This window comes from Bradyrhizobium centrolobii, assembly GCF_001641635.1.
Lineage (GTDB): Bacteria > Pseudomonadota > Alphaproteobacteria > Rhizobiales > Xanthobacteraceae > Bradyrhizobium > Bradyrhizobium centrolobii.
On sequence record NZ_LUUB01000090.1, the window covers coordinates 1 to 57671 of the forward strand.

The 57671-nt window shown below is 63.1% G+C and carries 45 protein-coding genes and 5 pseudogenes (1 of these 50 running past the window's edge); 22 read left to right on the top strand and 28 right to left on the bottom strand.

From position 1 onward, the window contains the following. From AYJ54_RS32220 to carB, 4 genes and pseudogenes are all read left to right on the top strand, one after another. A partial coding sequence (locus AYJ54_RS32220) for a glutamine synthetase beta-grasp domain-containing protein (protein ID WP_063705423.1) occupies nt 1-1021 on the top strand: 1021 nt, incomplete at its 5' end. Nucleotides 1022-1159: 138 nt separating this feature from the next. Beyond that, nucleotides 1160-1308, top strand: a pseudogene (locus tag AYJ54_RS48085) (DUF1127 domain-containing protein); the annotation flags it as partial. Nucleotides 1309-1426: 118 nt separating this feature from the next. Continuing rightward, a complete protein-coding gene (carA, locus tag AYJ54_RS32225; protein ID WP_063705426.1) occupies nt 1427-2602 on the top strand; it encodes a glutamine-hydrolyzing carbamoyl-phosphate synthase small subunit in 1176 nt (391 codons plus the stop codon). A 12-nt stretch (nt 2603-2614) separates the two neighbouring features. Further along, nucleotides 2615-5857 (top strand): annotated as a pseudogene (gene carB / locus AYJ54_RS32230) (carbamoyl-phosphate synthase large subunit); the annotation flags it as partial. Nucleotides 5858-7099: 1242 nt separating this feature from the next. Here carB and AYJ54_RS32235 read toward each other — a convergent pair. Next, nucleotides 7100-9625 carry an ATP-binding protein gene (locus tag AYJ54_RS32235; protein WP_245329178.1) on the bottom strand — a complete coding sequence of 842 codons (2526 nt, stop codon included), beginning with the start codon at nt 9623-9625 and terminating at the stop codon, nt 7100-7102. 805 nt (nt 9626-10430) lie between these two features. Here AYJ54_RS32235 and AYJ54_RS48090 point away from each other — a divergent pair. The 3 genes and pseudogenes from AYJ54_RS48090 (at nt 10431) to AYJ54_RS32240 (ending at nt 11785) form a co-directional block, all read left to right on the top strand. After that, nucleotides 10431-10634, top strand: a complete 204-nt coding sequence (locus AYJ54_RS48090; protein ID WP_201724287.1) for a YjiS-like domain-containing protein — start codon at nt 10431-10433, stop codon at nt 10632-10634. A gap of 28 nt (nt 10635-10662) precedes the next feature. Then, nucleotides 10663-10789 (top strand): annotated as a pseudogene (locus tag AYJ54_RS48095) (indole-3-glycerol phosphate synthase TrpC); the annotation flags it as partial. Nucleotides 10790-11119: 330 nt separating this feature from the next. After that, a pseudogene (locus tag AYJ54_RS32240) lies at nt 11120-11785 on the top strand (response regulator transcription factor). Nucleotides 11786-11953: 168 nt separating this feature from the next. Here AYJ54_RS32240 and AYJ54_RS32245 read toward each other — a convergent pair. The 4 genes from AYJ54_RS32245 to AYJ54_RS32265 all read right to left on the bottom strand — a co-directional run bounded on the left by AYJ54_RS32245 (nt 11954) and on the right by AYJ54_RS32265 (nt 17223). Continuing rightward, on the bottom strand, nt 11954-13186 hold the full coding sequence (locus tag AYJ54_RS32245) for a cupin domain-containing protein (protein ID WP_063705433.1): 1233 nt from the start codon (nt 13184-13186) through the stop codon (nt 11954-11956). 677 nt (nt 13187-13863) lie between these two features. After that, nucleotides 13864-15033 (bottom strand): HlyD family secretion protein, encoded by a 1170-nt coding sequence (locus tag AYJ54_RS32255; RefSeq protein ID WP_063705440.1) that lies wholly within the window; start codon nt 15031-15033, stop codon nt 13864-13866. Between the two features lie 10 nt (nt 15034-15043). After that, nucleotides 15044-15247, bottom strand: a complete 204-nt coding sequence (locus tag AYJ54_RS32260; RefSeq protein ID WP_063705443.1) for a DUF1656 domain-containing protein — start codon at nt 15245-15247, stop codon at nt 15044-15046. Then, a complete protein-coding gene (locus tag AYJ54_RS32265; protein WP_082905954.1) occupies nt 15247-17223 on the bottom strand; it encodes an FUSC family protein in 1977 nt (658 codons plus the stop codon). The genes AYJ54_RS32260 and AYJ54_RS32265 overlap by 1 nt, the downstream gene beginning before the upstream one ends. 1123 nt (nt 17224-18346) lie before the next feature. Here AYJ54_RS32265 and AYJ54_RS32270 point away from each other — a divergent pair. The 5 genes from AYJ54_RS32270 to AYJ54_RS32290 are packed head-to-tail and all read left to right on the top strand — an operon-like array spanning nt 18347 to nt 23107. Beyond that, nucleotides 18347-18556, top strand: a complete 210-nt coding sequence (locus tag AYJ54_RS32270) for a ferredoxin (RefSeq protein WP_027550318.1) — start codon at nt 18347-18349, stop codon at nt 18554-18556. Nucleotides 18557-18612: 56 nt separating this feature from the next. Further along, nucleotides 18613-19833 carry a cytochrome P450 gene (locus tag AYJ54_RS32275; RefSeq protein ID WP_063705449.1) on the top strand — a complete coding sequence of 407 codons (1221 nt, stop codon included), beginning with the start codon at nt 18613-18615 and terminating at the stop codon, nt 19831-19833. A 32-nt stretch (nt 19834-19865) separates the two neighbouring features. Further along, the gene (locus AYJ54_RS32280) at nt 19866-21188 is read left to right on the top strand and encodes an MFS transporter (RefSeq protein WP_063705452.1); all 1323 of its coding nucleotides are present in this window, start codon (nt 19866-19868) and stop codon (nt 21186-21188) included. 3 nt (nt 21189-21191) lie between these two features. Beyond that, the gene (locus AYJ54_RS32285) at nt 21192-21857 is read left to right on the top strand and encodes a sulfite oxidase-like oxidoreductase (protein WP_063705455.1); all 666 of its coding nucleotides are present in this window, start codon (nt 21192-21194) and stop codon (nt 21855-21857) included. Between the two features lie 26 nt (nt 21858-21883). After that, a complete protein-coding gene (locus AYJ54_RS32290) occupies nt 21884-23107 on the top strand; it encodes a bifunctional alpha/beta hydrolase/OsmC family protein (protein ID WP_063705458.1) in 1224 nt (407 codons plus the stop codon). Between the two features lie 11 nt (nt 23108-23118). Here AYJ54_RS32290 and pdxR read toward each other — a convergent pair whose 3' ends face one another. After that, on the bottom strand, nt 23119-24549 hold the full coding sequence (pdxR, locus tag AYJ54_RS32295; RefSeq protein ID WP_201724290.1) for a MocR-like pyridoxine biosynthesis transcription factor PdxR: 1431 nt from the start codon (nt 24547-24549) through the stop codon (nt 23119-23121). A gap of 100 nt (nt 24550-24649) precedes the next feature. On the opposite strand from pdxR, the gene AYJ54_RS32300 reads away from it, so the two are divergent. Continuing rightward, nucleotides 24650-25567 (top strand): DMT family transporter, encoded by a 918-nt coding sequence (locus AYJ54_RS32300; RefSeq protein ID WP_063705797.1) that lies wholly within the window; start codon nt 24650-24652, stop codon nt 25565-25567. On the opposite strand, the gene AYJ54_RS32305 is transcribed toward AYJ54_RS32300, so the two are convergent. The 16 genes and pseudogenes from AYJ54_RS32305 to AYJ54_RS32375 all read right to left on the bottom strand — a co-directional run bounded on the left by AYJ54_RS32305 (nt 25546) and on the right by AYJ54_RS32375 (nt 39791). Beyond that, nucleotides 25546-26604: a YeeE/YedE family protein gene (locus AYJ54_RS32305; RefSeq protein ID WP_063705462.1), complete on the bottom strand. Its 1059-nt coding sequence runs from the start codon at nt 26602-26604 to the stop codon at nt 25546-25548. The two genes, AYJ54_RS32300 and AYJ54_RS32305, sit on opposite strands and share 22 nt — an antisense overlap. Nucleotides 26605-26606: 2 nt before the next feature. Further along, a complete protein-coding gene (locus AYJ54_RS32310) occupies nt 26607-27608 on the bottom strand; it encodes a quinone oxidoreductase family protein (RefSeq protein ID WP_063705799.1) in 1002 nt (333 codons plus the stop codon). 208 nt (nt 27609-27816) lie between these two features. Further along, nucleotides 27817-29148, bottom strand: coding sequence for a phenylacetate--CoA ligase PaaK (gene paaK, locus AYJ54_RS32315; protein ID WP_063705800.1), 1332 nt, complete (start codon nt 29146-29148; stop codon nt 27817-27819). 42 nt (nt 29149-29190) lie between these two features. Then, nucleotides 29191-29637, bottom strand: a pseudogene (gene paaI / locus AYJ54_RS51545) (hydroxyphenylacetyl-CoA thioesterase PaaI); the annotation flags it as partial. A 55-nt stretch (nt 29638-29692) separates the two neighbouring features. Next, nucleotides 29693-30775, bottom strand: a complete 1083-nt coding sequence (gene paaE / locus AYJ54_RS32320) for a 1,2-phenylacetyl-CoA epoxidase subunit PaaE (protein WP_063705463.1) — start codon at nt 30773-30775, stop codon at nt 29693-29695. A 111-nt stretch (nt 30776-30886) separates the two neighbouring features. Beyond that, entirely contained in the window at nt 30887-31390 is a 504-nt protein-coding gene (paaD, locus tag AYJ54_RS32325) for a 1,2-phenylacetyl-CoA epoxidase subunit PaaD (protein WP_063705465.1), read from the bottom strand. Then, nucleotides 31384-32160: a 1,2-phenylacetyl-CoA epoxidase subunit PaaC gene (gene paaC / locus AYJ54_RS32330; RefSeq protein ID WP_063705467.1), complete on the bottom strand. Its 777-nt coding sequence runs from the start codon at nt 32158-32160 to the stop codon at nt 31384-31386. The genes paaD and paaC overlap by 7 nt, the downstream gene beginning before the upstream one ends. Continuing rightward, nucleotides 32160-32447: a 1,2-phenylacetyl-CoA epoxidase subunit PaaB gene (paaB, locus tag AYJ54_RS32335; protein ID WP_008136594.1), complete on the bottom strand. Its 288-nt coding sequence runs from the start codon at nt 32445-32447 to the stop codon at nt 32160-32162. The genes paaC and paaB overlap by 1 nt, the downstream gene beginning before the upstream one ends. Nucleotides 32448-32457: 10 nt before the next feature. Next, nucleotides 32458-33450, bottom strand: coding sequence for a 1,2-phenylacetyl-CoA epoxidase subunit PaaA (paaA, locus tag AYJ54_RS32340; protein WP_063705802.1), 993 nt, complete (start codon nt 33448-33450; stop codon nt 32458-32460). 76 nt (nt 33451-33526) lie between these two features. Beyond that, complete coding sequence (gene paaX / locus AYJ54_RS32345; protein ID WP_063705469.1) at nt 33527-34393, bottom strand: phenylacetic acid degradation operon negative regulatory protein PaaX; 867 nt, start codon at nt 34391-34393, stop codon at nt 33527-33529. 229 nt (nt 34394-34622) lie between these two features. After that, nucleotides 34623-35393, bottom strand: a complete 771-nt coding sequence (locus tag AYJ54_RS32350; protein WP_063705471.1) for an esterase/lipase family protein — start codon at nt 35391-35393, stop codon at nt 34623-34625. 203 nt (nt 35394-35596) lie between these two features. Beyond that, nucleotides 35597-36883: a DUF445 domain-containing protein gene (locus tag AYJ54_RS32355; protein ID WP_063705474.1), complete on the bottom strand. Its 1287-nt coding sequence runs from the start codon at nt 36881-36883 to the stop codon at nt 35597-35599. Nucleotides 36884-37045: 162 nt separating this feature from the next. Then, nucleotides 37046-37501 (bottom strand): phasin, encoded by a 456-nt coding sequence (locus AYJ54_RS32360; protein WP_063705477.1) that lies wholly within the window; start codon nt 37499-37501, stop codon nt 37046-37048. A gap of 240 nt (nt 37502-37741) precedes the next feature. After that, nucleotides 37742-38335 (bottom strand): GNAT family N-acetyltransferase, encoded by a 594-nt coding sequence (locus AYJ54_RS32365; protein WP_063705480.1) that lies wholly within the window; start codon nt 38333-38335, stop codon nt 37742-37744. Then, complete coding sequence (locus AYJ54_RS32370; protein WP_063705483.1) at nt 38332-39414, bottom strand: alpha/beta fold hydrolase; 1083 nt, start codon at nt 39412-39414, stop codon at nt 38332-38334. Before AYJ54_RS32370 ends, AYJ54_RS32365 begins: the two co-directional genes overlap by 4 nt. Beyond that, a complete protein-coding gene (locus AYJ54_RS32375; protein WP_063705804.1) occupies nt 39411-39791 on the bottom strand; it encodes a hypothetical protein in 381 nt (126 codons plus the stop codon). The genes AYJ54_RS32370 and AYJ54_RS32375 overlap by 4 nt, the downstream gene beginning before the upstream one ends. 169 nt (nt 39792-39960) lie before the next feature. Between AYJ54_RS32375 and AYJ54_RS32380 the strand changes: the two genes are divergently transcribed. Both AYJ54_RS32380 and AYJ54_RS32385 read left to right on the top strand, forming a co-directional pair. Beyond that, the gene (locus AYJ54_RS32380) at nt 39961-40881 is read left to right on the top strand and encodes an alpha/beta fold hydrolase (protein WP_063705486.1); all 921 of its coding nucleotides are present in this window, start codon (nt 39961-39963) and stop codon (nt 40879-40881) included. Between the two features lie 131 nt (nt 40882-41012). Next, nucleotides 41013-41477: a nuclear transport factor 2 family protein gene (locus tag AYJ54_RS32385; RefSeq protein WP_063705805.1), complete on the top strand. Its 465-nt coding sequence runs from the start codon at nt 41013-41015 to the stop codon at nt 41475-41477. A gap of 46 nt (nt 41478-41523) precedes the next feature. Here the strand turns inward: AYJ54_RS32385 and AYJ54_RS32390 are convergent, their stop codons facing one another. The 6 genes from AYJ54_RS32390 to AYJ54_RS32415 all read right to left on the bottom strand — a co-directional run bounded on the left by AYJ54_RS32390 (nt 41524) and on the right by AYJ54_RS32415 (nt 49256). Beyond that, entirely contained in the window at nt 41524-42198 is a 675-nt protein-coding gene (locus tag AYJ54_RS32390) for a polyamine aminopropyltransferase (RefSeq protein WP_063705489.1), read from the bottom strand. Between the two features lie 30 nt (nt 42199-42228). Next, nucleotides 42229-45465 carry a bifunctional cytochrome P450/NADPH--P450 reductase gene (locus AYJ54_RS32395; protein WP_063705492.1) on the bottom strand — a complete coding sequence of 1079 codons (3237 nt, stop codon included), beginning with the start codon at nt 45463-45465 and terminating at the stop codon, nt 42229-42231. A 133-nt stretch (nt 45466-45598) separates the two neighbouring features. Further along, the gene (locus tag AYJ54_RS32400) at nt 45599-46594 is read right to left on the bottom strand and encodes an alpha/beta fold hydrolase (protein ID WP_063705495.1); all 996 of its coding nucleotides are present in this window, start codon (nt 46592-46594) and stop codon (nt 45599-45601) included. A 10-nt stretch (nt 46595-46604) separates the two neighbouring features. After that, on the bottom strand, nt 46605-48155 hold the full coding sequence (locus AYJ54_RS32405) for a wax ester/triacylglycerol synthase family O-acyltransferase (RefSeq protein WP_063705497.1): 1551 nt from the start codon (nt 48153-48155) through the stop codon (nt 46605-46607). 34 nt (nt 48156-48189) lie between these two features. Continuing rightward, nucleotides 48190-49002 carry an esterase/lipase family protein gene (locus AYJ54_RS32410; protein WP_063705500.1) on the bottom strand — a complete coding sequence of 271 codons (813 nt, stop codon included), beginning with the start codon at nt 49000-49002 and terminating at the stop codon, nt 48190-48192. Beyond that, a complete protein-coding gene (locus AYJ54_RS32415; protein ID WP_063705505.1) occupies nt 49002-49256 on the bottom strand; it encodes a DUF6489 family protein in 255 nt (84 codons plus the stop codon). Before AYJ54_RS32415 ends, AYJ54_RS32410 begins: the two co-directional genes overlap by 1 nt. A gap of 417 nt (nt 49257-49673) precedes the next feature. On the opposite strand from AYJ54_RS32415, the gene AYJ54_RS32425 reads away from it, so the two are divergent. From AYJ54_RS32425 to AYJ54_RS32455, 7 genes are all read left to right on the top strand, one after another. Next, complete coding sequence (locus AYJ54_RS32425; RefSeq protein WP_063705510.1) at nt 49674-51275, top strand: ABC transporter substrate-binding protein; 1602 nt, start codon at nt 49674-49676, stop codon at nt 51273-51275. A gap of 103 nt (nt 51276-51378) precedes the next feature. Then, nucleotides 51379-52359 (top strand): ABC transporter permease, encoded by a 981-nt coding sequence (locus AYJ54_RS32430; protein WP_063705512.1) that lies wholly within the window; start codon nt 51379-51381, stop codon nt 52357-52359. 1 nt (nt 52360) lies between these two features. Further along, nucleotides 52361-53329, top strand: a complete 969-nt coding sequence (locus tag AYJ54_RS32435; RefSeq protein WP_063705514.1) for an ABC transporter permease — start codon at nt 52361-52363, stop codon at nt 53327-53329. Nucleotides 53330-53342: 13 nt separating this feature from the next. Then, nucleotides 53343-54329 (top strand): ABC transporter ATP-binding protein, encoded by a 987-nt coding sequence (locus tag AYJ54_RS32440; protein ID WP_063705516.1) that lies wholly within the window; start codon nt 53343-53345, stop codon nt 54327-54329. Then, entirely contained in the window at nt 54326-55315 is a 990-nt protein-coding gene (locus tag AYJ54_RS32445; RefSeq protein ID WP_063705518.1) for an ABC transporter ATP-binding protein, read from the top strand. The genes AYJ54_RS32440 and AYJ54_RS32445 overlap by 4 nt, the downstream gene beginning before the upstream one ends. An 88-nt stretch (nt 55316-55403) precedes the next feature. Next, nucleotides 55404-57209, top strand: coding sequence for a gamma-glutamyltransferase family protein (locus AYJ54_RS32450; protein WP_063705519.1), 1806 nt, complete (start codon nt 55404-55406; stop codon nt 57207-57209). A gap of 10 nt (nt 57210-57219) precedes the next feature. After that, nucleotides 57220-57671: the 5' portion of a DUF1028 domain-containing protein gene (locus AYJ54_RS32455; RefSeq protein WP_063705520.1), read on the top strand. The gene runs 259 nt beyond the window's last position; the window shows 452 of its 711 coding nt (coding positions 1-452); its start codon is at nt 57220-57222; the stop codon falls past the right edge of the window.

The following is a 57671-nucleotide window of genomic DNA, read 5'->3' on the forward strand; positions in this document are numbered from 1 at the left end:
GCTCGAGTACATCTGGCTCGACGGATATACGCCGACTCCGAATTTGCGCGGCAAGACTCAGATCAAGGAATTCGCGTCGTTCCCGACGCTCGAGCAGCTTCCGCTCTGGGGCTTCGATGGCTCCTCCACGCAGCAGGCCGAAGGCCACAGCTCGGATTGCGTGCTGAAGCCGGTCGCGGTCTTCCCGGACGGCGCCCGCACCAACGGCGTGCTGGTGATGTGCGAAGTCATGATGCCCGATGGCAAGACCCCGCATCCGTCGAACAAGCGCGCCACCATCCTCGATGACGCCGGCGCCTGGTTCGGCTTCGAGCAGGAGTACTTCTTCTACAAGGACGGCCGTCCGCTCGGCTTCCCGACCGCCGGCTATCCGGCGCCGCAGGGCCCGTACTACACCGGCGTCGGCTACTCGAACGTCGGCGACGTCGCCCGCAAGATCGTCGAAGAGCATCTCGACCTCTGCCTCGCGGCCGGCATCAACCATGAAGGCATCAACGCGGAAGTCGCGAAGGGCCAGTGGGAATTCCAGATCTTCGGCAAGGGCTCCAAGACCGCTGCCGACCAGATGTGGATGGCCCGCTACCTGATGCTGCGCCTCACCGAGAAGTACGGCATCGACATCGAATTCCACTGCAAGCCGCTCGGCGACACCGACTGGAACGGCTCCGGCATGCACGCCAACTTCTCGACCGCCTACATGCGCGAAGTCGGCGGCAAGGAGTACTTCGAGGCGCTGATGGCGGCCTTCGAGAAGAACCTGATGGACCACATCGCCGTCTACGGCCCGGACAACGACAAGCGTCTGACCGGCAAGCACGAGACCGCGCCCTGGAACAAGTTCAGCTATGGCGTGGCCGACCGCGGTGCCTCGATCCGCGTTCCGCACTCCTTCGTCAACAACGGCTACAAGGGCTATCTGGAAGACCGCCGTCCGAACTCGCAGGGCGACCCATACCAGATCGCTTCGCAGATCCTGAAGACGATCTCGTCCGTGCCGACCGGCGCCAAGGTCGCGGCCTGAGCGAGGGTCGCTGCCGCCGAACGTGATCCGCCGGATTGCCTAGTCCGAACTGGATCAGATTTGGCAGCCGTCGGCGCGCTGACGATTGAGCCCGTCTCGGGCTTTAGAGACCGAATCGACGATGCAAGGAGAATATTCATGCTGCCCTCGTTACGCCGAGTGGTCCAGGCTTCAGCGAATATCAATGCAATGTTTCCGAACTGTCCCAGCTCGGAGATCGCGAGCGGGCCGACATCGGCTTGGATCGCTCGGTTATTCCGCGCATCGCGGCTGGCAATTCCAACGGCAGCTCCCTTTACGGGATAACCCGACGCCTCGTGGCGGGGGCCTAATCAGAGCGCCCCTCGGCATCCATCAAGCCAGCCACGGCCGCGTCGGTCTTGCGAAAACAAGGAATAAGCAACCATGAAGCTCAATGAACAAGCGTCATCGATTGCACCCCGCACCGATGCCGCGCGGCAGGCCGTGCTGGTCCTGGAGGACGGCACGGTGTTTCGCGGGAAGGGCCTCGGCGCCTTCGGTCAAACCCTTGGAGAAGTGTGCTTCAACACCTCGATGACCGGATATCAGGAGATCCTCACCGATCCATCCTACGCTGGCCAGATCATCACCTTCACCTTCCCGCACATCGGGAACGTCGGCACCAACGAGGAAGACACGGAGTGTCGTCTGCCCCGGTGTCGTGGCCTCGTGTTGCGCGAGGACGTGACGTCCCCCGCCAACTGGCGTGCCCGGGGCTCCTTGGACCGATGGCTCGACGACCGCAATCTCATCGGGATCGCCGGAGTCGACACGCGCCGGCTTGTCACCCGCATCCGCGATCGGGGGGCGCTCAGGGGCTGCCTCGCCTTTGCTCCCGACGGCGGTTACGACGTTGCGCATCTGCGGAGGGCTGCGATGCACTGGCCCGGTCTTGAAGGCGCCGACTTGACCGGCGAGGTGTCATGCGTCGAGCCGTATGAATGGACCGAGCCCCCGTGGCCGATCAACGCCGGCTCCGGCCAGGCTCAATTTCCGGACTGTCATGTCGTCTGCGTGGACTACGGTGCCAAGCGTAACATTCTGCGTAGCCTTGCTGGTCTCGGTTGTCGCGTCACCGTCGTCCCGGCGCGCTCTTCGGCCGCGTCGATTCTCGCATTGCGACCCAACGGAATAGTTCTTTGCAACGGTCCTGGCGATCCGTTAGCGACCAGCGTCTTCGCCGTGCCAGTCATCCGCGAACTGCTCACCTCGGGGCTGCCGATTTTTGGCATTTGCCTCGGGCACCAGTTGCTGGCTCTGGCTCTTGGCGCTCGCACCGTGAAGATGCACCTCGGTCATCGCGGCGGCAACCATCCCGTTCAGGATCTCGAATGTCGTCGCGTCGAAATCACGTGTCAGAACCACGGCTTCGTTGTGGCGCGGGAGTCCCTGCCCGCGGAATTGGAAGAAACCCACACATCATTGTTCGACGGGACCCTCGAAGGGCTGCGCGTGAAGGACCGACCAGTCTTCTCCGTGCAGTTCCACCCTGAGGCCAGCCCCGGACCGCAGGACAGTCATCCTCTGTTCGAGCGGTTTACGAATCTGATGCGTCAGTAGGAGACAGCCAACATGCCGAAGCGAACCGACATTCGCTCCATAATTGTGCTTGGCGCTGGGCCGATCGTGATCGGACAGGCCTGCGAATTCGACTATTCCGGCGTTCAAGCCTGCAAGGCACTGAAGGACGAGGGCTACCGGGTAATCCTGGTGAACTCCAATCCAGCCACCATCATGACGGATCCCGAGCTGGCTCATTCCACATATATCGAGCCGCTCACACCGGAAGTCGTGGAGCGCATCATCGAAAAGGAACGTCCCGATGCGCTGCTACCAACACTAGGCGGCCAAACAGGACTCAACTTGGCCATGGAGTTGGCGCGTACGGGCGTGCTCGACCGGCATTGCGTCGAAATGATCGGCGCCGACACGGACGTCATCGAGAAGGCAGAGTCCCGCCAGCGTTTCCGCGAGGCCATGGAGCGCATCGGCATCGCGTGCCCGCGCGGGCAACTCGTCTGTTCTGTCGATGAAGCTGTTGCGGCCCTCGAACACGTCGGCCTGCCGGCAATCATCCGCCCCTCCTTCACCTTAGGCGGCGAAGGCGGCGGCATCGCAACCACGCGCGCCGAGTTGCTGGAGAGGGTCGAGCGCGGCCTCGCCCTCTCACCTGTCGCCGAGGTCCTCGTAGAGGAATCGCTGCTTGGCTGGAAGGAGTACGAGATGGAGGTGGTGCGCGACCACGCCGACAACTGCATCATCGTGTGCTCGATCGAGAACGTCGACCCGATGGGCGTCCACACCGGTGACTCGATCACGGTCGCGCCGGCCCTCACGCTGACCGACAAGGAGTACCAGCGGCTGCGCAACGCCTCCATCGCTTGTCTGCGTGAGATCGGCGTCGACACCGGCGGCTCCAATGTGCAGTTTGCAATCCATCCCGAGACTGGACGAACGGTGATCATCGAGATGAACCCCCGCGTCTCCAGGTCGTCCGCCCTGGCATCGAAGGCTACCGGGTTTCCAATCGCGAAGATTGCAGCCAAGCTGGCTGTCGGCTACCGCCTGGACGAACTTAAGAACGACATCACCCAGGTCACGCCGGCCTCCTTCGAGCCGACGATCGACTACGTCGTCACCAAGATACCCCGATTCACTTTCGAAAAATTTCCTGAGGCCGAGGCGGCGCTCACCACCTCGATGAAATCGGTAGGCGAGGTGATGGCTATTGGGCGCTCCTTCAAGGAGTCGCTGCAAAAGGCGCTGCGCTCGCTTGAGATCGGCCTGACGGGCCTCGATGAGATCGAGATTGCAGGCGCGTGTCGCGCCGACGGGTCGGTCGACGAGGCGCGGGTGTGCGATGCCCTCTGCCAGCGCTCGCCGAACAACCTCCTGCTAATCGCCCAGGCCCTTCGCCTGGGCATCTCAGTAGATACCATCCACTGCGCTTCGCGGATAGATCGCTGGTTCCTGCGTCAGATCGCCGATCTCGTGGCGATGGAGGACGAGGTGCGCGCACGGGGCCTGCCGGGTGATCGGGATGCGATTGCCGAGCTCAAGCGTGCCGGCTTCTCGGACGCTCGGCTGGCAAAGTTGGCTGGAGTAACTCCAGGAGTGATAAGGGCTCAGCGCGAGGAGTACGCCATCCATCCTGTCTTCAAACGCGTTGATACCTGCGGGGCGGAATTCCAGGCTTTCGCTCCGTATTTCTACTCGACCTACGAGTACGAGTTCGATGATCCCGCGAGCTGCGAGGCGAACCCCAGCAGCTGTGAGAAGGTGCTCATTCTCGGCGGAGGCCCGAACCGCATCGGTCAGGGCATTGAGTTCGACTACTGCTGCGTGCACGCGGCCTACGCCCTGGCCGAAGCCGGGTACGAGACAATTATGGTGAACTGCAACCCGGAAACCGTCTCGACGGACTACGACACTTCTCATCGCCTGTACTTTGAGCCCCTTACAGCAGAGGACGTCATCGAGATTGCGCAGAGAGAGGCCTCCTGCGGCCGCTTGCGGGGAGCGATTGTTCAGTTCGGGGGCCAGACCCCGCTCAAGCTCGCCGCGGTTCTGAAACAGGTTGGCATTCCGATCCTCGGCACGCCACCCGACGTCATCGACCTGGCTGAGGACAGGCAGCGCTTCCAGGCGCTATTGCACGAGCTTGGTCTCAAGCAGCCTGCGAATGGGACGGCCACCACAGTGGCAGAGGCCGAAGCCGTGGCAGAGCGCATAGGCTACCCCGTTCTGTTGCGGCCTTCCTACGTCCTCGGTGGACGGGCCATGCAGCTCGTGCAGGATGTCGGCGCGCTGCGCCGCTGCATGATTGAGGCGCCCCAGGTCTCCGGACCAAATCCAGTCCTCATCGACAAATTCTTGGAGGGCGCCATCGAGGTGGACGTGGACGCCATCGCCGATGGTATGGACGCTTACATCGCCGGCGTGATGCAACAGGTCGAGGAAGCGGGCGTGCATTCCGGTGACTCGGCCTGCGCCCTGCCGGCCTTCTCCCTGCGACCGGAGATCGAAGTCGAGTTGCGCCGGCAAACTCGCCTGATGGCTCGCCGTCTCGGAGTCGTCGGCCTGATGAACGTGCAGTATGCCATCCAGGGCGACGACATCTACGTGCTTGAGGTCAATCCGCGCGCCAGCCGAACCGTCCCCTTTGTCGCCAAGGCGACGTCGGTGCCCGTCGCCAAGGTGGCGGCTCGCGTCATCGCCGGCGAGCCGCTGGCGCGCTTCGGGCTCACCGAGCCCCGACTCGAGCACGTAGCGGTCAAAGAGGCGGTGCTCCCCTTCGCCCGTTTCCCCGGCAGCGACGTGATCCTCGGCCCGGAGATGAAATCGACCGGTGAGTCCATGGGCATCGATCAGGATTTTGCCACGGCCTACCTGAAAGCCCAGCTTGGAGCGGGAGTCCGCCTGCCGCGCTCCGGGAGCGTCCTGCTGTCCGTACGGGACGCCGATAAGCCCGGTGTCGTCGAGGCGGCTCGCCGCCTCGCGCGTCTCGGCTTTCATCTTCTGGCCACGCACGGAACGGCTGAGTTCGTGCGTCGCGCCGGGATCGCGGTCAATACCGTGGCAAAAGTCGAGGAGGGCTTCCCCAATGTCGTCGACCTGGTCGATCAGGGCGAGATCCAGCTTCTGATCGACACCGCTCTGTGGGCAGGCGAGATCTCGGGTGGGCGCTTGCTGCGGACGCGGGCGCTGCAGCGCCGGATTCCCTACTGTTCGCGGCTTAGCATCGCTCGGGCCGTGGTGGATGCCATCGAGCGTCAGCAGGACTGGAATCTTAGCGTACGCCCCCTGCAATCATATGCACAGCCGCTGTCGCCACTGAAGCTCTTCATTCGCCAGCCGCTCACCCAAGCAGGCGACGAGAGCATGAGGATTGTGGAAGGCGTGCTTCGGATCGTGGAGGAGATCGGCCGGTTCGAGTACCTCACCGACAGCAGGGCGCTGTGCGACCAGACCTTCCGGGAGCACTTCGAACAAAGGCAAGGGCTGCCCTTCAATGCGACGAGCTTCCGCCGATATCGGTTGAGCCAGCTCCGCCGTGCTGATGCCTTCCTTTATATCCGTACGGCGATGAGCGAAAGCGGGGCATTCGAGGTCTCGTACAACGTTTTTGCTGAGCCGCGCGCGCCGATGTTCTTCGCCGTGTGGAAACATGCGCCGATCAAGACGACGCTCTTACGCGAGCTTGAAGAAGTGTGTGACGTAACCTATCGCGAGTTCGAGGATCCAGAGGAGCTGCGCAGCGACCTTCAGAACTTCTTTCGCCGTATTGCAAAAGCCAGGTCTTCCGCGCCACAGCAGCTTGGTGCACGACAGCGGTTCGCACCGCGAACAGCTAAACACGTGGAGGATCCGATCTGCCAGCGTTAGCAGGTCGATCCTTACCGTTTGAGTTTAACGCTGCGCGCGGTTGCGACGACGCGCATCTTCAATTGGCTGGTGGCAAGTAAGGAAACAAAGCAATGACAAGGAAGCTCGCTCTCACCGTATCGGTCATCGTGCTCGTTGTCTCCTCGGACGTGGTCGATGCCCTGGCTGCAAATGTTCACCCGCATAGATCCAGTGAGCTTGTCTCTGGGCAAGCAGTACGCAGTCTTAACTCTTTCAATTCAGATGCGTCTACCTCAGCGGCCACACCAAACGCGCACCGCTATCACGGTGGACCAAAGCCGAACGACTGAGCCGGCGGTGCCATGATCGCGGCAAGAAGTCCCCGGACGCACTAGGGGATTCCTGTATCAGGTGAGCCGCTTCAATCTCGAATCATCATGTTGACATATTGCGGGTCAACGCGTGGATCCCCCGCAACTGCGCGCTGGGCAATGTCATGCAAAACCAGCTGCAGCGTTGTAGATGTAACGCGATTGTGGGTTATCGAAATGCCGGTCGGCAAACCTGTCCATTCACTGGCACGCTCGTCGGCAGAACGGTACCTACCAAGCAAACGGAGAACTATCTCACGAATTTCGTCGAGTTAGCTTCTCCTTTTGGCGAGACGACCGGAACTGACGCAAATGCATGGCGTCGGCGCTGACGAAAACTTTATGCTTCGCGCAGCATTTCCTGGAGGCGCCGCGCCAGGTCTGCAAGGCGAAAAGGTTTGTGAATGATCGGAAACTCATCCGCCGCATCATGTCGTTGCAATGCATCTCTCGCGTAGCCCGAGGTGAGCAGGATCTTGATGTCTGCCCTCAGTCGCCTCGCTTCGCGGGCGAGTTCAATTCCGCTCATACCGTGTGGCATCACGATATCGCTAAACAGGAGTTCAAATTCCTGGCCACTCGCAAGCATTCGAAGCGCCTCTGCGCCGTTCTGGGCACAAAAGACCTGATAGCCGTAGGTGGTCAGCATTTCCGACGTGACTTTCAGAATATCCTCGTTGTCGTCGACCAAAAGGATTCGCTCCGAACCTGTCGGTATGACCTGGGGCTGCCTGGTTTCCTCCTCCACATCTGGTTTTTGCATCGCTTTAGGCAGGTACAGAACGATCGTCGTTCCCACTCCAGGTGCGCTTTCAACGGTAATGTGCCCTCCGGACTGTCGGACGAAGCCATAGACCATGCTAAGGCCGAGCCCCGTCCCCTTGCCGACCTCCTTGGTCGTGAAGAAGGGCTCAAACACCCGATCCCGCACTTCGGGGGGCATCCCGCACCCGGTGTCGGCGACCGACAGCCTCACGTACGGTCCGGCCGAGCACCCAGCAATGGTGCCCTCCTCTGCTACGATATTCCGGGTCTCGATCTCGATCACACCTCCATCCGGCATGGCATCGCGCGCATTCAGCACAAGGTTGAGGAGAGCCGTTTCCAGCAGTGACGGATCAACGTAGCACAGCCACAATCGATCATCCGTCCGCAGCGTGACCTCACACCCCGCCCCGACGGCCTGGCTAATAATTCCCTGGAATCCGCAAATGAGCTGGTTGGCGTTCACCAGCTTTGGGATCAATGTCTGCCGCCGTGAAAAAGCGAGGAGCTGCGCCGTCAGTTTTGCTCCCCGGTCAATGGCTCGCCGCGCCGCCGCGGCGGACTTCCGGATCTTGCCAACGTCGGTGGCCGCCTCGACAAGTTCGAGGTTCCCGGACACGACTGTGAGCAGGTTGTTGAAGTCGTGCGCAACACCGCCAGTGAGTTGGCCGACGGACTCCATTTTCTGGCTCTGCTGGAACTGTTCCTCAATCAGGCGCCGCGCCTCCAACGCATGCTTGTGCTCGGTGATGTCTCGGACGAAGATTGCCAAGCCTTGGCTGGAGGGAAACGCATTGATCGCGTACCAGATATTTCGGCGCGCGCAGAACGCTTCAACGAAGACCGGATGTTGCTCCGCCTCCTGAATCTGGCGCAAGACTTCCATGTCGGGGTCGTCTCGAAACAGCTCGGACAGCGGCATGCCGATGATATCGCGGCCCTCGGCTACCCGCGCCCAGGCCGGCCCGTTGAGATAGCTGATGCGCCAGTCCCAATCGATGATGAGCACGCTGTCGTTCGTGCTCTCGAAGATGGTCGTGATGCGAGCGGCGGCTTCCTCTGCTGTCTCCTTCGCCTTTGACAATTCCTGCTCGCGGTACTCCAACGCATCGGCCATGGTGTTGAACGCGTCGGCTACCCGCGCGATTTCTGAACTTCCGCGGATGTCCACACGTCGCCCAAATTCACCGAGCCGCCATTGGTTTGCGGCATCGACCAACTTCCCAAGCGGGCGATGGATGAACTGCCGGGCGCCCAATGAGGTCAATATCAACACCAGCGCGGTGCTCAGGACGATCAAGAAGATGTCGCGCAGCGTTTTACGCTCGATCTCGTCGAACGCCCGCGCCTTGTCGAGGCCAAAGCTGACGACCAGTCTCCCGGAGTCACCCTGCATGGCCGAGTAGCCTTCGATCCGCTCAACGCCGTCGATGTCGACGATATCTACGGTGCCGCCGTCGTCCATCGTCGGATATTTGTTACCGTGCATCCTTGTACCGACGAACCGGTCGTTATCGGGATAGCGGGCGAGATAAGTGCCGTTGCGGTCCTTGACGGCAAGCGCAGCACCCTCCGGAACACCCTTTCGGGCAATATAGTCGGCGAGCCAATCCAGGCCGAGACTTGCAATGATGACACCGCCCATATTCCCATTGTCATCGTAGAACGGCAGTGCGAACGGGATGATTTTTCGGCCGGTAAGCAGACCTATCGAGAATTCTCCGACCGTGAATGCACCGGTGGTTCGGGCACTTGCGAAGTAGGCGCGCCTGGAGAGGTCAACCTGTTTGTGATTGGGTGCTGTGTGGCAGAAAGTGAGGCCATTCAAGTCGGTAACGATAAGGGTGATGAATGCCGGAAATCGCGGCTTCATCGCAGCCAGGTATGCATTGCACCCCAGGCCGTCCTTCGCCTTGATCGACGGGAGTTCTGATATCGCGATCAGGACCTGACGAATTCCCTGCACGATTTGTTGCTGGTCTGCCGCAGCGAGCTTGGCCGAGTTGAACGCCTGGTTCTGCACCTCGACCTGGCGCGTGCAGCGGCGGTCGAATTCATTGTACGCCTGGATCGCGATCGCCGGCAAAAGCGCGACAGCCACGAGCAAAAATAACCTTGACAGGAGAGTCACTTCCGAGACGGTCCAGCGTTATGTTCGCTCGCCGGAGGAAGGTGCCGCGCTGTCCCTCCAACGACGAAAGGATATCGGTGCGCTCAGGCTCATCGCAATCCCTTGGCTAGGTAGAAACGGTGATAGGTGCATGGACCATGTTGCGGCTCGGTGTCATCGGCAGAAAACTTCGTTACAGGCGTAGCGTGCCGGGGCAGACACTTTTCCGCCAAGAGCGATTGGAGTCTGGAAATCGTGGGAGATGCGGTCAGCCGGAAGATAAAACAGCGCGATCACCGCGCCGCCCCGGACCGCAGATTCATAGAACTGCAAATATCGCAGCTGCGAATGAGCAGCATTCAAGCCCAAACTGGAATACCTCGGCCTCGTTTACTCTTACTCTCTGCTGCAAGGCAGCGACCTCAACATCCACACCATCTACAGCGCATTTGTCCGCGAGAGCAGAGACGTGCGCGTAGCATAGCTAGCCGCGCAAGGTATCCGGCGGACCCAAGCACGAACTGAATGCGGGACCCAGAACAAGGCCTCTCTGAACGAGTCCTTCAGGCGAGGCGTCGCTGGTGATGCGGTCCGATCCGTTTTGTGGCGGCAATGGGAAGACGATGATTTCCGGCGTAACCGGATTCCCGCTTTAAGTGACCAAACTGTCGCAACGAGAGTCCATTTTTGCCCCTTCAGAACTTACGAAGTTCCAGGATGGATGCAGGTTCTTTCGACGCTTCCCTTCCAGCCACATCCTCATTTCCTCCGATCCGGAGCAAGAGCTAGTTCCGTCATGTTGAACCGATTTCCCAACAACGACCGGAGCCAGCGTCAGCTCACCGGCACGGCAACGCTGTGCAACTCCCGGAGAGATGAGCTTGATATCCGACGAGCGGTTCGCGCGCTCGCCAAGCTCGACGACCACACCTTGCGCGACATGGGCATTCGAGATCGCTCTCTGATCGAGCTCACTGTCCGGTTTTGCCGCCAGTGCTGATTGCGAAGTCGGTTTTCGGCGTCGGTGCGTGCTGATCGAATTCCACGACCGCAAAAGTCGACCGCGCCTTGAGGCTGCGATCGCCAAAAATCGGAATCAACAACCGCGACCTGCGGACCTTCGCGACCACCTTGGAAACCAGCGAGGCATTGGCGCTCCGCGGTGGCGCTCGCTATTGATCCGCCTGAAACTCCGCTGATCGGGACTCACATCGTGCCGAGCGGGGGCGATCCAGGCGCCCCGGCGAAGCCGCGACCGCCATCGTCGGCCCGCGATAACGAAAGCGATCTTTGCAGCGGCACCGCATTAGGCGATTGCCGATCCCGACCAGCATAGAGAATGCAGACTGGTCGCCCCGTCGTCGGAGAAATGAAATCGACGAATGGACCGAACGTCCGGCCGCTCTTTGCGCGGGCGAGGAGCCTAAGCGGTGCGGACCTGTCGCCGCAAACGGCAAAGAGTCCCGCACGTCCACATGCCTCCTTATCGAGGACGACGAAGCCGTCCGTGACTTGGTGACGAATTATCTCGAGGATCATGACATCCGCGTGATCTGCGCATCCCGGCCGTCCGAGGCGGCATCAATGCTCGAGCGCAGCCAACCCGATCTGATCGTACTCGATTTGCGGCTCGGACAAGAAGCTGGCCTCGATCAGCTCCGTGAAATCCGTGCGCAATCAGATATACCCATCATCGTCACCACAGGGCATCTAAGGGACGAGATCGACCGAGTCGTCGGGCTGTAGCTTGGAGCTGACGACTACATCACCAAGCCATTTAGCCTGACAGAATTGTTGGCCCGCATCCGCGCCGTCCTGAGGCGTCGGGAAGCGGGACAGGCCATATCGCAACGGGAGAGCAAAAGAGGCAGCCTTCGTTTCGGGAGTTGACGGCTCGACCGCAGGACGCGCCGCCTCACCAATTCGAGCAGCGAGCAGGTCGCGCTCACCAAGGGCGAATATGCGTTGTTGGTCGCATTCCTCGATGCGCCGCAACGGCCACTGTCGCGGGAATATCTGCTGCAGGCTATCCGTGTCCACGAAGACGTATTCGACCGCAGTATCGACGTGCAAGTCATGCGCCTGTGCCGCAAGCTCAAGGACAGCGCGGACACCCCCTCGATCACGCGCACCGGGCACGGCGTCGGCTAAGTCTTCGCGCTTCCAGTCGAAGTCTCGTGATACGACGCCTTAAGCCTTAGCTGTCGATTGATTTTGACGCCGGCGACAGAATCGAACAGGCAGCCATTACGCTCGAAGGACTCGCCACGATCGGACTCGCAATTAAGCGCCAAATCAGTTCGCGCTTGCCGTCTGCGGCTACTGGCCCGCGGGCACTACCATCGCCTTGGTCTTGCGCAGCGCGTCCATCACTTCTCGACCCAGTTTCAGATGCGCATCCACCAATTTCGGCGGAGTCAATGCCATCCACGTGTCGAGAGAGACGTCGACGAAGTAACGGCCCTTGAACGTTTCGAGAAATCGAAGTGGGCCCGCACCTGTATTCTCGAGGTAGTGGCCCATCGCGACCGGGACGTAACCGACGTCGCCAGCATTGAGATCGAATGTAGGCGCCTGACCTTGGCCGGCAAACACACCCATGCGAGCCTGGCCCTCGATGACGTAGAGCCACTCGTCCCCGTGGGGATGCCAGTGTAGCTCGCGCAATCCACCCGGATTTAACTCGATCAGTGCCGCGGCGGTCGTGGTGTTGATCGAAAACAAACGGGAATCGTTGATCCGCACCGTTCCGCCCTTCGTTCGAATCGGCTCCTGCGCCGTCAGCCGCCACGTGTAGCTTGTCTCCACAGGGGTTGCGCCCGAAATGCTGTCGGAACTGAGCGGCCCCGGCAATGGAGCCGGGAAAATATAGCGCTCGCTTTCCTTCGGGGTGTGGCCAAACAACGAGGCTGGCACCCCGAAATTCTTCCCGAGCACTTCGTTCGGTGTGTGCTTGAACCAGTCGTTGATCATGAAGGTGTTGTCTTCGTCGAAGTCGCCGTCGTCGAACACGAGAAGGAATTCGCAACCGTCCGGACCGAGGCCCTGGATCGAATGCGGGGTTCCGGACGGAAAGAACCAAAGGTCGCCCACACCGACATCATCGACGACGTAACGACCATCAGGATCGACCGCCGTGATGCGCGCTGTTCCGTAAAGCATGTAGGCCCATTCGGAAGCCTTGTGCCAATGCATCTCGCGCACGCCACCGGCATTCAGTCGCATGTTCACACCAGCAAGTGTCGTAGCGACGCCCAACTCACGTCGGGTCACCTGGCGGGTCCAGCCCGCTGTCTCCAATCGCACATGGGCGTCGGAAAACGAGAAACGCAGGTTCGGCAAGGAGCCGTGATCGGTCGAAGGCGGCGAGAGGATATCCGGATTCTGCTGGTCGCGCATCAGATTCCGCGGGCCGGGATCGGGGCCGCCGTGACCTGGCCGCTGTGGCTGAGGGATGGCGTCTGCAGATTGCGCCTGCCCGATACCGGTTGTCGTTAGGAGGCCTCCGGCAGCGGTTGTTGCCAGCAGTTTACGACGAGAAATGGAATCCATGGTTCGTATCCAGCGGTTCGAGATTACTAATCATGGTCGTCGTTGAGACGTGCGTCTGAGGTCCTCGACATCACGAGATCGATGCAACAGCGACCAGAATTCGTCAGTTGCGACCCCCGGTATGGTGTACCCTTGCGAGCACCGGCGGAAGTGAAACGATTTCAGTCGCAGGATGAGCGTGCTGCAATTCGAACGGTCGACGTCTCGCCATACCGGCGCGGCAATCAGGAAGGCGCACGACAGGACAATCAAATACGGATACTGGTCGTGCGCGATGCTCGTGCCGGGAATCGGAGCCTCGATATCCTAAAACCACCGGCGGCATTGAATCATCGTGCGGCCTTCGCCGCTTGTTTCAACCTCGCCCAGCCGCAGCAAGAGGTTATCCCGCTCACTCACCGCCTGCTCCCACTCGCATTTCGCCGTGGAGCGGCCTGTTAGTTGCGCTGCCGTTTGACGAAGGGACGTTTCAACATGGGCGCTGCCGGCGTGGGCAGTCTGCATGTCCTTTGTTTTGTGAATCATATACGGAAATAAAATCGGCCTCTTTCATTTGAAGCGCGCGCTTAGGCCGCTTTGTGCGACCGGCAACATCGCCGTCATCGCGGTCGGTGTCATCCTAGTACTACGAGGAAAGTCGTGAAGGCATCGGTCCGCTCCATGAGTTGCGTTGTTATTCAAGTGTGAGACAGGATGCAGCCCGGCCGCGGTGACACCCCGCTTATCATGTCGGAGAGACTCGTCATAACGACTGCCTTCCCTAGATTGAACCATGTTTGCTTCTCAACCTGCGAATCGTCGCGCATCGTTACGGTTGCTGTCGCACCGGACACGAGCGGGATGCCAGGCGGTACTTTGTCGATGGCGATTCTGACAGGGACGCGTTGCGCCAGCCGTACCCACGTGTAGACCGGGTCAACATTGGGGAGACCCTGAGCACCGGTCGCCGCGTTGGACACGCTAACACCTCGAGTGATCGTCGTCACATGGCCTTCGATGGGCGTCGAATAACCCATCAACTTGACCTCGGCACGATCCCCGACGCACACCCGCGCCAGCTTGGTCTCCTCGAAGTAGCCGTCCACCCAGAAGCTGTCGGAATCGACTATCGATATGTTGCTGACCCCCGCGTGCGCGTAGTCGCCCACTCGCAGCAGAAGATTCGTGACGTAGCCGTTGACCGGGCTATGGACCTCTGTTCGCTTCAGATTGATATCAGCCTGGGCGACCTGTTCGCGCGCCGCGTCGACTGAGGCTTTCGCCTGTATGGCGTTGCCTTGGAACACTTGCTGCTCTTCCGGTGTGGTCGCCAGATCCGATAGCCGTTGCCGCCGTTCTGACTGCAACTGCTTCACGTGCAGGTCGGCTTCCCTTTCCTCCAACAACGCCTTGCTCGTGCGCAATGTAACGTCGAAATCAAAGGGCTCGATCTGATAAAGGATGTCTCCCTTGTGGACGAATTGGTTGTCGGTGATCCGCAGCTGCGTGATTTGACCGGACACTAGAGGAGCGATGCTTGCGACTTGGACGCGGACGCTGCCATCGCGCGTCCAAGGTGTAGCAACATACAGGTCCCACACCACGATTGATACGAGCACCGCTACCAGAAGGATCCCCAAGGTCGCAAGTCTCCGCGAAATCGATCGCAGAAACTGCGCGGCGGCTCTTCCCTTGGCGAGCGGCTTGGCGGGGACGGGGAGCTCCTGCTCGTGGGACGGAGGCTGGTCGGGTTTCGCGCGCGCAATCGGCCTGAGTTCGGGCAACGTGTCGGTTTGGGTCGCCCCCAAGGAGGAAGCTGACTGCTGTTCTTCTCGATCGAACGTCTGGTCTTGACTGGCGGCGTGCATGAAGTCTCCTTCAGAAAAGCAAGACGAGCAGCCCCAGAATGGTCACGTAGAGACTGAGTTCGGCAATTGCCGCGTTGCTGAAGATCCGGGAAAATCCAACGAAACGCAGAAAAGGCCTGATCAGGAGCAAGGCCAACAGAGCTGCCATCGCATAGGCGATGAACGGCGCAACCAAAACGCCGCCGATGACCCATTCGCGGAAGGTATGCGTCATCACGCGGCCTCGTCGAGATGAGCGCGCCGTCTGGACACTGCCTCGATGTGGTAGCTCGCGCTCATGAGCGCAGCACAGAGATCGGCCACGCGTGGATCTGATGGCGACACGTTGCACAACGCCTGGGACACGTCGCGAAGTGACTGCGGCTCCCGCTTGTTCAACGTCAGGCGTACATCTTCAACCAGCTCAGCCAAGGGTCCATCGGCGAGCACCTTCAGCTTGTCGTCGCACAAACGGATGATCGAGGATTGGTCGAAATAGGAAAGCATCTCCTCGACCGTCACCAGGTTACTCGGAGCAGTCCCACCAGCGGACAGGAACTGACCGATCCGGACAGCGTCACGAAACATATGCTCTTCGGGCTCATATCTCCGATCCCGGGCCGGTACTCCAGTGAACTCTTGGCGAGCGGACAACAATAACCAGCGTCTCCGCCGGTCTCCCGAGACTGGAGGAACAAGGAATTGCGTCGCCAACAACAAGCCGGTAGCGACACAAGTGAAAAGAAAGGAGACGATGTACGACTGTGCGTCGTAGGCCTGCGGATTGCTCGGCGCGAATATTGACACGGCGAATATGAGGATCAGTCGACCGAGAGCCGACACCATGCGGTTTGGCGATGTTACCAGAAGTGCGGCGCCGATCACGAGGGGAGCAAGTCCGATTGCAAGCAACGGGAAGTCGTCGACGCCGTCGAGGACGACGAACTCGAGAAGCCCAGCCAGAATACCGGCAATGGGTGCCGCAACCAGCGCCAGGGCGGTCGTCACGCGCGAACTGGGCGTCATCGCCCCGAGGCCGACCACCGTGCCGATAAGGGCAAGGGAACTGCTTGTTGCAGGCCAGCCCGCATACGCAAGGAACATCCCCGCCAACGCAATCCAGATCGCGGCCCGAATGCCCGCCTCAACGGCAGCTCGATGGGATCGATAGATCAGCGCACGCCAATGCCATGGAGGACGTTTGTCAGTGCGCAGGGCGGCAAGATTCTGTCGAACTTGCTCGTCTCTTCTTAGCAACTCTTTGAGTGTCCAGGCCAGGGGGGACGCCGCACCTGCGTCCTTCCGCGTGTCGGAGCGCCACACGACCGTCGGCGGCTTGCTTACGTTGCGTTCAAGCGCGCGCACTATCCTCTCAGATGTTGCCCCGTCAGCGATCACCGGGAGCACATTGAGGCTTCGCGCTGCATGGAGCTCCGCCACAAGCGCAGCCGCCGCGTTATGGCCTGCTACGCTTCTAACTGGGCCGCCGCTGGACTCAAACGCCAGGCTCGCTATTTCCGGCCGTCGCGCCGCTATTTCAGCCAGCAGTGTAGCGGACGTTGTTGGCTGCGTAGCCTGACCAAGAATCGTCGCTTTCGCGTAGTGGCCAATTCGGCGACGGATATCAGCCAATTGTGCTGCAAGCTTCGTATGACGCTCAGGCGCCGATAGCAGGTCATCGGCAATCGCAATGGATACAATTCCGATGAAGATTGCCGCGCCGCGCGCCATGCCCGCCTCGAACACGTGCCCTGGATTGTCGATTTGCTGGATCGCAAGCAACGCCACCGTGTAGCCCGACAGGACCGCTGCGTAGGCACGATTGCCGTCGAGCAATCCTGAGACGTACACACACAGGCCCATCCAGCCGGCATAGGCTATCAGGAGAAGATCCCGCGTCTGGGAGAAAAGCCCTGTTATGGCAATGGAAGCTGCAACGCCGATGATAGTTGCGATCACACGAAAGACTGCCTTCTCCAAGGCCTGGCCGCGAGTTGGTTCCGCGATGATTGCAACCGTTATTATCGCCGTCGTCGGCGCTTCGAGCTGAAGCCAGAAGCTCAAATACAATGCAACGATCGCCGCTATCCAGATCCGGATAGCAAAAGCCCAGGAACCAAGTGGAAAACCGAACGGAAGGAAGCCTCTTTGGTTAGGTAGCGCCAAGAAACGCGAATCTCCGCCTGACACGTCTGCTGCTCGTCTGCTCATCAGACTTCTCCATTCCAAGATCGCGCAGCATCGAGGGGGCGTCTCTTTTTTGCGATACTCTTGCAGCGAAGCAATTTCGCGTACCACATTCGGCGTTCAGCTTGCTTGCCTTAGATGCTAAGCCGCCCGCCCTCCGCGAGGAAAATGAAACTACTTCAGCTGCTCGATGCGTCTCCTGCAGTTAGAGTTTTGCGCCGGGCCTGCAGTTCGACAATCGAGGGGCGATGGCGTCGGCGACAGACAGTTCCACGGCTATCAGGGGCGCGACCGTTCGCAGTATTTTGATGAGGCTTTCGCAGTTATTGCCGGATCAGCCAGCCGCTCACGACCGGCTCGCCACTCATAATCGTGAGGTCACGGGCCCGCGTTGCAGTTTGTTGGATCGCCTGAAGGCCTGGTGACGACTATCCACCTCGGCCCACATTGGATGAGGCGTTATCGAGCCACCGCCGCGTCGCTTCGTCGCTCCAGCCGGGAACCGCAAAGCGCGCCGGCGGGGTCACACCTGTGCGGGGAGGAGCGACGGTAGTTTGGCGAGTACGGAGATGACGCGCCGTTGCGGCATTCGCAGAAGCGCATAGGGTGACCAATAGGCTCAGGATCATGGCAGAACGCATACGCAATTGCTCCAAATGACTTACTTTGGTTCTTATGGTGCGCTGGCCGTACCGCCCCAGGAAATAAACGACGTCCCGGCGCTCGACGAGCTAAGTAGCGCGCGGCGCTGGCTTTCATCGCTCAATTATGTTCACGGCCCCCGGGAAAAAGGCGAGTATCGCTGTCCAGCCTGCGACAGCTCGTTAGAAATTTTCGATGGTGGTAAGCTGATTACTATCGGCTCACAATCGAGCCTTGCATTAGAGCCATACGCGACTAAGGCCGCCTTGGTTCGCTCATGGCCCGCGAACTGCTCAGCTAGTATGGTTTGGAAACTTTCGTACCATTTGGTGACGCTTTCGCAGCAAACGCTGGACTGTCCACCTATAAGTTTGCGCTTGACAGGGGAAGCGCCGCGCGAATGTAATATACTATAACTTATATTAGCGGCGAATGCCGCCGATTACATCGAACATGAGGAAACGCGTTGGGCCATCGAGGCCCGCGCACACAACCGAGGACGCCGATGGCAGAGCGACTCAAGGTTCACGTCGATCCCGACAAATGCCAGGGCCACGCGCGCTGCAAGGCGCTGGCGCCGGAACTGTTCGAGCTCGACGAATACGGCAACGCCCATGAGGCCGGCGACGGCACCGTTCCGGCTGGCCTGGAAGACAAGGCCTGGCTTGCCAAATCCAACTGTCCGGAAATCGCGATCGACGTAATCGAGGAATAGCGCGCATTTCGTGCCGCGCGTGCCTTCAGCGAACACCAGCGTGAGGATTCCCTGAGATGTCCGACGTCAGCCAACCTGCCGCCCATCCGCCCGTCACCGACTGGCTCAACGATTTCGATCACACCGATCCGCAGTGGACGGAGGATCCCTTTCCTATCTGGAACGAGCTGCGCGCCGCAAGCCCGGTCGTGCACACCAAGCGCTTTCTCGGCTGCTATCTGCCGACCACCTATGAGGCCGTGCGCGAGATCGCCAACGATCCCGAGCATTTCTCCTCGCGCCGCATCATCGTCCGCGACGCGCGGCCCGAGGTGACCCAGAACGCCGCGCCGCCGATCACCTCTGATCCGCCGGTGCACAAGCCGGCCAAGCAATTGCTGCTGCCGCCGTTCACGCCGGACGCGATGAAGAAGCTCGAGCCGCGGGTTCGCGCCATCTGCAACGAGCTGATCGACGGCTTCATCGCCGAGAAGCAGGTGGACGCGGCAGCGCGCTACACCAAGCACATCCCGGTGCGCGCGATCGCCCATATGCTCGGCATTCCCGAAAGCGACAGTGACCTCTTCATCAACTGGATCCACATGATCCTGGAGCTCGGCATCAAGGACGAGAACCTGCTGCTCCAGGCGGTCCACGAGATGAGCGACTATTTCAGGACGCACATCGAGGAGCGCAGGAAAAACCCGACCGATGATCTGATCTCCTATCTGATGAATGCCAGGGGCAAGGACGGCCAGCCGCTGGAGGAACCACACGTGCTGGGCTCGCTGCGCCTGCTGCTGATCGCCGGCATCGACACCACCTGGAGCGCGATCGGCTCCTCGCTCTGGCACCTCGCCCGCACGCCAGCCGACCGCGAGCGCCTGGTCGCCGAGCCGGAGTTGGTGCCGACGGCTGTCGAAGAATTCCTGCGCGCCTATTCCCCGGTGACGATGGCGCGCGAGGTGGTCAAGGAGACCACAGTCTCGGGCTGCCCGGTCAAGCCGGGCAACATGGTGCTGCTGTCCTTCCCGGCCGCCAACCGCGATCCCAAGATGTTCCCGGACGCTGACAAAGTCGTGATCGACCGGCGGGAAAACCGCCATGCGGCCTTCGGCCTTGGCATCCACCGCTGCGTCGGTTCCAACCTCGCGCGGATGGAGATGCAGGTTGCGCTGGAGGAATGGCTGAAGCGAATTCCTGACTTCCGGCTCGACCCGGCGGGGTCCGTGACCTGGTCGCAGGGCACGGTGAGAGGCCCCCGCCAGTTGCCATTTCTGCTTGGAAAGGCGATGTAGGCCCCTCCAAAAGCAAAGCGGAGAGGCCGGATATGACAGACCAAGCAATCAGACCGGCCTCCGAGCATTTTGACGTCGCCGACGCCGAGCGGCGGATCAAGGCGATCTTCATCGGCTCGATCGGCAATCTCGTCGAATGGTATGACTTTTACGCCTATACGGCGTTCGCTCTGTATTTCGCCCCGGCCTTCTTCCCCGGCAACGATCCCGTCGTCCAGCAGTTGAACGCCGCCGTCGTGTTCGCGGCGACCTTTCTGATGCGCCCGCTCGGCGGCTGGTTCTTCGGCTATCTCGCCGACCATTTCGGCCGGCGCCTGTCGCTGACGCTGTCGGTCGTCTTCATGTGCTTCGGCTCGCTGATCATCGCACTGACGCCGACCTACGCCACGATCGGCTTCGCCGCGCCGGTGATCCTGGCGCTGGCCCGCGTGATCGAGGGCCTGAGCCTTGGCGGCGAATACGGCGCCAGCGCGACTTATCTGAGCGAAGTCGCCGATCCCAGGCGTCGCGGCTTTTATTCGAGCTTTCAGTACGTCACCCTGATCGGCGGCCAGCTCACCGCGATCATCGTGCTGCTGCTGCTGCAAAAGGTCTTCCTCACGCCGGACGAGCTGAAGGCCTGGGGCTGGCGCATCCCGTTCGCGATCGGCGCGATGCTCGCGATCTTTGCCGCGGTGATGCGGCGCGGCCTGCATGAGACCGAAGCGTTCGAGGAAGCCAAGAGGGTGGTGAAGCCCACCGGCTCGATCACCAACCTGCTGAAATATCCGCGCGAGCTGCTGCTCGTGATGGGCCTGACCGCCGGCGGCACCGCGGCGTTCTACACCTTCACCACCTACATGCAGACCTTCGTCAAGCTCTCGGTGGGGCTGACTGAGGACCAGACCACCTTCGTGATCTTCGGCACGCTGATCTTCGCGACCATCCTGCAGCCGATCTATGGCGCGATCTCCGACAAAATCGGCCGCAAGCCGCTGCTGATTTTCTTCGGTGTCGCCGGCACGCTCGCGACCGTGCCGCTGCTGATGGCGCTAAAGGAGACCAAGTCGCCGTTCATGGCGTTCATCCTGATCTGCGCCGCCTGGCTGTTCGTCGCCGGCTACACCTCAATCAACGCAGTGGTCAAGGCTGAGCTGTTCCCGACCAATGTCCGCGCCCTCGGCGTCGGCCTGCCCTATGCGATCACCGTCTCGATCTTCGGTGGCACCGCACCGGCGATCGCGCTCTATTTCAAGAGCATCTGGCATGAGGAATGGTTCTACTTCTACCTCAGCGGCATCATCTGCATCTCGCTGATCATCTATGCTACTATGCGCGACACCAAGCATGCTTCTGCGATGCATCGCCACGAGTAGCTCATGGCCGACGACAACGAGCCGCCGCCCGACAGCAAGCTGACGCGCACCAAGGAGAGATGGGCGCGCGAGGGCCGTTTCCTCACCGGCCGGATCACGCGCACGGAAGACCGGCGGCTGCCGCCCGGCCAGCACCTCACCAAGGACTGGCCGGTGCTCGATCTCGGGGTCGTGCCGCCGGTTTCGCGCGAGCGCTGGCGGCTCGACGTCTATGGCGCGGTCGAGACTCCTGTGTTCTGGACCTTTGCGGAGTTCGCGGCGCAGAAGCAGGCGCAGTTCACCTCCGACATCCACTGCGTGACGACCTGGTCACGCTATGACAACGAATGGGAAGGGCTCGCCACGCGCGAGTTGCTCGCGGCCTGCCAGCCGCGCGACGACGCACGCTTCGTGGTGCTGCACTCCTATGACGGCTACACCACCAATCTCGCGCTGGACGATTTTGCCGCGGAGGACGCCCTGCTCGCCCATAGCTGGTCGGGCCGACCGCTGACGGACGAGCACGGCGGCCCGGTGCGGCTGGTCGTGCCGCATCTCTATTTCTGGAAGAGCGCCAAATGGCTCCAGGCCATCGAGTTCCTGACCGAGGACGCGCCGGGCTTCTGGGAAGTCCGCGGTTATCATAACCGCGGCGATCCCTGGGCCGAACAGCGCTATTCGGGCGATTAGAGTTCACCAGAACAGGGGGAAAGCCCATGGCTACGGAACGCTTTCAATTCCAGGGCGAAGGCGGCTATCAGCTTGCGGCCGCGCTGGATCTGCCGGACGGCGAGCCGGCGGCCTACGCGCTGTTCGCGCATTGCTTCACCTGCGGCAAGGATACGCTGGCGGCCAAGCGCATCTCGGTGGCACTCGCCGCCAAGGGCATCGCGGTGCTGCGCTTCGACTTCACCGGGCTCGGCTCTAGCGAAGGCGATTTTGCCAATTCGACATTCTCCTCCAACGTCGCCGATCTCGTCCACGCGGCCGATCACTTGCGCAAAAGCCACAAAGCGCCGTCGATCCTGATGGGGCACAGCCTCGGCGGTGCCGCGATCCTGGCGGCGGCCGGAAAGATTCCGGAGGCGAAAGCAGTCGCAACCATTGCCGCCCCCTCCGATCCCGCCCACGTCACCGGCCTGTTCAGGGACCACATCGACGCGATCCGCACGCAGGGCGAGGTCGAAGTGTCGCTCGCGGGACGCCCGTTCCGGATCAAGCGCGAATTCCTCGATGATATCGTCGAGCACGAACTGATGAAGAACGTCACCGGCCTGCACAAGGCGCTGCTGGTGATGCACTCGCCGGTTGACGATACCGTCGGGATCGACAATGCGACGAATATCTTCGTCGCGGCGAAGCACCCCAAGAGCTTCGTCTCGCTCGACCACGCCGACCACCTGCTGACGAAACCGGCGGACGCACTCTATGCGGCTGACGTGATCACTGCCTGGGCGAGTCGTTACATCGACACGGCCAAGCCTGCGAAGGCGATGGGTCTTGCCGAGGCGCCGCGCCAGGTAGTGGTGCAGGAGACGCGCAAGAGCAAGTTCAACCAGCTCATCTCCGTCGGGCCGCACCGCCTGGTGGCGGACGAGCCGGTTGCCGCCGGAGGCGAGGATGCCGGCCCCGGGCCCTATGATTTCCTGCTCGCCGGCCTCGGCGCCTGCACCTCCATGACCATGCGCCTCTATGCCGACCGCAAGTCGCTGCCGCTCGACCGCGTCACCGTCACGCTGAAACATTCCAAGATCTATGCAAAGGATTGCGCGGAGTGTGAGACGCGCGAAGGCATGCTCGACCAGATCGATCGCGTGATCGCAATGGAGGGCGCGCTCGACGCTGAGCAGCGCAAGAAGCTGATGGAGATCGCCGACAAGTGTCCGGTTCACCGGACGCTGACCTCGGAGATCCGGATCGTGACCAGGGCGGCGGACTGAAGACGACCGCGCTAGAAGCAGGACGCCATCGTCCGCACGGCCGCGCTGATCTCGCTCTCGCGCCACGCGGCGAAGCCAAGCAGCAAGCCGTGATCGCGCGGCCGGTCGAGCGACAGGCTCGACAAGGCTCGCGTCTCGATTCCGGCGGCGACCAGCCGTTTGACCGCCACCCGATCTGCGCTGCCGCGCGTCAGACGCGCAACGAGCTGGATGCCGCCCGACGGCACCTCGACCTCGAGAACGCCGCCCAGACGGCGTTCCATCTCACCGACGAGATGATCGCGGCGCACATGATAGAGGCGGCGCATCCGGCGGAGATGCGCGCGAAAGTGCCCGTCGCCGATGAATTCGGCCAGCGCCTCCTGGATGTGGCTGGCTGCGATCAGCCCCATGTGCCGCTGCGCGATCTCCAGCGTGTCACGCAGGGCCGGCGGCGCGACGAGGTATCCGAGCCGGATGTCGGAGGTCATCGCCTTCGAAAAGGTGCCGACGTAGAACACGCGGCCGTGGGCATCTAGTCCCTGCAAGGACGGCACCGGCCGGCTGTCATAGTGGAATTCGCCGTCGTAATCGTCTTCCACGATCCAGGTCCGTCCCGGCCGGCTTGCGGCGAGAAAGTCGGTGCGACGGGCAAGCGACATTAATCGCCCGGTCGGATGCTGGTGCGACGGCGTCATGAAGACAAGCTTTGGCGCTGCAGTTCCGACCACGCGCTGCATACCCTGCTCGTCCAGTCCCACGCCAATCACGCGCGCGCCGGATGCGCGGAAGGCGGCCGCAGCTCCCGAATAGCCGGGATCTTCGACCCAGACGTCGTCACCGGGCGTGATGACGGTGGCAGCAATCAAGGTCAGCGCGGCCTGCGCGCTGGGCAGGATCATGATCTGCTCCGCCGCTGCACGAACGCCCCTGCTGTCTCCGAGGTACTGCGCCAGCGCCTCGCGCAGATGCGGCCGGTTGACCGGTCCGAGCTCGCGTTTCGCTGCACGCACGGCGCTGCGGCGCAGACAGCGCGCCCAGATCTCGTTCGGAAACTCTCGGGCATCGCCGTGCCCCGGACGCAATGGACTCAGCGGAGCCAGATAAGACATCGGCCAGTCCGCCTGCTTGAGCTTCGACGCCCAGGGAGACAGCCGCGGCTTGCCGGGCCGAAGACGCGACGTGGTGGCACCCGCCCGCTCGATGCGTTCGCCGCCATCTATCGTCACCACCGGACGCCGGCCACGTGACGCCTCAAGGTATCCCTCGGCTGCAAGCTGCTCGAACGCGTAGGTGACGGTGTTGCGCGAGACGCCGAGATCACTCGCAAACCGACGGCTCGACGGCAGCGCGCCTCCCTTGCTGATGCGACCGCTCGCGATCAGGCGTCGCAGTTGGCTCGTCAACTGAGCCACCAGCCCCTCGTCGTCGGATCGCTTCAGCTCGATCAGTCCGGCGATCATTTCCGCGAAAACTGGCACCTTAGTCCTTTCCAATCTGGCACTTTTTCAGGTGCCAGCCTGGATGCTATCTGCCGAGCAAGACTGCTTCAAGGATCTTGCAATGAACGCCTCCCTGTCACCCCGCGCGGCCATCGGTCTGTTCCTGATCGTTGTCCTCGCCTGGGGCGTAAACTGGTCGGTGACGAAGCAGCTGGTGCAGTTCGTTCCGCCGCTGTGGAGCGCGGCGATCCGGAGCTGGATCGCGCTTATCGGCCTGTTCGTGATACTGCGTGCGAGCAACAATCTCGTCATACCGGAGCGACACGACGTCCCCGTGATCCTCAGCGTGGCGCTGCTGCACATGACGCTGTTCTCGACGCTGGCGGCTGCGGGCCTGCGCTTCATCCCCGCCAGTAAGGGGATCGTGCTCGGCTACACGACGCCGCTCTGGGTCGCGCTCGCTGCACCCCTAATCGGAAAGGACACGTTGACCGCGCCGAAGGTCGGCGGCGCATTACTGGGCCTGGCCGGCCTTGCCGTGATCCTGAACCCGTCCTCGATCGACTGGACGAACGCCAACGTCGTGCTCGGCGCCGGCATGGTCATTCTCGCCGCCATCTGTTGGGCCGCGAACATCATCTATCTTCGCTCGCATCGCTGGATCGCGTCCCCGCTGCAGCTCCTGATCTGGCAGGTGCTCGTGGCAACGATGGTGTTGTCGGTCACCGCGACGATCACGGACGGCCTGCCACACGCCGAGTGGTCGTGGCGGCTCGTGTGGCTGTTCCTGTATTCGGGCCTGATCGGAACGGCGCTGGCCTATTGGGCGATGTCGATGGTCAACAAGAGCATCTCGGCCTTGACCACGTCGCTCGGCACCACGGCGACACCTATCGTCGGCATCGCCAGCGCCGCGATTCTGCTGGGTGAGCCCATCGACATCAGTCTTGCCGTCGCGGCCGCGCTGATCGTCGCCGGCATCGGCCTCGCGACGCTGGTCGACCGGCCGTTGCGCGCTCAGGCCACCGCGAGAGGTTGAACGCGCAGCCCGCCGCGCAGGCCTGCGGTGGTGCCGAGCAGGATGCCGGCAACCGCAACGAATGACGCCAGCGCAAGGGTGGACATGCCGGTGAGCCCCTGCCCGATCGAGCAGCCGAACGCCATCACGCCACCGATGCCCATCAGCGCCGCGCCGCTGCCTGAGCGCAGCATGTGGCGCGGCGAGGAATAGCCCTCGAGCTTGAAGCGGCCCGTGGCAAGCGCCGTGACCAAGCTACCGGCCAACACGCCGGCGACCGTCGCGATGCCGAAGTTCAACGTCAGGCCGGTCGAGAGCATGGCGTATTGCAACGCGTCCGCGATCGGTGCGATGAAGGTGAGCGAGGTCACCGGGACCGGGTTGAAGTCATCAGCGCCGAGATAGCCGGTGACGAACCAGCCGCCGGCAACGAGGAGACCGACGATGATGCCGGCCGCGATCTGTCCCGGCGATCGCCGGAAACCGGCGTGGACGAATGCAAAGAGGATCAGGGCAACGACGATTGCCGCGGCAGCCAGCGTGCGCGAGACGGCTTCGCCGAGGCCGAGCGTCGCCAGCAGGGACGGCAGCGAGTTCGCGTTCACTGTGCCCTGCGAGGCCTGAACGAGCGCGATGCGCGCCGGCGCGATCAGGCCCTTGAGCGTCATCTGCGCGGCGACGGCAAGCACGATCACGACGACGAACGAGCGGAGATTGCCCCGGCCGAGCAGCACCAGCGCCCGCGAGCCGCAGCCGTTCGACAGCACCATGCCGTAGCCGAACAGAAGGCCGCCGAGGAACAGCACCGGCGCCGAAAACGTCTGTTGCAGATAGATCGACTTGCCGAGATCGACCGTGCCGCCGACGGCAAGGATCTGGCTCGCGGCAATCGCCACCGCGATCGCCAGCGCATAGGTGCGCACCAGCCGCCCGTCCCCCTCCGCCAGCCACCCTCGCATGCTGCTCATCAGGCAGAAGCCGCTGAGCAGGCCGACGGCGCCGTAGATCAGGCCGATGGCGAGGCCGGCAAGGATGACGAGTTGAGCGGTTGTCTCCATGGTCACGGCTTCAGAATCACGCGATCCCGCGAAGAGCCGGCGACGGCCGTATACGCCTCCCTGGCGCGTTCCAGCGGATAGATCGCATTCGCCCTGATCGGGAACGGCTTCAGGTGACCGCTCGCAAAACCGGGGCCGAGATCGCGCAGCACCGCGCCGGTTGCCACCGAGGACAGGCCGAGCGTGTCGATGCCGACATAGGTGTGCTGGCCACGATAGAACTCGAGGATATTGAATTGCACGATGCGGTCGATCGCGGCGATCAGAATCTGGCGACCACGGAGCGCCAGCGACTTGTGGGCGGCCTGGAAATAGGGATCACCGACCGTGTTGAAGACGATATCGGCGCCCTTGCCGCCCGTCACATCGCGCACGCGCGCCGCGACGTCGATGGCGGAGGCGTCGATCACCTCGATGGGCGCGTTGCTGTGGCCTTCATAGACCTCTGCCTTGCGCACTACGCCGATGACGCGCCCGCCCTGCCAGGTCGCGATCTGCACCGCGGCCTGCCCGACCTTGCCGTTGACGCCGAACACCAGCACGGTCTCGCCGCTCTTCGGCACGCCCGCGCGACGAAAGCCCTCCATGGCGGTGACGAAGGGCACGCCGATGCCGGCCGCCTCCTCCCATGACACCGTCTTCGGCTTTTCCACCACCGCATCGGCCTCGACGATGAGATGGCTGGCATGGGTACCGTCGCGGCGGATGCCGAGGTCGCCGGAGGAGCCGAACACCTCGCGGCCGGCGGCTCCGGCCGGACCATCGATCACCACCCCGGCATAGTCGCGGCCGGGTGTGCGCGGGAACACGGCATAGGGCATCAGCCCGGTTGCGGCCTTCACGTCAGACGGGTTGACGGCCGCGGCCTTCACCTCGATCAGGACGTCATTGGCACCACGGGCCAGCGTATGACGCTCGACAGCCGGCGCGATGGCCGCTGCGTTCTCAGCCCTGGCATTTAGGCGCACGCAACGCGCTTCGACGGCTTTGGGATCGGCTGACATCGAAAAACCCACGATTTTCTCGCGGGCCTTGTCGCCCCTGTCGGGACCCAAGTCAACCTGCCGCTCCTCATCTTGAGGAGCCGCGGAAGCGGCGTCTCGAAGAGTGCGCCCACTGCGGCATCCGGGGCCTTCATGGTTCTCGCGGCGATGCGAAGCATCGTCCGCTAGACGGCGCTCACGCGCCTCCTCACCACGAGGGGATGGACCGTCAATCCTTCGGCCGCTTGTCGTAGACCCGCTTGGCCTTGCCAAGCGAGCGTTCCAGCGTGGCCGGCGCCACCGCCTGCACCTTCGCCGTAACGCCAATGGTATTCTTGATGTGGGTCGAGATGCGGTCGGCATGGTCGAGGAGCCCGCGGCCGTCCCAGCTTTCGGGCCGCGCCTCGGCGATGATGGTCAACTCGTCCATGCGACCCTCGCGGGTCAGCTCCAGGATGAAGTGGCCGCCACACCAGTCGGTCGCGAGCAGCACCTCCTCGATCTGGGTCGGGAACAGGTTGACACCGCGCAGAATGATCATGTCGTCCGAGCGCCCCGTCACCTTCTCCATGCGCCGCATGCCGGGACGCGCCGTACCCGGCAGCAGCCGCGTCAGGTCGCGGGTGCGATAGCGGATCACCGGAAAGGCTTCCTTGGTGAGCGAGGTGAAGACCAGTTCGCCCTTCGCGCCGTCCGGCAGAACCGCGCCGGTCTCGGGATCGATCACCTCGGGATAGAAATGATCCTCCCAGATGTGCAGGCCGTCCTTGGTCTCGATGCATTCCTGCGCAACGCCGGGGCCGATCACCTCGGACAGGCCATAGATGTCGGTTGCATCCATATCGAAGGCATCTTCGATCTCGCCGCGCATGGCATTGGTCCAGGGCTCGGCGCCGAAAATGCCAACCTTGAGCGAGCATTGCCGCGGATCGAGTTTTTGCCGCTTGAACTCATCGAGGATCGCCAGCATGTAGCTCGGCGTCACCGTGATGATGTCGGGGCGGAAGTCGTTGATCAGCTGCACCTGCCGTTCGGTCATGCCGCCCGAGATCGGTACCACCGTACATCCGAGCTTTTCCGCGCCGTAGTGCACGCCCAACCCGCCGGTGAAGAGACCGTAGCCATAGGCGTTGTGGATGATCATGCCGGTGCGGCCGCCGGCGGCGCGGATCGAGCGCGCCATCACCTCTGACCAGGTGTCGATGTCGCGCTGCGTATAACCCACCACGATCGGCTTGCCCGTCGTGCCCGAGGAGGCATGCACACGCACCAGCTTTTCGCGCGGCACAGCAAACATGTTGAAAGGATAGTTGTCGCGCAGGTCCGTCTTCACCGTGAAGGGAAACTTTGCGAGATCGGATAGCTGTCGAAAGTCGGACGGATGCACGCCAGCCTTGTCGAAGGCTCTACGGTAATGCGCGACGTTGTCGTAGGCGTGTTTCAGCGACCAGGCCAGGCGCTGCGTCTGCAGCGCCGTGATCTCGTCGCGTGATGCGCGCTCATGCGCGTCCATCTCCGGACTATAGGTGTTGCCACCTTCCGTGAGCCTCGTCAGAGCCATCCTCGTTTCCCCGCATTGGGTTGTTCTTTTGTTTGTTGGTCTTTGATCTTGCGTCGGCAGCCACGTGCCGGGAATGACACGCGAATGCCCGCGGAATTCCGCGATGACGGTATCACCGGCGGTGACGCGCACGTCATAGATGCCGGAGCGGCCGCCACGGGTGACCTCGCGCGCCTTCGCAATGAGCCGATCGCCGAGCTTTCCGGGCTTGATGAAGGTGATCTGCCCTTGCGCCGCAACCACACGCTCATTGTGCGAGTTGCAGGCAAACGCGAAGGCCGAGTCGGCCAGCGTGAAGATGAAGCCGCCATGCGCGATGCGCTGACCGTTGACCATGTCGGGCCGCACCGTCATCGCAAGCGTCGCAAAGCCGGGACCGATCTCGACGATCTCCATGCCGAGGCCCTTCGAGGCATCGTCCTCCGCCCACATCGCATCGGCGCAGGCGCGGGCCACGTCTTCGGGCGACAGGGCTGCTTTGACGTTCACGCACACCTCCCGGCTGGACGTTTTCCCATGATGTTCTGCTGCTTGGCGAGAACTGTCAAACGTGGTCGTAATCGACCACGACACGCGCCGACGACGGCTTCGCCTGGCAGGTCAGAACGAAGCCCGCCTTCAGCTCCCAGGGCTCCAGCGAATAGTTGATGTCCATCGGCGCCTCGCCTTCGATCAGCTTGGCACGGCAAGTGGAGCACATGCCGCCCTTGCAGGCGAAGGGCAGGTCGACGCCGGCGCGCAGCGCAGCATCGAGGATGGCCTCGTCTTCGGCGACAGGAACATCGCGGCGCTTGCCATCGATGATCAGCGAGGCGATCGCCTTCGGCGGCGCGTCCGCCGCAACGATCTTCTTCGGCCGCGGCTTGCCGCCGAATTCGGAGACGAAGCGTTCGACATGGATGTCGTCCTCGGCGACGCCGAGATCGCGGCAGGTCGCCTCGATCTCCTCGCTCATGCCCAGGGGACCGCAGATAAAGACATGATCGACGCTTGCAGCCGGCACCAGGGAGCGCAGCAGCACCCTCACCTTCTCCCCGTCGAGCCGGCCGTGCAGGATCGGGATGTCCTGCTCCTCGCCCGAGATAACGTGGAAGATCGAGAGCCGATCGATGAAGCGGTCCTTGAGCTCCTCGAGCGCCTCGAGGAACATGATGTTGTCGGTCGCACGGTTGCCGTAGAACAGGAAGAAGCGGCTGTTCGGCTCGCGCGCCAGCACGCCCTTGATGATCGAGAGGATTGGCGTGATGCCGGAGCCGGCCGCGAAGCCGACATGGATGCGCGCCGTGTCGGCCGGCGGGATCGCGCCGAAGCGGCCGGTCGGCGTCATCACGTCGAGCTCGTCGCCGCATTTCAACTCGTCGGCGGCCCAGTTCGAGAATGCGCCGCCGTCGACCTTCTTCACGGCGATGCGGATCTCGCCGTCGTCGGGACCAGAGCAGATCGAATAGGAGCGACGCACCTCCTCGCCGTCGAGGGTGGTACGGAGCGTGAGGTATTGGCCGGGCGTGAACGCATAATCGCTCGCGAGTTCGCCCGGAATGATGAAGGTCATTGATACGGCGTCCGACGCTTCGCGGCGTAGGTCGTTGACGGCCAGGCGGTGGAAACGGGGCGCAGCTGCAGACATGATGTACACTCTAAGTTCGGCTCTCCGTCGTCATTGCGAGCATCCCTCCGCGGAGATAGTCTGGATTGCTTCCCTGCGCTCGCAATGACGATTGGGCCGGCATCGTACTTCTCAATGACACTTGAAGTAATCAAACGGTTCGCGGCAGGCCTTGCAGCGCCACAGCGCCTTGCAGGAGGTCGAGCCGAATTCGGACAGCAGCTCGGTCTCGCCGGAGCCGCACTGCGGGCACGCGACCGCCTGTTCGCCGAACAGCGCGCGGCGAGAGCTGGAGGCTTGCGGCGGCGCGATGCCATAGGCGCGCAGCTTGCGGCGCCCCTCCTCGCTCATCCAGTCTGTGGTCCAGGCCGGCGACAGCACGGTGCGCACCTTTGGGCGATGGAAACCGGCGCGTTCCAGCGCAAGTTCGATTTCCAGCGCGATCATGTTCATGGCAGGGCAGCCCGAATAGGTCGGGGTGATCGAAATTTCGATCTCAGTGCCATTAAGCGCGACGTCGCGCAGCACGCCGAGATCGGCGATGGTCAGCACCGGAATTTCCGGATCGACCACGCTCGCCGCCGCATCCCAGGCGCGCCGGCGCAACTCGGTGTCGCTGTCGAGCGCGGTCACCATGTCAGCCCCGGGAAGGTGCGCTGCATCGACTGCAGCTCGCTGAGGAGATGGCCGAGATGCTCGCTGTGCCGACCCGCGCGGCCGCCCTGCTGCATCCAGTTGTTTTGCGGCAATGTGAGCGTCGCCTCGCTGATGACGCCGGTCACCGTCTTCAGCCAGCGATCTCGCAGGCTGGCCGGATCGACGGCGGCGCCGGCATCGATCAGGCCGCGCTCGCTGTCGTCGACGGCAAACATCTCGCCGGTGAAGGCCCAGAGGTGATCGACCGCCCCTTGCGCGCGGGCATGGCTCTCTTCCGTGCCGTCACCGAGCCGGATGATCCATTCCGAGGAATGGCGCAGATGATACGCACTCTCCTTCTCCGACTTGGCCGCAATCGCAGCCAGCGTCGCATCGCGCGAACCCATCATCGCGCGCCAGTAAAGATCGGCAAAGGCGGAATAGAAGAACTGCCGCACCAGCGTCTGGGCGAAGTCGCCGTTCGGCTGCTCGACCAGCAGCAGGTTGCGGTACTGCCTGACGTCGCGCAGGTAGGCGAACTTGTCCTCGTCGTTGTCCCTACCTTCGACCTTGGCCGCGTAGCTGTAGAGCTCGCGCGCCTGGCCGATGAGATCGAGCGCAATGTTGGAGAGCGCCATGTCCTCTTCCAGCATCGGCGCATGCCCGCACCATTCCGGCAGCCGATGGCCGAGGATCAGCGCATCGTCGGCGCGGCGCAGTGTATAAAGCACCAGCGGCGTTTCGGAGATCTGGATGTTGGCGACGGGCATCACATGTGCCCCACCTCTTCAGGCACTTCGTAAAACGTCGGGTGCCGGTAGATCTTCGATTCCGCCGGCTCGAACATCATGCCCTTCTCGGCAGGATCGCTCGCGGTGATCGCGGTCGACGGCACGACCCAGATCGAGAGGCCCTCGCCGCGGCGAGTGTAGATATCGCGCGCGGCCTGCAAGGCCATGGTGGCGTCGCTCGCGTGCAGCGAGCCGACATGCTTGTGCGCGAGCCCGTTGCGGCTGCGAATGAAGACTTCCCACAGCGGCGTGTTCGGCGTGGCCATCGTGATCTCCCTACTCCGCAGCTTGGGCGGTCTGACGATGCTGGCGCTTCGCGGCATAAGCGGCGGCAGCCTCGCGCACCCAGGCACCCTCGTCGTGCGCCTTGCGGCGCGCGGCGATGCGGTCGCGGTTGCACGGGCCGTTGCCGGCGAGCACCTGCTTGAATTCGGTCCAGTCAATCTCGCTGTAGCGCCAGTGGCCGTCGGCGTCCTGGGTCATGCCGGGATCGGGAATCGTGAGGCCGAGATATTGCGCCTGCGGCACGGTGGCATCGACGAACTTCTGGCGCAGCTCGTCATTGGAGAAGCGCTTGATCTTCCACTTCGTCGAGGTGTCGCTATGCTGGCTGACGCCGTCCGGCGGGCCGAACATCATCAGCACCGGCCACCACCAGCGGTTCAGCGCGTCCTGCGCCATCGCCTTCTGCTCCTCGGAGCCGCGGCACAGCGTCAGCATGATCTCGTAGCCCTGGCGCTGGTGGAAGGACTCTTCCTTGCAGACGCGGATCATCGCGCGCGCGTAAGGGCCATAGGAGCAGCGGCACAGCGGAATCTGGTTCATGATCGCGGCGCCGTCGACCAGCCAGCCAATGGTGCCGATGTCCGCCCAGGTCAGCGTCGGATAGTTGAAGATGGAGGAGTATTTCGCCTTGCCTGCGAGCATGGCGTCGACCAGTTCCTCGCGCGAGGACCCGAGCGTCTCCGCCGCGGCGTAGAGATAGAGCCCGTGGCCGCACTCGTCCTGCACTTTTGCCAGTAGCGCGGCCTTGCGGCGCAGTGTCGGTGCGCGGGTGATCCAGTTGCCTTCGGGCAGCATGCCGACGATTTCGGAATGGGCGTGCTGGGAGATCTGCCGGGTGAGCGTCTTGCGATAGGCCGCCGGCATCCAGTCGTTCGGCTCGATGCGCTCCTCGGCATCGACGCGAGCCTGGAATTGCGCAGCCCTTGCCGCGTCCTCAAGGCCGCGATCGTCGGCCTCGCCCGTGTTCAGCGCCTGCGTATACATGCGCATCCTCCCGTTTGATTGGGAGGCAATATATAACAAAAATCAGATCATGCAAGATATTTCTGTAACATAAAAATCAGACGCCGAACCGCAGCGCGAGCAGCTTCCGCGCGGCCGGGAGCGGCCCTTTCTCATTGGTTCCATGGCTATCAAGCCATTGTTCAGACGGGAGGAGCAGCGCGCGGTAGATCTCGCCGCAGAGCTCGCGGGCGGCCCTGCCCGGCCAATCCGTCGGCAGCAGGCTGTCCGGCAGCAGCGGATCGCGCAGCACGACGCGGCGATAGTAGTGGATCAGCAGGATGCGCGCGGTGAAGGCGTCGGCATCGGACAAATCCGTGCCGCGGCGAAACGCGGCGTGCAGCGGCTCGAACATCCTCATGAATTTGAGATAGGCGTCAGCCGTGCGATCGAGCGGCCAACTCGCGCTGAGCAATCGGCGTCCGCTGTCATCCTCGGCGGAGACCTCGAGGCGAATGGCGCCGGTAGCTTCCTCAGGCACGGGCACGCCTGACGGAGCGACCCATACGCCCGGGAGCGGGCTGCCGAAGCCAGCATTGCGCAGCGCCTCGCGCGAGGCGTCGCGGTCTTCGCCATTGCCGATCAGCAGCAGCTCGAAGCGTCCGGTCCAGTCCGACGGCGGCGGATCGTAGATGTGGCGCGTCGCGGCCTCAAAAGTCTGGCGGCCTTTTTCGGCGAGTCGATAGAAGCTGTTGCGGCCGACCTTTTCGCGCGTCAGCCAGCCGTCAGCCGCAAGCCGCGACATCGCGGTGCGCACTACGCCGCTGTCAATGTCGAGACCTTCGAAGAATTCGAGCAGCGTGCCGAGCCACACCGAGCCGCCGCGCGGCACGATGGCGTCGCCGAACACGGTGATGACGATGGAGCCAGTGCGCGACGGCTCGCGCTTGAGCTGATCGATGATGCGGGAAAGCGGATGCGCCATGGGGCATGGCATAGCGCGTTTGGTGCGGGCGGGACAATGGACGGGCGACGCGGCCTATTCGCCCTCTCCCCGTTCTTACGAGGTCGCGACGAGCTTCGCTCGCGCTGAGAGGGTTGGGGTGAGGGGCTGCATCCGCAAATTTGGTGACAGACGGACTCCCCCTCACCCGGATTGCATCTTCGATGCAATCCGGCCTCTTCCCGCAAGCGGGGAGAGGCGAAGAAAGCAATCACCGATGCGGATCGGGATAGGCCAGGCTGCGCCAGCCGCTGCGGTCGAACGGTTGCCACCCGCCTTCCTTCTGCGCGAGGCGATCGGCCACCGCGTAGACGACGGCGGGATGGTGACCCATGCCGCAATGGCTGCTCTCGACCTCGATGCTCTCGGTCTGCGCAGACGACTTCTCCATGCAGCCCTGCCAGGCGCAGACGCCGTCGGTGCGACTGAAGATGGCGGTGGTCGGCACCGGCGGCGGGACGGCGAGTTCGCCGCCGAAGCGCGGGTCGACTTCGTCGGCCTTGCGGCCGCTCGCCCATTCGTAGACGCGCCAGGCATTGGTCGAACGTGGATCGCCCGCGAACGGGCTGCCGAGCGTGATCACCTGGCGCACGCGTTCCGGCATCATCTTGGCAAGTTGCCGCGCATAGAGGCCGCCGAGGCTCCAGCCGACCAGGCTGATCTTGCGGCCGTGGGTGTCGCTCAGCTCCTCGACGAGATCGACCATGGCATGCTGCACGCCGGGACGCAGGCCGTAGTTACGACCCTGGCGCCAGCCGCTGACGGCATAGCCCTTGCTCTTCAGGAAGGCGCGCAGCGGGCGCGTCGAGACGTCGGATGCAACCAGGCCCGGCAGCACCAGCACCGGATGGCCGTCACCGCGCGGCGCGAGGCTGAGCAGCGGCAGCGCGCCGAGGAATGCGCCGAGCTCGTGGATCGCACGTCCCTCCAGAAACATCAGGGTGCGGGACGGCGGGCGCAGCGTCTGGGCAGTAGCGGTCATCAATGTTTCCCCTGGCAAGAATCCTTGGAAGGAACGCCTGCCGACACGCCGGCAAAATGGACGTGAATTCCAGTACGCCGGCTTCTTGAACGTTCCGCAGCGCAACATGAACCAGCTAGGCGGCCGGTTCCTGACATTCAAGCGGGAGAGGCGGCAGGCGACAATAGGTCCGCGCGTTAATGCTAACGGGCGTGACGCGAAAGTCACAACAATCGCAGCAGGAATTCCGCGGTGTAGAGGGCGAGCCCGGCGAGGCCGCCGATCAGCGAGCCGTTGAAGCGGATGTATTGCAGGTCGCGGCCAATGTTGATTTCGATCAGCGAAATCAGCTGCGTCATATTCCACGCCTTGACCTGGTCGGAGATGAAGGTCGAGACGCCGCTCTTCTGGTCGGCGACGAAGCTGCGCAGCACCGTCACCAGGCCCTTGTTGATCTCGGCGCGCAGCTCGGAATCGCCGGCAAGCGCTTCGCCGGCGGCGACGAACATGCCGGCGAGATGGTGCTGAAGCACCTGTGTCTCGCCGCTCGCGCTGCGCTCGATGAAGGCGCGCGTGTTGGCCCACACCGTGCGCGCGAGGTCGGCGAGCTCGGGGCGCGCCAGCAGATCGCGTTTCAGCCCGTCGATGCGATCGATATAGGTCTGGTCGGTGCCGAGTCGATCGACGAAGGTCAGCACCATCCGGTTGAACTCGCCGCGGAACGGATGTTTGGGATCGCTGCGCACCTCGTTGAAGAAGGCGGTCGCAGACGCCACAATCTTGTTCACCAGGAACTTGTCGGCGCGATAGAGCCTGAGCAGGGTCGGCAGCTCCGCGCGCACCTTCTCGCGGATCATCGCCATGGTCTCCTTCTGCGTCAGCGTATCGTGCATCACGCGCAGGAGATCGTCGAACAGCACCTGGTGTCGTCCCTCCGCGACAAAGCCGCGCAGCGTGCCGGCGGCAAGTGGCGCGAGGTCGATCGCCTGCAATTGCGAGGACAAGCGGCGGATGATGAAGGTCATCAGACCGGAGCTTTCCGTCGCCGAGAAGGCCTCTGGCAACAGGCGCAGCGCAAAGCGTGCGAGATCGTCGCTGCGCTTGCGGTCGCGCAGCCAGTCCGCGACGAAGGAGCCGAAATCAATCTCCTTCAGCTTGGCCTCGACCGGACCAGCCTCGAGGAAATGCACCTGGATGAATTCGCCGAGCTTGTCGGCGATGCGGGCCTGGTTGCTCTGGATGATCGCGGTGTGCGGGATCGGCAGGCCGAGCGGCCGCTTGAACAGCGCGACCACGGCATACCAGTCGGCAAGCCCGCCGATTGTCGCGGCTTCCGCGAACGCGGCGATGAAGCCGAACACCGGATGCACGTTCAATAGCGACTTTGCGGCCACGAACAAGAGAAGCGTCGAGGCCAGCACCAGCGTCGCCAGCGCCTTGACGCGGCGCAGCTCAGCCGCGCGTTCGGCATCGCCCGGGGCATCGAAGGAAAAGGTGCCGACTGTCTTCATTGTGACACCACAGTACCCGTCATTGCGAGCGAAGCGAAGCAATCCAGAATCGTTCCGCGGAAAGGCCCTGGATTGCTTCGTCGCTTCGCAGTGACGGGAGCGGCAAAAAAAGGCCCGCCGAAGCGGGCCTTAAAAATTCAGTTTCTCAACTCAATGCACAAATCACGCGGTCTTGGTGTAGACCTTGGCGAAATTGTCCTGCGCGGCCTTCGCGCCGTTGGCGGCGAGCTTGCCGAGATAGTCGGAGGTCGCCTTGGCGCGCGAGACGAGCACTTCGCCGCGGGCACGGAGCAGACCGGACTGGATCTCGACGGCTTCGCTGATCGACTTGGCCGACGCGAGCTTGTCGATGCCGGAGAAGAACGCCTCGGCGTCCTCATAGATGGCCTGCTGAATGTTGCGGCTGATCTTGCCGGCCTCGGTGACGGATTCGGTCACCGCGTTCTCGATGGCGGCGGTCACCCGCTCGGAGCCAGCGAAAACCTCGGCAGCACGGTCCTTGGCAGTGTTGGCAGTCTTCTTGACGAACTCGCGGGCAGCCTCAGGAACTTCCAGGTTCTGGATGTTCTTGAACGCGTCCTTGAAGCCCTCGAAAGCGGCGTTCGTTTCAGTGGTCATGGGGTCTCTCCATCCTCAATTGTCTGAGCTATGGGCTCACCCCGTCCGGATTGGCCCGGGGCACGGCTTATATGGCATAGTTAATTGTGCGATGCAATATTCATATTGCAGTGCGATATCACGAAATCATGAGCAGCCTTAATGGGAGGCATCGTGATGCTTCCCCAGCCATTTCCGGGAACCAGTGCCGGAGGCAGTCTGGTGCTGGTCGGCGCTCTCTTAGTGCTGGACGGCACTCTGTTAGTGCTGGACGGCGCCTGGCAGCCCGTAGGCCTCCATCTGTGCCTGAACCTGCGCGATGTTGTGCCCGAGCACGACGATATCATGGGTCTTGCCGTCGACGTCGCGGACATGGTCGCGCAGCAACGCCTCAGCCTTGAAGCCGAGGCTTTCGAACAGCGCGATCGCCGCCTGCTGGTCGACCGTCATCTGGACGGAAAGCTTCTCGAGGCCGGCGCCGAGCGCGAGCGCAAAGGTCTCCTGCGAGAGCGCCCGACCGACCCCCTTCCCGCGCACGTCGAGCGAGACCACCATGCGGATCTCTCCGACATGGGGCGACCAGGAGTGCGGATCGCGCACCAGGGTGCCGCAGCCGACGACCTTGCCGTCCTTCACTGCGAGCAGGCTCGTGATCGCGCCACGCTCGATCTCCTTGACCCAGGCCGAGAGCACCTTCGGCTCGCTGATGTTGCGCGGCAGGAACAACAGGTCATGCGTCGGCAACGCCTTTCCGAAGGCGAGCACCGCAGGCGCGTCCGCCCGCGACATTAGGCGGAACTCAATATCGCCGGCATCCGTCTTGACGTGACGCGGATAGGAACGCTGCTCACTCATGTCGATCTCTTCCCCAGCCAGGAGTCCAGTTTCGGCCACAGCCGCTTGACCGCATTGGCGCCGGCGACGAGGGAGACGTGACCGCCCTTCAGCATCACCTCCTCCTTGTCCTCGGATCCGATTTTCTCGATCAGGTGCTTTGCGGCGTCATAGGGCACGATGTGGTCATACTCGGCGACCGCATGCAGGATCGGCACCTTGATGTTCTCCAGCTTCGCCGCGCGACCGCCGACCGACATGGTGTCGTTGAACAGCCTGTTGTCCCACATCAGGTCCTTGGTGATGGCGCGGAAATATTCGCCGGCCAGCGGCAGCGTGTCGGTCGCCCAGCGGTCGAACATCCGGTAGGACTTCACGAATTCGTCGTTCCAGATGTTTTCCCAGAGCTGGATCTGGCTCACGGTACGCGAGGCCGGGCGCAGCATCTCGAACGACGACAGGATCATCTCCGGCGGCACGTTGCCGACGCTGTCGACGAGGCGATCGACATCGAAATAGCGGCGGTCGGCGAAGTTGGAGAACAGCTTCATCTCGCGGAAATCTATCGGCGTCGTAAAGCAGATCAGGTTCTTCATCGGCCCGTCATTGACGATCGAGCCGTAGAGCAGCGACAGCACTGCACCGAAGCAATAGCCGACGACGGAAACGTCCTTTTCGCCCGAATCCAGCTGCACGCGGCGAACGCAATCCGGGATGAAATCGAGGACATAGTCCTCCATCCGAAGGTTCTTCTCCTCCGGCCGCGGCGCGGTCCAGTCCAGCATGTAGACATCGTAGCCGCGCTTGAGCAGGAACTCGATGAAACTCTGGCCCGGCACGAGGTCGAGGATGTAGCCGCGGTTGGTGGTCGCCATCACGATCAGCACAGGCACGCGGTAGATCTCGTCCGACATCGGACGATAGTGATAGAGGCTCATCGTGCCGCGCGAATGCAGCACGTCCTTCGGCGTCGAGCCGAGCGTCGGACCGGAGGTCGAGAAATATTCGACGCCCTTGATGCTGCGCATGATGGCGCGCTGCACCTCGGACTGGATGCGCTCCGGGATCTCTGCAAAATCAGGTCCCGTCGGCGCGTTCATTTTTGCCCTCCGCCTTCAGAGGGCGGACGCTTGGTCCGCGGCGGTCGCGGCGCGGCACCGATCTGCGAGCCGCTCGAAGCGGCCGACATCTGGCTCAGCATCGACTTGATCTCGCCGAGCTGCCCTTCGATGGATTGCAGGCGCTCAGCGATGCCGGTCATCTGCTCGCGGCTCGGCAGGTTCATCGAGAGAAGGTATTTCTCCATGAGATCGCCGAACTGCTTCTGAGCACCTGCAGCAACACCGCCGGCCCGGTTCATGGCCTGCGAGAATTCGGGTGTCTCCATCGCCTTGGTGGCAAACGAGTTGAAGCCTTTCTCCATCTCGCCAATCATCTTTTGCCACAAGGCGACCGGATCGTTGATCTTGTCGGTCATCGGCGTCCTCCAGGTCACGAGGGCTTTTGCGCCCTTCTTTTCCCGCCATACCACACCGTTGCGACGAGCCGGTCAACGGGTAAGCGGCGACCTGGTGTCGCGCGCACGGCTTCTTTGCAGCGACGAACCGTGCGATACAACGCTTGCTCACAGCAAGAGGAACACGCCCGTGAATGCCTCCGCCCATCAGCCGCCGCAGACCGTCCGCGCCAACGGCATCGACATCTGCTACGAGATTTTCGGCAACGACAACGCCGAGCCTCTGCTGCTGATCATGGGGCTGGGCGCCCAGATGATCCACTGGGATGACGGGTTCTGCGAGCAGCTCGCCGCGCGCGACTTTCGCGTGATCCGCTTCGACAATCGCGACATCGGCAAGTCCAGCCATCTGAGCGGCGGCAAGCGGCTGACGCCGTTCGAACTCTTGAAGCTGCGCTTCCTGAAGATTCCCGTGGCCGCGACCTACAGGCTGATCGACATGGCAAAGGACACAGTCGGCCTGATGGACGCGCTCGGCATCAAGTCGGCGCATCTGGTCGGCGCCTCCATGGGCGGCATGATCGCCCAGGAAGCCACGCTGTCATTTCCGCAGCGCGTGCGCTCGCTCACCTCGATCATGTCGACCACGGGCAATCCGCGCGTGCCGCCGCCAACCCGGGAGGCCGCCGCAATGCTGATGGCGCCGCCGCCGCGTAGCAAGGAGGAGTTCATCGTCCGCTTCGGCCAGACCTGGAAGGTGTTGCGCGCCGGTTCCTTTCCCGAAGAAGAGGCGCTCGATCCTGGCCGCGCCGAGCGCGTGTTCGCGCGCGGGCTCAATCCTGCCGGTGTCGGCCGGCAACTCCGCGCAGTGCTCGCCTCCGGAAGCCGCAAGGAGCGGCTGTACGGCGTCAAGACGCCGGCGCTGGTGATCCACGGCACCGTCGATCCGCTGGTGCGGCCCGAAGGCGGCAAGGACACGGCGGCGTCGATCCCTGGCGCAAAGCTCCTGATGATCGACGGCATGGGCCACGCGCTGCCGATGCGATTTTGGCCTGAGATCATCGACGCCATCGACAAGCATGCGCATGGCGCGGCGGCGAAGGCGGCGTAGGACGACGTGACCGGTCTCCTCGCGGTGACTATGTGAGCTGGCGGATACTCTCTTACCGCACGCCGGGGCGAAAGCTATACAGGCCTCCCTTAATCGCAAGAGACAGAGGCTGCGGCCTCTTGGAGTTCACCATGCATTTCATCTTCCGGCCAGGCGCGATGATCGCCGCTTCAATCCTCATGCTGTCCGTCGCAAGCGGCAGCGCGACTGCCGGTGACGCGCAAGAGGAAGCCAATCGCAACACCGTGCTCGCCTTCTACGAGAAGGGTCTCAATCAAAAGGACGCCGATGCTGCTCTCGCCTATGTCGGCGATCGCTACGTCCAGCACAATCCAAATGCCGCCGACGGCCCGGACGGTTTCCGAAAATTCATCGGCTTCCTGCGCGAGAAATTTCCGAACTCGCACAGCGAGATCAAGCGCACGTTCGTGGACGGCGACTATGTCATTCTGCACGTTAACGCGGTTCGCGTGCCCGGCACCAAAGGCAATGCGATTGTCGATATCTTCAAGCTGGAGAACGGCAAGATCGTCGAGCACTGGGACGTCGTTCAGGCCATTCCCGACAATCCTGCCAACAACAACACGATGTTCTGAAGGATAGGATGGTGGGTGGCGCGAATGGCGCGGCGGTGAAGGCGGCCTAACTCTTCCGCGCAATCCAGATCACATGGCGCGCGCCACCACCTTTTCCGGTGGCGCGGATGTTGACTTCGTTGACCTCGAAGCCCGCGGCACGAAGACGGCGTGAAAATTTCGGATGCCGCCCGGACGACCAGATTGCGAGCACCCCGCCCCGCCGCAGCGCGGTGTGGGCTATTCTCAACCCGGCGTCATCGTACAAGGCGTCATTGGCCTTGCGGGTGAGGCCTTCCGGACCATTATCGACGTCAAGCAGGATCGCATCGAACCTGAGCGGATGTCGTTCGATCAACTGCGCAACATCCACTTCACGTATATCAACGCGGGGGTCACTGAGACTGTCGCCGAAAATCTCGGCCATCGGACCTCGCGCCCATGCCACCACCGCAGGGACCAGTTCGGCCACTACGATCTGCGCCTTGCTTCCGAGCACAGCGAGCGCCGCACGCAGCGTGAAGCCCATGCCCAGACCGCCGATGAGGATAACTGGCTTGGCGACCTTCTCGATCTGCTTGGCTGCGAGCGTGGCGAGCGCGGCCTCGGAGCCCGACAGGCGGCTGTTCATCAGCTCGTTGGTGCCGAGCATGATGGAAAACTCCTTGCCGCGGCGCATCAGGCGAAGCTCGCCATCGGAGCCGGGGATCGGAGCGTTATCGATTTTTTCCCAGGGAATCATGCCTGAGGTTTAGCACGATCGGGCCGGCGGTCACCCGCCCGCCCAGACGTCGAGCACATAGCGGTTCCCTGCGCCCAGCCCCTCGATCCAGCGCGCGCCGGCGGCCGCATCGCTGCCGCTCGTCTCGCGATAGATCGCGACGAGCGCGGCCTTCACATCCGGCTCCATCTTGCCGCCATCGCCGCAGACATAGATGATCGCACCCTGCTCGATCAGGGCCCACACCTTGTCCTTCTGCGCGGCGAGCAGGTGCTGCACATAGGTCTTCGGCCCGTCTGCGCGCGAGAACGCGGTGAAGAGCTCGGTGACGCCGCTGGCCTCGAGCGCTTTCAATTCGTCCCGATAGAGATAGTCTTGCTCGGGATGACGGCAGCCAAAGAACAGCATCGCCGGGCCCAACGTCGCGCCCTTGGCCTTGCGCGCGGCGCGCTCCTGAAGGAAGCCGCGGAACGGCGCAAGTCCCGTGCCGGGGCCGATCATGATGATCGGCGCGGATGCATCATCCGGCAGGCGGAAGCCGGCCTTGGTCTCGCGCACCGTCGCGTAGATCGTGTCGCCGGCGCGGCGATCGCTGAGATAGTTCGAGCAGATGCCCTTGTACAGGCCGCGGCCCGAGGCCGCAGGCCCGCCCACCACGCCGACGGTGACGCTGCATCGCGCAGGATCGACCGACGGCGAGGACGAGATCGAATAATAGCGCGGCGCGAGCAGCGACAACATCTCGAGATAGGCGTGGAACGGCAGCTCACAGGCCGGATGCTCGATCAGCAGATCGAACACCGATTTGCGCTTGGCCAGGATCTCGGCACGGTAACGCTCCCCAGCCTCGGCCTCATCGCCAACGAAGGCCAGCAGCTTCGGCTTGGTCACCGGGCAGCGCGTATGCTCCGACATGATCTGGATCTGCTTGCGCGTTGCGACCTGCTGAAGCTCGACGAAATCGGTGAGGAGCTGGCCGACCGAGACGCTCTCGCCGACCGGCAATTGCGCGCGGCGGCCCTCGGCGACTTGCAACCTGACCTGGTCAGCCGGCAGAAAGCCGAACCGGCGGGCCACCGCATCGACGAGCGCCGCATCGTTGCGCGGCACCACGCTGAGATGGTCGCCGACGCGATAAGTCACACCCTGCGGCAACTGCACCTCGATATGCCGCGTCGAGCGCTCCGACGGATTGGAGCCGCTCCTGTTCTGAAGCTCGTCGTTGACCAGCACCTTCATCGCGACAGTGCCGCCGAGCGCTGCGACCGCATTGACCGCGCCGGGCGCAACGGGCTCGATCTTGTAAAGCGGCTCGTCGTCGGCACTGCGGCTGAAGTTCTGGGTCAGCCCCCATTCTTTCATCGCCGCTGGCGCGGCGGCCGCGAACCATTTTTCGAACTGGCCGTCGAGATCGCTTCGCGCATCGCCCTCGCCGCGGCTATAGAGGCTGCGCGCGCCGCGGGCCGCGAGCTGCTCATCGATGAAGCGGGGCACGGATTGATAGGTCGCAGCCCAGTCGCTGTTGCCGCAGCCGAACACGGCATAGCGCACCTTGGACAGCGCCCCCTTCGGGGCGTCGCCATACAGCCATTTGACGAACTGCGTCGCGTTATCCGGCGGTGCGCCATTGTAGGAGGCACAGAAGATCAGCACGCCGCCCTCCTCAGGCAGCTTGTCGGCATAATCGTCGAGCGGTGCGAGCTTGCTGGCAAAGCCGTTGACCTCAGCGAGGTCGGCTACACGCGCCGCCAACTCCTCGGCGGTGCCGAGATTGGAGCCGTAGAGCACGAGCAGCGGCGTATTGTGCCCAGGGCGTGTCGTGGCGCGCGGCGCAGCCGTGCCAGCACTTGTCGTCGCGGCCACAGGGCCACCATAGCCCCCCCGCTCGCGATCGGCACGCGGGCGGACCTTGATCTTGAACCCTTCCGGCTTGATCGTCAGCGTCTCCTTCAGATGCATCTGATAGCGCTGATGATCGATCAGCCTGAAGCGCTGGAGGATCATACCGAGCGCGAGCGCGGCCTCGTGCATGGCGAAGCCGCGGCCGATGCAGGCGCGCTGGCCGTTGCCAAAAGGCTTCCAGGCGTTGATCGGCCGCTTGGCCTCCGCCTCGCGGCTGAAATTCTCGGGATCGAACGCATCCGGATTATGACCCCAGACACTGGGATCGCGATGCAGCGCGGTCACGAGGATCGTGGTGAAGGTGCCCTTCTTCAGCCTGTACTTGCCGCCACCGATGGTCTCGTCGTTCAGCGGCGAGATGCCATAGGCCGGCGCCGGCGGCCACAGCCGCAGCGCCTCCTTCAGAATCTGCGTGATGTAGGTGAGCTGCGTGACCTGCTGATAGGTCGGCTTGGCGTTGACGTCGGGGCCGAACACGCGATCGACCTCGTCATAGGCGTTCTTCAGGATCTCGGGGTGCTTGAGCAGCGCGTAGATCGTGTAGGACAGAAGGCCGCTGGTGGTCTCGTGGCCCGCGATCAGGAAAGTGTTGATCTGGTAGCGGATGTTGACGTCGTCGAGCTGCTCGCCGGTCGAGCGGTCGACGCCGGTCATCATCGCGGCGAGCATGTCCTTCTTGTCGTCGACGGCCTCCGCGCTCTTGCGCCGCTCGGCGATGATCTCGTCGACCATCTTGTTCATGAAGGCGACGTCTTCAGTGAGCGTCTTGCGCCGCTTCTGCATCCAGAGCTGCTCGAACGGCAAGCCGCGGGTCATCATGATGGTTTCGAGCGAGCGCACCAGCGACTCGACGAAGGGATGGTAGTCGCGCCGGTAGAACGAATTGAAGCGGTAATCGAAGCCGCACAGCCCGATCGTATCCAGCGTCAGCGCGGTCATGTCATGGACGACGTCGATCTCGTCGTCGGCGTTGAGCCGCTCCCACTTCTTCACGAGTTGCTCGGCGATGTCGACCATGCTCGGATGATAGGACTGCATGGCGCGGTTGCCGAAGGGCTGAAGCAGGATGTTGTGCGCCTTGCTCCAGTTCGGCTCCTTGGTGTCGGCCGTGAACAGGCCGTCGCCGCCAACCGCGCGCACGCGGCGCAACGCGCCGCGCACCGTCTTGTCGAACCGCTTTTCATCGGAGAGCTCGTCGACGAGATCATGGCCGGAGACGACGACAATCGGCGAACCCATCATGTCGAGCCAGAAGATCGGCCCAAGCTCCTTGGCAAGCCGCGTCAGGTGCTGCACGGGCGCGGCCGAGTCCAGCGACAGCATGTTGCCGACCACCGGCTTTGTCGGCGGATGCGGAATCGGGTCCAGACGGTTCTTGGACGACATGTAACTGCGCTTCCCCCTGATCGCGTCATTCCGGAGCGATGCGCAGCATCGAACCCGGAATCTCGAGGTTCCGGGTCTGGTCCTTCGGACCATCCCGGAACGACGTTAGCAACTCACACAGACGACTGTGTCGTCACCCAAACCGCCTTCTACGCCATTCGATCAGCTTGGCGCTGACCTCTTCCGGCTTCTCCTGCTGCGTCCAATGGCCGCTGTCCTTCACCAGGTACTTCTCCAGGTCCGGCACCAGCTTCTCCATGCCGTCGGCCGCCGAGGGCGGCAGCACGGCGTCATTCTCGGCCATGACCATCAGCGACGGCACATGCACGTGATGATCCAATCCCTCGGAGCGCTGCCAATTGCGGGTGTAGTTGCGATACCAGTTAATGCCTCCGGTGAAGCCGGTCCTGGTGAAGGTGTCGACGAACACCTTTTTCTCCTCCGCCGACAGGATCGGCGTGCGCGGATCATGCTGGGCGTCGTAATTCGCAATCATCTGCGGAAAAGCCAGGTTGATCCGGGGCGAAGCCCCGATGCCGGCAATCGGCTCTTCGGCTGGCGCTCCTGCGGGCCGCGCAACCGGCATGCGCATGAAGGCATCGAAGGTCTCTTCGACGCGGCTGCCGAAGATCCTGTCCGGCTCGCGCGCGGGGTCCTGGAACTGCACGATGTACATCTGATCGCCGAAGCGCTTGCGCAATAGCGCGATCGGATCAGCCGGCGCGCGGTCCCAATGCGGCGTGTTGACACCGACGACGCCGGCGACGCGCGAGGGGTGCCGCAGCGGCATCTGCCAGACGACAAAGCCGCCCCAGTCGTGGCCGACGAAGATCGCCTTGTCGATCCCGAGATGATCGAGAAGTCCGACGAGATCGCCGGTCAGATGCTCGAGGTCGTAATCCTCGACCAGCTCGGGCCGGTCGGTCGCACCATAGCCGCGCTGGTCCGGCGCGATCACCCGGATCCCGGCATCGCTCAGCGCCTTGATCTGGTGGCGCCAGGAGAAGGCCAGCTCGGGCCAGCCATGACACAGCACCATGGGCGGCGTGTCGGCGGCCGGGCCCGCCTCGTAATAGCCCATGCGAATTCCGTTCGTCTGCACGAACTTGAGCGGCGGCATCTCAATCATTGCAAGCTTCCTATTCGGCCGCGCCCTTGATATCGGCCGCCGGCGGCGCGTAGGCGGCCTCCAACGCGGCGAACTCCTCCGGCAGCATGTCGCACATCACCTGCACATGCGGAATGATGTTGGCGCCGACGATGAAGCCGAAATCGAGCTGGTCGCGGTAGCTCTGCACGGTGATGTTGAGCGCCTGACCGTGCGTCGAGATCGACACCGGGAAGATGTGCAGGAGCTCGGCACCGGCGGCATAGAGCGTCTGCCGCGGCCCCGGCACGTTGGAGACCGTGATGTTGGCGGCCGGCGGCAACACGTCAGAGAGATTCGAGCGGCTGTAGAGCAAGGCCAGGATCTGCACCATGATCGGCGCGCCCAGCATCGAGATGTTGGAGACCTGCGGCATCAGGGCGCGCAAGGGATGCGACATCTCCTTGGCCTTGGTCGATTGCGCGATGATTGCTTCCAGCCGCGCCTTGGGATTGTCGATGTTTGTCGCGATCGAGCAGATCATACCGAAGACCTGGTTGTTGGCTTCAGTGTTGCCCTCCTCGCGCAGCGAAATTGGCACGGCCGCAGTCATCGATTTCGCCGGCAGCGTGCCGTACTGCTGCAGGTAGCGGCGGACCACGCCGGAAGCGAGCGCCAGCACCACGTCGTTGAGCTTGCCGCCGGCCTGCTTTGCGAGCGCCTTGGCCCGCGACAGCGAAATCGACACGCCGGCGAAGCTTCGCTCCGACGAGATGGTCTTGTTGAGCATGGTCGGCGGCGACACCATGCTGGCGAGGCTCTCGCGCGACTTCGGATCGGCGATCTTACCGATCACATCGGACACGCTCTTGAGCACGGTCGGGATGTTGCCGGCAAAGCGCACCGCGCTCTCGATCTGGTACATCGCATTGTCGAACAGGATCGAGCCGATGTCGCTCTTGCCGGTGCGCGGCAGTTGCAGGTTTTTCGCGGCCAGCGAGGCGTCGAGCGGCTGGCTGAAGAGCTGCTGGTAGGAATCGAGCAGGTTCGCCGCGATATCGCGCGGCTCCTGCCCGGGCTTCGCGCCACCCGTCGGCGGATCGACTTTCCGCGGGATCGGCGATATATCGTAGATCATGTTGGTCAGCGCCGCGCCGGCACCGCCGTCGATGGCGGCATGGTGCATCTTGGAATAGAGCCCGACCTCGTTGTTCTTCATGCCCTCGAACACGTAGAACTCCCAGAGCGGACGGGCACGGTTGAGGAGTTTTGCGTGCATCCAGCCGACAATGCGCTCGAGCGTGGCGCGATCACGCGGCTCCGGCAGGCTGGCGCGGAAGATATGGCGGTCGATGTCGAACTGGTCGTCCTCGACCCAGGTGGGATGATCGATATCGAGCGGCGCCGTCTCCAGCCGTGCTTTCAGGATCGGCGCAATGTGCAGGCGCGAGACGATCATCGCCTTGAAGTCTTCGAAGAAGTCGCGCTCGTAGTCGTCAGGCAGGCGAAAGATCGCCATGCTGCCGACATGCATCGGCATTTCCGGCGTTTCCAGATAGAGAAACGACGCGTCCAGCGACGACAGCTTCTTACCGTCAGCCATAGTTCCCTCCCGCCGATTTGACGGGCGCCTTTGATCAGCGCTTCTCGTCAGGCCGATACTGCTGTTCCGGCGGGGCATATGCAATGGCAAACGGCCCTTCCCGGTCAAATGGCCAGAACTCCCCCTCCGGTTGTGCCAGGCGGTCCGCCACGGCCCAGAGGGCGGCCGGGTTCACCCCAAGGCCGATGTGGCTGGCCAGGTACACCTCGATGTTCTCGGCATGCTCGGACGGACGCAACAGACAGGTCCGCCAGTTCACGACGCCATCGGCGCGCGAATAGATCGAGCTTGCCGGCACCGGCAGATCGCCGGCGATCGCCGCGCGCAGCTCGGCAAAATCCTCGACGCGCTCGCCGGACAGCGATTCATAGAGCCGCGTGGCATTGGTTGCCCGCACGTCGTTGGCAAAGGGGCTGCCGAGCGTGACCACGTAGCGGACCATCTCGGGCGCCTGGAGCGCCAGGTCGCGCGCATAGACGCCGCCGAGACTCCATCCGACCAGGCTGACCTTGCGCCCGGTCGCAGCATGGATCTCGGCGAGACGGGTGCGCAACGCCTCCCGCATCCGCGCCAAGCCGCCGAGATTGCGGCCCATCCGCCAGGCATGCGTATCGTAGCCGAGCTCGCTCAGATAGCGCCGCATCGGCATCATCGAGAGGTCGCTGGCGAGAAAGCCCGGCAGCGCCAGCACCGGGTGGCCGTCGCCCCGCGGCGCGCGCATCAGGACGGGCGACAGCAGGACGCTGGCGTTGAATTCGAACAGCCCCCGCGCTTCGGCGAACAGCAGCCCGAGGCCCGGCGGACGAAGCCGGCCTGACGCCTGCGCTCCGTCCCGCTCAAGCGGCATTATCTCTTGTCGCTGCTGCGCGTGCCGCCGAGACCGGCCATCGCGACGAACATGTCCTGAAACCGCTCGGCGAGCTTCGGGTCGAAGGTGAACCAGCTCTGGATCAGCGATTCTGGCGAGACTTTCTCGATGTTGCTCAGCACCTGCTGCTGCAACTTGTCCATCACCGCCGTCTGCATCGGCGCCACGTCGGGCAATCCGAAGAACTGGCGGGCCTCGAGGGGGGTGCAGTCGATTTCGATGTTAACTTTCATGTCCCCTCCTAAAGTAGCGGATTCGAGCGACCTGACACAGTATCGCCGCGACTTGGCGTACGACGCAAGCGACCTGTCGCAGGCGGCGGGCCACCGGTTTCGGCAATCGGCGGATATGGTCAATCAAATCGCGCCGCACGAACGCATCCGCGTCGGCGGGCGCGGACGACCGAGGACCCCGACGGCCGGCCGGGGCCGCTTCCCTCCGCCATTCTGGGACTTCACTGGCCGAAAGTCGAATGTCGATCGCAGCCGGCCGCCCATTTCATTGTCGGTCAGCATTGCTGCACAGCGGCGCAACTTGGCGCGTTCCTTGCTGGAATGGCGCTTGCACGGCTCAGCAACTCTGGGCAACATGGATCAGTAAACCCGCCGAACAATCAAAAATCACCGGCGTGGCATTGGAGAGGGTCAGGGATGTCAGTAGGTCGTAGTCTGTTTGCGGCGGCGCTCGCCGGTATGCTTGCGTTGACGCTCTCGCCGGCGTCGAGCCAGACGCTGCGTTACGCCAACCAGGGCGAGCTCAAGTCGCTCGATCCCTACACGCTGAACGAAAGCACCACCCACGCCCATCTCGGTCACGTCTATGAGGGCCTGGTCGAGCGCGACAAGGACCTAAAAATCATTCCGGCTCTGGCCGAAAGCTGGGAAACGCCGGAGCCAACCCGCTGGCGCTTCCATTTGCGCAAAGGCGTCAAATTCCACAACGGCGACCCCTTCACCGCCGACGACGTGGTGTTCTCCGCCGAACGCGTGCGCGCGCAGGGCTCCAACCTGCTGAACCGCCTCCCCGCCGATGCCAAGGTCGTCAAGGTTGACGACTACACTGTCGATTTCATCCTCAGTTCGCCCAATCCCATCCTCATAGGGCAATGGGACGTCTGGTACATCATGGACAAAAAATGGGCGGAGGCGAACAACGCGGTGGCACCGACGCCGGCCGCGGCCACGACCCCGAGCTATGCTTCACTGCACGCCAACGGCACCGGGCCTTTCATGATCGAGAGCCACCAGCCCGGCGTGAAAACCGTGTTCAAGGCCAATCCGAACTACTGGAAGAAGCCGGAACATAACCTCAAGGAGATCGTCTTCACGCCAATCGCATCCGATGCAACGCGCGTAGCCGCGCTGTTGTCCGGCGAGGTCGACGTGATCGAGCCGGTTCCGATCCAGGACATCCAGCGCGTCAATGCCAGCCCCGTTGCGACGGTGCTCTCCGGGCCGGAACTCCGCACGATCTTTATCGGCATGGACCAGTCGCGCGACGAGCTTCTGTTCTCGAACGTCAAGGGCAAGAACCCGTTCAAGGACATCCGCGTCCGCGAGGCCTTCTACAAGGCGATCGACGTCGAGCTGATCAAGAACCGCGTCATGCGCGGACTCTCCACTCCGTCCGCCCTGATGATCGCACCAGAACTCTATCCGCTGTCAAAGGAGTTCACGCGACCGAAATTCGATCTCGAGGGAGCCAAGAAGCTGTTGACTGAGGCAGGCTATCCCGATGGCTTCGAGGTCACCATGGATTGCCCGAACGATCGCTATGTCAATGACGCCGCGATCTGTCAGGCCGTGGTCGGCATGCTCGCGCGCATCGGCGTCAAGGTGAACCTGCTGGCGCAGCCCAAAGCGCAGTATTTCGCCAAGGTGTTGAAGCCCGGCGGCTACAAGACGTCCTTCTTCCTCCTGGGCTGGACGCCGGCCACGATGGATTCCCAAAATGTGCTGCACGACATCATGGGCTGTCGTGACGATCCGAAGGATCCCAACCGCGGCGAAGCCAATCTCGGCGGCTACTGCAACAAGCAGCTCGACGAGCTCACGGACAAGATTCTGGTAGAACCCGACATGACCAAGCGCAATCTGCTGATCAAGGAGGCTTTCGAGATCGGCAACAAGGACTGGGCCTACATCCCGCTGCATCAGCAGGCGCTGGCATGGGGTGTGTCCAAGAAAGTGAAACTGGTTCAGCGCGCGGACAACCAGGTTCTGCTCTACTGGGCCACCAAACAGGAAGAGTGAGTATCGAGAGGTTGTGGAGTCCCGGAAGCCTTGGCTTTCGGGACTTGTCATTTCGCACCTCACGCAAATGATGCGCACGTCTGAAGAGACGTGAAAGGACCATATGCTCGCTTTCACCCTTCGCAGGGCAATCCAGGCCATCGGCGTCATGATCGCCGTCGGGATCATCTCGTTCTCTATGTTCCGCTTTGCCGGCGATCCCGTGAACCAGATGGTGTCGATGGACACCTCGGGCGCCGAACGTGCCGCAATCCGCAAGTCACTCGGGCTCGACGATCCCGTGATCGTGCAGTTCGGCCATTATGTCGCCAATGCCGCGCAGTTCAAATTCGGTGTCTCCTACCAGTTCCGGCTACCCGTATCGCAGCTCCTGTTGGAACGGATGCCGGCGACGCTGGAGCTGGCGATCTGCGCCAGCATCTTCGCGATGGTCTGCGGCATCCTGATGGGGGTCTATTCGGCGCTCCGCCGCGACACCTGGCTCGCCCATGCGTTCCAGGCAATCTCCCTAATCGGCGTCTCGCTACCGACCTTCCTGATCGGCATCCTCCTGATCTACCTGTTTTCGGTGACGCTCGGCTGGCTGCCCTCGTTCGGACGCGGCGAGGTGGTGCGGATCGGCTGGTGGACGACGGGCCTTCTGACGCTGTCGGGCCTGAAGGCGCTGATCATGCCCTCAATCACGCTCGGCCTGTTCCAGATGACGCTGATCATGCGGTTGGTGCGCGCCGAGATGCTGGAAGTGATGCGCACCGACTACATCCGCTTCGCCCGTGCCCGCGGGCTGACCACCCGGGCGATCCATTTCGGTCACGCGCTGCGGAACACGCTCGTTCCCGTCATCACCGTTGCCGGCCTGCAGTTTGGCTCAGTCATTGCATTCGCGATCATCACCGAGACCGTATTCCAATGGCCGGGAATGGGGCTGTTGTTCGTGCAGGCCGTGCAGAATGTCGATATCCCGATCATGGCGGCCTATCTGATGATGGTGTCCCTGATCTTCGTCACCATCAATCTCGCGGTTGATATCCTCTACACCATCGTCGATCCGCGCCTGCGCTCGACGGTAAGCCGGGCACACTGAGATGAGCGAGGCAGTCGTCCGGCACAAGGTCGAAGATCGCGGCTCGCGCGCCGCCTCCCCCGGCTGGTTCAGGCGCACGCTCGACAGCGACCTGTTCTACTCGTTCCGGCGCTCCAAAATCACCATGATCGCGGCAGGCGTAACGCTGCTGTTCTTCCTGCTCGCGATCTTCGCGTCAGCGCTTGCCGTGCAAAATCCGTTCGATCCGGCCCAGCTCCAGCTGATGAATTCGCGCATCTCCCCGCTGTGGACCGCCGACGGCCAGAGCCCGTTCCTGCTCGGCACCGACGAGCAGGGCCGCGACGTGTTCTCCGCGATCCTCTACGGCCTGCGTATCTCGCTCGTCGTCGGCGTGCTCGGGGTCCTCTTCTCCGGCGCACTCGGCATCCTGCTCGGACTGACGGCCGGTTATTTCGGCGGCGCCGTCGACGGGCTGATCATGCGCGTCGCCGACGTGCAGCTCTCCTTCCCGGCGATCCTGATCGCGCTGCTGATCAACGGCATCGCAAAATCGGTGCTCGGCAACAGGCTCGACGAAATGAGCATGCTGGGCGTGCTGGTGCTCGCAATCGGACTGAGCTTCTGGGTGCAATATGCCCGCACGGTGCGCGGCTCGGTGATGGTCGAGAAGAACAAGGACTATGTTGCCGCCGCGCAATTGATCGGCCTTCCCGCGCCGGTCATCATGCTGCGGCACGTGCTGCCGAACACGATGGGGCCGATCCTCGTCATCGCCACCATCAACCTCGCGCTCGCCATCATCACCGAGGCAACGCTCTCCTTCCTCGGCTCGGGCATGCCCGAGACCATGCCGTCACTCGGCACACTTATCCGCATCGGCAACAACTATCTGTTTGCAGGCGAATGGTGGATCGTCGCGTTCCCCGGGCTGGCGCTCGCCGCGCTGATCCTGTCCATCAACCTGCTCGGCGATTGGCTGCGCGACGCGCTCAACCCGAAACTCAGATGAAGACGCCGCGTCCATGACCGAACCCGTCCTCTCCGTCCGCAATCTTCAGGTGGAGTTCGCCTCCCGCCGCGGCACGCTGCGCGCGATCGACGGCGTCTCCTTCGACATCGCCAAGGGCGAGGTGCTGGGCGTGGTCGGCGAATCCGGCGCCGGCAAATCCGTCACCGGGCTCTCGGTGATAGGCCTGATCGACCCGCCCGGCCGCATTGCAGGCGGCGAGATCCGCCTGTCCGGCCTACGCATCGACAATCTGCCACCGGAGGAGATGCGCCGAATCCGCGGCAAGCGCATCGGCATGATCTTCCAGGATCCCCTCACCTCGCTCAATCCGCTGTACCGGATCGGCGACCAGATCGTGGAGACGATCAGAACCCATCTCAATCTCTCCGAGCAGGCCGCCCGCCGCCGCGCCATCGAGTTGCTCGCCGAGGTCGGCATCCCCGCGCCGGAGAAACGCATCGACGGCTATCCCCATGAATTCTCCGGCGGCATGCGCCAGCGCGTGGTGATTGCGCTCGCGATCTGCGCCGAGCCGGAGCTGATCATCGCGGACGAGCCGACCACAGCGCTCGATGTCTCCGTACAGGCGCAGATCATCTCGCTGATCAAGCGACTCGGGCGCGACCACGGCACCGCCGTGATGCTGGTGACACACGACATGGGCGTGATCGCGGAAACTTCCGACCGCGTTGCGGTGATGTATGCTGGCCGCGTTGCCGAGATCGGCCCGGTCCAGGACGTCGTGAAGAATCCGCTGCACCCCTATGCCAAGGGCCTGATGGGCGCGATCCCGACACTTGCGGGCGACGACAAGCGCCTGGTGCAGATTCCCGGCTCCATGCCGCGCCTGTCAGCGATCCCGCGCGGCTGCTCATTCAATCCTCGTTGCGCGTTCGCCTTCGATCGCTGTCGCGTCGAGCGGCCCGAACCGCTGCCGCGTGGCGCGCAGTCCGTCGCGTGCCACCTCTATGACAGCGTTCCGACGGAGAGCGCGGCATGAGCGCCCCCTTCGTCCAGGTCAGGAATTTGCGCCGCGTGTTCGACGTCTCGAAGCCGTGGCTCAACCGCGTGCTGGAAGGCGGGCATCTCGAATACCTCAAGGCCGTCGACAGCGTCACCTTCGATATCAGGAAGGGCGAGACCTTTGCGCTGGTCGGCGAATCCGGCTCGGGCAAGACCACCGTGGCGCGAATGGTCGTCGGCCTGCTGCCGCCGAGTTCCGGCAATGTGCTGATCGACGGCGTCTCGATGACCGACCCGCGGCAGGCGCCGGCGCGCCGCAGGCTGCGCCGCCGCATCCAGATGATCTTCCAGGACCCGTATGCGAGCCTGAACCCGCGCTTCCGGGTCGATGCCATCATCGCCGAGCCGATCCGTGCCTTCGACCTGATCCAGGGCGAGCGTGACATCCAGGCTCGCGTCGGTGAACTCCTCAGCCTCGTGGGCCTGCACCCCGACGACCGGCTGAAATATCCGCACGAATTCTCCGGGGGTCAGCGCCAGCGGATCGCGATTGCGCGGGCACTCGCCTCCGACGCCGAGTTCATCGTCTGCGACGAGCCGACCTCGGCGCTCGACGTCTCCGTGCAGGCGCAGATCCTGAACCTGATGCGCGACCTTCAGGACAAGTTCGGGCTGACCTACATGTTCATCAGCCACAACCTCGCCGTGGTCCGCCACATGGCGAGCCGCGTCGGCGTGATGTATCTCGGTCGCATCGTCGAGATCGCGGAGGGACGCGAGCTGTTCGCCCGCCCGCGCATGCCCTACACCAAGATGCTCTTGGGCGCCGTACCCGATCTCGCGATGAGCGGCCGTCAGCGCGTTCCGGTCAAGGGTGATATCCCGAACCCGATCGATCCGCCGCCCGGCTGCGCCTTCAACCCGCGCTGCCCGCTGGCGTTCGATCTCTGCCGCAAGGAAACCCCGGAACTGATCGACGGTGTCGCCTGTCACGCGGTAAACACCGCGCCGGTGCCGGCGTGACGCGCGCGTGCCATGCAGTCTGTGCATTTGGCAATGGGGCTTCGCCTGTGATCAATTCCGCGCGCCGCAACTGAGGTAACGAAGTCCCATGGCCAGCAACATCAATCCCGATCGCTTCACGACCAGGCCCGAAATCGAAGGCACCTTCGGGGTCGTCGCCACCACGCACTGGATCGCGACCGCCGTGGGCATGGCCACACTGGAAAAAGGCGGCAATGCGTTCGATGCCGGTGTCGCCACCGCCTTCACGCTCCAGGTGGTCGAGCCGCATCTGAATGGCCCCGGCGGCGACGTGCCGGTCATCGTGCACGACGTGAAGCGCGGCCGCACTGAGGTGATCTGCGGCCAGGGGCCGGCGCCGGCGCGCGCAACCATCGCCCACTACCAGAGCGAGGGCCTCGACATGGTGCCCGGCACCGGCCTGCTCGCAGCCTGCGTGCCCGGCACGTTCGAAACCTGGATGATGCTGCTGCGCGACTATGGCACGCTGCGGGTGAGGGACGTGCTGGAGCCCGCCATTTCCTATGCGCGCGACGGCTATCCGCTGGTCGAACGGGCCTGCGCCACGATCCAGACCGTTGAGCAATTATTCCGCAAGCACTGGCCGACTTCGGCTGCGGTCTACCTGCCGAACGGCGAGGTGCCGAAGCCCGGCACGCTCTTCACCAACAAGACGCTGGCGGCGACTTACGCGCGGATCCTGAGCGAAGCCGAGAGCGGCGGCGGTGGCCGCGAGGCCGAGATCGAGCGCGCGCGAAAGGCCTGGTCGCAGGGCTTTGTCGCCGAAGCCATCGACAAGTTCTGCCGCACCCAGGAAGTGATGGACGTCAGCGGCTCGCCGCATCGCGGCGTGCTGTCGGCCGACGACATGGCGCGCTGGCAGCCGACGATCGAGGCGCCGCTCACCTACGACTATGGCCGCTACACCGTCTGCAAGGCCGGCGTCTGGAGCCAGGGTCCGGTGACGCTCCAACAGCTCGCGCTGTTAAAGGGCTTTGCGCTGGACGGCCTCGACCCGACCGGGCCGGAATTCATCCATCTCCAGATCGAATGCGCCAAGCTCGCTTTTGCCGACCGCGAAAAATTCTACGGCGATCCCAAGTTCAACGAGATCCCGATCGCGACCCTGCTGTCGGATGCCTATAACGACGAGCGCCGGAAGCTCGTCACCGACACGGCCTCGCTCGACTTCCGGCCTGGCTCGGTCGAGGGCTTTGGCGGCGTGGTCAAGCTGCGCCGCGCCGAAGGTCAGCGCGAAGCGGTCGGTGCGCTCGGTGCCGGCGAGCCAACGGTGGGGCGCTTCGGCGAGGTGCGCGGCGACACCGTGCATTTCGACATCATCGACAAGGCCGGCAACATGGTGTCCTCGACGCCGTCGGGCGGCTGGCTGCAGTCGTCACCGGTGATTCCGGAGCTCGGCTTCTGCCTCGGCAGCCGTGCCCAGATGTTCTGGCTGGAGGAAGGCCATCCCGCCTCGCTCGCGCCTGGCAAGCGGCCGCGGACCACGCTCTCGCCGACCATGGCGCTGCGCGACGGCGAGCCGTACCTCGCCTGGGGCTCGCCGGGCGGCGATCAGCAGGATCAATGGATCACCCAGTTCTTCCTGCGGCACGTCCACTGCAATCTCAATCTCCAGGAGGCGATTGACGCGCCGGCCTGGCATTCCGAGCACTTCCCGATCTCGTTCTGGCCGCGCACCGCGCGCCCCGGCGTGCTCGTGGTCGAGAACCGCGTGCCCAAGGCGACGATGGAGAATTTGCGCGAACGCGGACATATCGTGGAGGTTGGGCCCGACTGGTCCGAAGGCCGCCTCACGGCGGCGTCGCGCGTCGGGGTGCGCCGCCGTGCGGCCGCTAATCCGCGCGGCATGCAGGGCTACGCGGCGGGACGCTGACGGACAACACATGACCTGGTCGATCATCGCGCGCGATACCACCACCAGCCAGTTCGGCATCGTCGTTGCGACACGCTTCTTCGCCGTCGGCGCCTGCGTGCCTTTCATTGCCGCCGGTCTCGGCGCAATCGCCACGCAAGCCTTCGTCAATCCCTATTACGGCATCGATGGTGTCAAGCTGTTGCGCGAAGGGCTTAACGCACACGACGTGCTCGCCGCCTTGCTCGCAACCGACGACGGCCGGGAGAGCCGCCAGGTTCACGTCATGGATGCCAGCGGCGAGATCGCGGCCCACACGGGCCGCGACTGCGTCGACTGGTGTGGACACGCGGCGGGAAGCGGTTTCTCCGTTGCCGGCAACATGCTCGCCGGCCCCGACGTGCTCAGCGAGACGGCAAAGACCTATATCGCCAATGACCGCCTGTCCTTTCCGCGCCGCCTGCTCGCGGCGATGCGCGCCGG

Excerpts from the sequence above, each read along its gene's own strand:
- carA (WP_063705426.1), top strand. The coding sequence starts at position 1,427 with ATGAAGCTCAATGAACAAGCGTCATCGATTGCACCCCGCACCGATGCC.
- AYJ54_RS48090 (WP_201724287.1), top strand. The coding sequence starts at position 10,431 with ATGTTGAACCGATTTCCCAACAACGACCGGAGCCAGCGTCAGCTCACC.
- AYJ54_RS32245 (WP_063705433.1), bottom strand. The coding sequence starts at position 13,186 with ATGGATTCCATTTCTCGTCGTAAACTGCTGGCAACAACCGCTGCCGGA.
- AYJ54_RS32255 (WP_063705440.1), bottom strand. The coding sequence starts at position 15,033 with ATGCACGCCGCCAGTCAAGACCAGACGTTCGATCGAGAAGAACAGCAG.
- AYJ54_RS32260 (WP_063705443.1), bottom strand. The coding sequence starts at position 15,247 with ATGACGCATACCTTCCGCGAATGGGTCATCGGCGGCGTTTTGGTTGCG.
- AYJ54_RS32265 (WP_082905954.1), bottom strand. The coding sequence starts at position 17,223 with ATGAGCAGACGAGCAGCAGACGTGTCAGGCGGAGATTCGCGTTTCTTG.
- AYJ54_RS32270 (WP_027550318.1), top strand. The coding sequence starts at position 18,347 with ATGGCAGAGCGACTCAAGGTTCACGTCGATCCCGACAAATGCCAGGGC.
- AYJ54_RS32275 (WP_063705449.1), top strand. The coding sequence starts at position 18,613 with ATGTCCGACGTCAGCCAACCTGCCGCCCATCCGCCCGTCACCGACTGG.
- AYJ54_RS32280 (WP_063705452.1), top strand. The coding sequence starts at position 19,866 with ATGACAGACCAAGCAATCAGACCGGCCTCCGAGCATTTTGACGTCGCC.
- AYJ54_RS32285 (WP_063705455.1), top strand. The coding sequence starts at position 21,192 with ATGGCCGACGACAACGAGCCGCCGCCCGACAGCAAGCTGACGCGCACC.
- AYJ54_RS32290 (WP_063705458.1), top strand. The coding sequence starts at position 21,884 with ATGGCTACGGAACGCTTTCAATTCCAGGGCGAAGGCGGCTATCAGCTT.
- pdxR (WP_201724290.1), bottom strand. The coding sequence starts at position 24,549 with ATGATCGCCGGACTGATCGAGCTGAAGCGATCCGACGACGAGGGGCTG.
- AYJ54_RS32300 (WP_063705797.1), top strand. The coding sequence starts at position 24,650 with ATGAACGCCTCCCTGTCACCCCGCGCGGCCATCGGTCTGTTCCTGATC.
- AYJ54_RS32305 (WP_063705462.1), bottom strand. The coding sequence starts at position 26,604 with ATGGAGACAACCGCTCAACTCGTCATCCTTGCCGGCCTCGCCATCGGC.
- AYJ54_RS32310 (WP_063705799.1), bottom strand. The coding sequence starts at position 27,608 with ATGTCAGCCGATCCCAAAGCCGTCGAAGCGCGTTGCGTGCGCCTAAAT.
- paaK (WP_063705800.1), bottom strand. The coding sequence starts at position 29,148 with ATGGCTCTGACGAGGCTCACGGAAGGTGGCAACACCTATAGTCCGGAG.
- paaE (WP_063705463.1), bottom strand. The coding sequence starts at position 30,775 with ATGTCTGCAGCTGCGCCCCGTTTCCACCGCCTGGCCGTCAACGACCTA.
- paaD (WP_063705465.1), bottom strand. The coding sequence starts at position 31,390 with ATGGTGACCGCGCTCGACAGCGACACCGAGTTGCGCCGGCGCGCCTGG.
- paaC (WP_063705467.1), bottom strand. The coding sequence starts at position 32,160 with ATGCCCGTCGCCAACATCCAGATCTCCGAAACGCCGCTGGTGCTTTAT.
- paaB (WP_008136594.1), bottom strand. The coding sequence starts at position 32,447 with ATGGCCACGCCGAACACGCCGCTGTGGGAAGTCTTCATTCGCAGCCGC.
- paaA (WP_063705802.1), bottom strand. The coding sequence starts at position 33,450 with ATGTATACGCAGGCGCTGAACACGGGCGAGGCCGACGATCGCGGCCTT.
- paaX (WP_063705469.1), bottom strand. The coding sequence starts at position 34,393 with ATGGCGCATCCGCTTTCCCGCATCATCGATCAGCTCAAGCGCGAGCCG.
- AYJ54_RS32350 (WP_063705471.1), bottom strand. The coding sequence starts at position 35,393 with ATGACCGCTACTGCCCAGACGCTGCGCCCGCCGTCCCGCACCCTGATG.
- AYJ54_RS32355 (WP_063705474.1), bottom strand. The coding sequence starts at position 36,883 with ATGAAGACAGTCGGCACCTTTTCCTTCGATGCCCCGGGCGATGCCGAA.
- AYJ54_RS32360 (WP_063705477.1), bottom strand. The coding sequence starts at position 37,501 with ATGACCACTGAAACGAACGCCGCTTTCGAGGGCTTCAAGGACGCGTTC.
- AYJ54_RS32365 (WP_063705480.1), bottom strand. The coding sequence starts at position 38,335 with ATGAGTGAGCAGCGTTCCTATCCGCGTCACGTCAAGACGGATGCCGGC.
- AYJ54_RS32370 (WP_063705483.1), bottom strand. The coding sequence starts at position 39,414 with ATGAACGCGCCGACGGGACCTGATTTTGCAGAGATCCCGGAGCGCATC.
- AYJ54_RS32375 (WP_063705804.1), bottom strand. The coding sequence starts at position 39,791 with ATGACCGACAAGATCAACGATCCGGTCGCCTTGTGGCAAAAGATGATT.
- AYJ54_RS32385 (WP_063705805.1), top strand. The coding sequence starts at position 41,013 with ATGCATTTCATCTTCCGGCCAGGCGCGATGATCGCCGCTTCAATCCTC.
- AYJ54_RS32390 (WP_063705489.1), bottom strand. The coding sequence starts at position 42,198 with ATGATTCCCTGGGAAAAAATCGATAACGCTCCGATCCCCGGCTCCGAT.
- AYJ54_RS32395 (WP_063705492.1), bottom strand. The coding sequence starts at position 45,465 with ATGTCGTCCAAGAACCGTCTGGACCCGATTCCGCATCCGCCGACAAAG.
- AYJ54_RS32400 (WP_063705495.1), bottom strand. The coding sequence starts at position 46,594 with ATGATTGAGATGCCGCCGCTCAAGTTCGTGCAGACGAACGGAATTCGC.
- AYJ54_RS32405 (WP_063705497.1), bottom strand. The coding sequence starts at position 48,155 with ATGGCTGACGGTAAGAAGCTGTCGTCGCTGGACGCGTCGTTTCTCTAT.
- AYJ54_RS32410 (WP_063705500.1), bottom strand. The coding sequence starts at position 49,002 with ATGCCGCTTGAGCGGGACGGAGCGCAGGCGTCAGGCCGGCTTCGTCCG.
- AYJ54_RS32415 (WP_063705505.1), bottom strand. The coding sequence starts at position 49,256 with ATGAAAGTTAACATCGAAATCGACTGCACCCCCCTCGAGGCCCGCCAG.
- AYJ54_RS32425 (WP_063705510.1), top strand. The coding sequence starts at position 49,674 with ATGTCAGTAGGTCGTAGTCTGTTTGCGGCGGCGCTCGCCGGTATGCTT.
- AYJ54_RS32430 (WP_063705512.1), top strand. The coding sequence starts at position 51,379 with ATGCTCGCTTTCACCCTTCGCAGGGCAATCCAGGCCATCGGCGTCATG.
- AYJ54_RS32435 (WP_063705514.1), top strand. The coding sequence starts at position 52,361 with ATGAGCGAGGCAGTCGTCCGGCACAAGGTCGAAGATCGCGGCTCGCGC.
- AYJ54_RS32440 (WP_063705516.1), top strand. The coding sequence starts at position 53,343 with ATGACCGAACCCGTCCTCTCCGTCCGCAATCTTCAGGTGGAGTTCGCC.
- AYJ54_RS32445 (WP_063705518.1), top strand. The coding sequence starts at position 54,326 with ATGAGCGCCCCCTTCGTCCAGGTCAGGAATTTGCGCCGCGTGTTCGAC.
- AYJ54_RS32450 (WP_063705519.1), top strand. The coding sequence starts at position 55,404 with ATGGCCAGCAACATCAATCCCGATCGCTTCACGACCAGGCCCGAAATC.